Below are 56,263 nucleotides of genomic sequence, written 5' to 3'. Positions count from 1 at the left end.
AGACCCTCGACATCGACGTCGCCCCCCAGGCGACGGTCGCCTACGCGCTTCCGTTCGCGGTGCCCGAGGCGGCCGGCGAGTACACCGTCGACGTCGCGTACCGGCTGCGCCGCACCACCGCGTGGGCGCCCGCCGGCTACGCGGTCGGGTGGGAGCAGGCCGTCCTGACGGTCGAGGCGCCGGCGGGCGCGAAGCCCGCCCGCGCATCGTCCCCCGCACCGCGGGTGGTGGAGAGCACGCACAACATCGGCGTGCACGGGCCGCACTTCTCGGTGACGTTCTCGCGGCTGTACGGCGTGCTGATGTCGTACAAGTTCGGGCGCACCAGCGACGGCGGGCGCGAGCTGCTGCGTCGCGAGCCGCCCATGCCGAACTTCTGGCATGCGCCCACGTCCAACGAGCGCGGCTGGCAGATGCCGTTCCGCGACGGGCAGTGGCAGCTCGCGAGCCGCTACCGCAAGCCGCGCGCGGGCTTCGAGAAGCCGCGGGTGACCCGCCACGAGGACGCCGTCGAGGTGACCTTCGGGTACGAGCTGCCGACGGTGCCGCCGAGCGAGGTGGACGTCTCGTACGTGGTGGATGGCGACGGCCGCGTCGAGACCACGGTGACGCTGCGGCCGGGCGAGGGCCTGCCCGACGTGCCCGAGTTCGGCATGCTGTTCACGCTCGACGCGGACCTCCACCGCTTGCGCTGGTACGGCGAGGGTCCCGCGGAGTCCTACGTGGACCGGCGGGGCGGCGCGCGGCTGGGCGTGTGGGACGGCGACGTGCGCACGCAGCTCACCACCTACATGCGGCCGCAGGAGTCCGGCAACCACACCGGCGTGCGGTGGGCGGAGGTGCTCGACGACGCGGGCTTCGGGATCCGTCTCGACTGCGCCGAGGGCATGGAGCTGTCCGCGCTGCCGTGGACGCCGTTCGAGATCGAGAACGCGCTGCACGCCAACGAGCTGCCGCCCATCCACCGCACCGTCCTGCGCCCGGCGCTCATGCGGCGCGGCGCGGGCGGCGACCAGTCCTGGGGCGCCATGACGCACCCCGAGTACCGGGTCCCGGCCGGGGAGCTGCGCTTCACGTTCGGCTTCCAGGGCGTGCTGCGCTGACGTGCTGAGGCGCGGCGCGCCGCCTCCCCCCTTGGGGCGGCGCGCCGCGGGACGGCCGTGCCGTCGACGGAGAGGACCACACACATGACCGAGCTCGCGATCGGGCCCGAGGACTTCCTGCTGGACGGGCGCCCGCACCGGGTCCTGTCGGGCGCTCTCCACTACTTCCGGGTGCACCCGGACCTGTGGCGCGACCGCATCCGCAAGGCGCGGCTCATGGGCCTCAACACCATCGAGACGTACGTGCCGTGGAACGAGCACGAGCCCGCCCCCGGCGACTGGCGCTTCGACGGCGGGCTGGACCTCGAGCGGTTCCTGCGCGAGGTTCAGGCCGAGGGGATGCACGCGATCGTGCGGCCGGGGCCGTACATCTGCGCGGAATGGGACGGCGGCGGGCTGCCGGGCTGGCTGTTCGACATCGAGGGCGTGCGCATCCGCTCCACCGAGGCGGGCTATACCGCGGCCGTGGGGCGGTTCCTCGACCAGGTGCTGGCGCGGGTGGTGCCGCTGCAGGGCGACCGCGGCGGACCCGTGGTGCTCATGCAGGTCGAGAACGAGTACGGCGCGTACGACGTGGTCGAGCCCGCCGAGCGCGCCGAGCACCTACGCTGGCTCACCGCCCGCTTCCGTGACGCCGGGGTAACCGTCCCGCTGCTCACCGTCGACCAGCCGGCCGACGGGATGCTCGAGCGCGGCAACATCCCCGAGCTGCACGCGACCGGGTCCTTCGGCGGCGCCATCGCCGAGCGGTTGGCCACCCTGCGCGCGCACCAGCCCACCGGGCCGCTCATGTGCTCGGAGTTCTGGTGCGGCTGGTTCGACCACTGGGGCGCCCACCACCACACCACCTCCGCGGCCGCGTCGGCGGAGGCCCTGGACGCGCTGCTCGCGGCCGGCGCCTCGGTCAACATCTACATGTTCCACGGCGGCACCAACTTCGCGCTCACCAACGGCGCGAACGACAAGGGCGTCTACCAGCCCACCGTCACGTCCTACGACTACGACTCCCCGCTCGACGAGCTCGGCCGGCCCACGGAGAAGTTCTGGGCCTTCCGCGAGGTGATCGCCCGCTACGCGGAGGTGCCCTCCGCGGACGATCTGGCGGATGCCGGTGCCGGCGTGGCGGTGCCGGACGATGCGCCGCTCGCCTACGCGGGATCGTTGCGGGAGTACGTGGACGGGCGGGGCGGCTGGGTCGCCTCCGAGTCCGCGCCCACCTTCGAGGACCTGCGGGCCTACCGGGGGCTGCTGGTCAAGCGGGCTGTTCTCACCGGGGGCCCCGCGCCGGCCGTCCTGCGCCTGGGCGAGGTGCGCGACCGCGTGCACGTGCTGCTCGACGGCGCGCCCGTCGGGGTGCTCGCGCGCGACGCGCACGACGAGGCGATCACCCTGCCTCGCGGCGAGGGCGAGCTCACGCTCGTGGTCGAGGACCAGGGGCGCGTGAACTACGGCCCCCGGATCGGGGAGCCCAAGGGCGTGATGGGCCCGGTGACGCTCGACGGGGTGCCGGTGACCGGGTGGAGGTCCACGCCGGTCGACCTCGACGGTCTCGAGGCCTGGGCGGCGGGGCGCGGTCCCGCGACGCTCGAGGCGGGCGCCGCGATCTACCGCGCGACCGTCGCGGTGCCCGCCGCTGGCAACCTGGTGATCGACTGCGGCGGGCTGGGCAAGGGCCTCATCTGGGTCAACGGCCTGTGCCTGGGCCGCTACTGGCGCCGCGGTCCGCAGCGCTCGCTGGCGGTGCCGGCGCCGCTGGTCGCGGACGGGGTCGCGCGCGTCACCGTGCTCGAGCTCGACACCGCGGTGGAACCGGTGCTGCGCTTCGCGCCCGACCTGCTGCTGGGGCACACCGAGTACTGAACCCCCGGGTGCGGCGCGGCGGCGGAGGAGCGCCGCCGCGCCGGGTCCCGCGTCACGCCGCAGCGGCGAGCAGGTCGAACGTCGCCGAGCCGCGGGGAACGGGCAGGACCGCCGACCAGCCGCCTGACGCGAGCGTGACGGCCGCCGCGTCGGCATAGCCCGCGAGATCCGTGACCGTGATCGAGTCGAGCGCGGCCAGCGATACGGTCAGCCGCGATGCCGAATGGACGGGAGCGTTGCCGCGCGTGAGCCGCTCGTGACGTCCCACCACCTCGAGCGCGGCGCCATCGCCGCCGATGATCGCGCCCTGCAGCACCGCCGGCGACCACGCGTGGCCCATGCGGCGGAGCAGGCCGGCCACGCCCTCGCCCGTCGGCACCAGAACCCGTCGGGTGTGGCAGGCCCACGCGGCGACCGCCGGGTGGGCGAGGGTGACGTCCCGCAGGTCCGCGGTCAGGGCGAGGTCGCCCGCGGCGTCGAACGGCCCAAGATCGGCGGTCCGCCCGGCCGTCGCCGCGGCCAAGGCGCGTCCTGCGAGGCCGGTGGCCGCCGCATCGTCCCTGGTGGAGAAGGCGTTCCGGAGCGCGTCGGTGAGGAGAGCGAGGCTCGCGCGGGCGGAGCCGCTGAACGCGAAGCCGATGCCGCCGCCGTCCCTCGTGTGGATGCGATAGCGCCCATGGAGGAGGTTGACCGAGTCCTCGAGGGCGACGATCTTGTCGAGCGGGATGCGCGCAACGCCGAACCCGCGAGGCGGAGCGGGTCGGCGGCGGTCGGCGTCGTGGCCGTCGCGGCTGAGGACGGTGAGCTCGGTGCCGTCGACGATCAGCAGGTGGTCGTACAGGTCCATGTCCGGCGTCGCGTCGCGGCGCGGGATGTTGCGCGGGACCTTGAGGACCAGGTGCGCGGCCGCGAGGTCGACCGGGTGGTCGCGGAACAGGCGGGGGATCTCGCCGTCTTCCGTGACCCGATCGATCCATGGACCGAAGCGCGTGTACTCCACGGATTGCGCGTACGGATTGCTCACGCGCCACCCCCGATCCGGCTCAGCGCGCTCGCGAGCACCGCGACCTCCGCGGGGTCGAGTCGGTCGAAGATCTCGCGGCGCGCACTCGCGCGGTGCACGGGGATCGCCCCGGCGAGGCGGGCGACGCCCGCGTCGGTGAGGAACGCCTCCTGCCCGCGGCCGTCGGCGGCGGCACGGCGGCGATCGGCCAGTCCCTGGGCCTCGAGCGCCCGCATCACGCGCGTGACCGCGCCGAGCGACAACCCGGTGCGGGCGGCCAGCTCGTTCATGCGCAGGGTGTGGTCGGGCGCCTCGGAGAGGTGCATGAGCGCGTGGTACTCGGACAGCGAGACCCCGGCGACGGGTCCCAGGGCGGCGGCGAAGACGCGCGGGAGCGTGAGCGCGACGCGTGCGAGCTCGCGCAGCAGCGCGTCCTCGGCGGGGCTCAACGGGTCGGTGGGCGACGGTGCCATGGATTTACTTTACCTGTGAAGTAGATGCTAGGTGCGCGCCGGGCTCACGCCGCCTCGCCGCGGTCTTTATTGATAATCGTTCTCGTTATCAGGTACGGTGCGGAGGTCGCCCCGACCCGCGGGGCGCACGCATCGACCAGGAAGGCAGGGGGCCGCACCGGCCCGCACCACCATGACTCGCACATCCCGCACCGCCCGCGCCGCCTCGCTCGTGGGCGCCGCCGCGCTGACCCTCTCGCTCGCCGCCTGCTCGACGGGCGACGCCCAGGTCGACGCGAGCGCCGACGCGCTCGAGGTCGAACCCGACCACCAGGCCTCCGCGACGGAGGGCGCGGCGGCCACCCCGCGCATCGTGCTCACGTACGACGGCGGCCTCACGGTCCTCGACGCGAACACGCTCGAGGTCGAGGCGGACATCGCCCTCGACGGCTTCACCCGCCTCAACGGCGCGGGGGACGGGCGCCACGTCGCGTTGTCCACCACGGGCGGCTTCCGGATGCTCGACGCCGGCACCTGGACCCAGGCGCACGGCGACCACGCGCACTACTTCACGGCGGAGCCGGCGCTCACCGACCTCACGATCGCCGCCGGGCAGCCCGGTCACGTGGTGGTCCACGACGGCCTCACCGCATTCTTCGACGACGGCACCGGCGAGGTCACCGTGGTCGAGGCGGACGGTTGGGAGCACATGGTCGAGGAGGGGCACCTGGACGTGGTGCGGTCCTGGACCGCGGCGGAGGCGCACCACGGCGTCGCCGTCGCGGGCGAGGACGGCGCACTTCTGGTGACGGTCGGCGACGAGGAGAGCCGGTCCGGCGCGATGCTCCTCGACGGGGACGATGCGGTGGTCGCCTCGAGCGACCGGTGCCCGGGCGTCCACGGGGAGGCGGCGTTCGAGAACGCCGCGGGAGAGGACATGTACCTGGTGGGATGCGAGGACGGCGTGCTCGCGTTCCACGGCGACCACGTCCACAAGCTCGCCGCGCCGGACGCGTTCGGGCGCACGGGCAACCTGTACTCGACGGACGGCTCCGACGTGGTGCTGGGCGACTACAAGACGGACCCCGAGGGCGGGATCGACCTCACGCGGGTCACGCTGATCGACACCGAGGCCGAGACGCTCGACGTGGTCGACCCGTTCGACGGCGCGGAGGCGGCGTACACCTGGCGCGGGCTCGCGCGGGGCGCCGACGGCGAGGCCCTGGTGCTCGGCACGGACGGCGCGCTGCGGGTGATCGACCCCGCGACCGGCGAGGTGGTGCGGAGCATCCCGGTGATCGACCCGTGGGAGGTGCCCGAGGAGTGGCAGTCCGCGCACCCGGCGCTCACCGTGCTCGCCGGCATGGCCTACGTGACCGAGCCCGCCACCGGCACCATCCACATCGTCGACTACGTCGGCGGCGAGGTGTGGAAGTCCGTCGAGGTGGGCGTCGAGGTCAGCGAGATCGTGGGCGTCACCGGCTAGGAGGCTTCCTCGCCCGAGGAATCACGGGGCCCGGTCCACGGCGGTACGCGCCGCGGACCGGGCCTTCGTGTGTCCGCGTCCCCGCGCCGGGGGGTCGATGCGGCGGTTCGTCGCGCCGCGCGCTGCTCCTAGACGCTGACCGCAGGGATCGCCGCGAGCAGCTGGCGGGTGTACTCGTGCTTCGGCGAGTCGAAGATCTCCTCCGGCGTTCCGCTCTCGACGATCACACCGTTCTGCATGACGTGCACATAGTCGCTGACCTGCCGGATGACCGCGAGGTCGTGGCTGATGAAGAGATAGCTCAGGTCGAGCTCGTCCTGGAGTCGAGCCAGGAGCTCGAGGATCTGCGCCTGGACCAGGACGTCCAGGGCGGATACGGCCTCGTCGAGCACCACGAGCTCCGGCCGAAGCGCGAGCGCACGCGCGATGGCGACGCGCTGGCGCTGTCCGCCGGAGAGCTCGTGGGGGTGCCGGTCGAGAAGCTCGACCGGCAGGGCGACCTGCTCGGCGAGCTGCTTCACCCGACGCTCCTGGTCGTCCTTGGTCCCGACCCCATGCACGACCAGCGGTTCGGCGATGGTGGCGCCGATCGTGTAGCGGGAATCGAGGGACGCGAATGGGTTCTGGAAGACGGGCTGGACCTTGCGCGTGAACTCGAAGCGTCGCTGAGCGGTGAACCCGGCGGTGTTGCGCCCGTCGTACGCGATGACTCCGCTCGTAGGACGCTCAAGGCCGAGCACCATCCGGGCGGTGGTCGACTTGCCGGACCCGCTTTCGCCGACGATGGCGACGGTCTGGCCGCGACGAATCTTGAAAGTGGAGCCGTCTACCGCGCGGAACGCCCGCTTCCGCCCCCACGCGCTGTCGCGCACCGTGTACTCCTTGGCGAGGTCGATGATCTCGACGAGTGCCGGTGCATCCGCATCGTGGGCGCGACGGACAGGGCGGTGGCTGGTGATGCTCGGTGCTGCGTCCAGCAGGCGCCGCGTGTACTCGTGCTCGGGGTTGCGCAGGATGTCGGCGGCCGGCCCGTGCTCGACGATGTCGCCGCGGAACATCACCAGCACGTCGTCCGCGCGCTCCGCCGCGAGCCCCAGGTCGTGGGTGATCAGGATCACCGCGGTGCCCATGCGGGCGGTGAGGTCGGCCATCTGGTCGAGAACCTGCCGTTGGACGGTGACGTCGAGCGCCGAGGTCGGCTCGTCCGCGATGAGCAGCCGCGGTTCGCAGGCGAGCCCCATGGCGATGAGCACGCGCTGTCGCATCCCGCCCGAGAGCTCGTGCGGGTACTGGCGGAACCGACGGGCCGGCTCGGGGATGCCGACCATCTCGAGAAGCTCGACCGCGCGGGCGTCGGCCGCCCGGCCGGAGGCGAGGTTGTGGACCTTCAGCACCTCGGTGATCTGGCGTCCGATGCGCTGCGTCGGGTCGAGGTTCGACATCGGGTCCTGGGGTACCAGGCCGATGCCTGCGCCGCGCACCGCCCGCATCTCACGGTCGGTCAGCGTCGTGAGGTCGCGGCCTCCGAAAAGGATCTCGCCCGAGGCGATGGTCGCGTTCGATGCCAGGAGGCGGTTGATCGCCCCCGCCATGGTCGACTTCCCCGAGCCCGACTCGCCGACGACCGCCAGCGTACGACCGGGCATCAGGTCGAAGGATGCGTCGCGCACTCCCGTGACCTCGCCCGCCTGGGTGCGGAAGGTGACCTTCAGGTTGCGGACCGTGAGGGTAGGCGTGGGGTTCTCGGCGTCCTTCGGTGAGTGCGCACGTGGGGTAGCCGTCATGTTATCGGACATGTGACCAAAATAAGCGGCGAGGGTTTCCTGGGCCGCTCCACCCTGTTAAGTCCACGTAAATTCGCGGGACGGGGAGTGCGCCTGCGGCGCTCAGCCGAGCGCGTAGTAGTCAGGCTCGATGCACTCGCCGCGATCGAGGGCGCTGATCTCGACCATGTGCGCGGGTTCGAGCTCGAAGTCGAAGACCGTGAGGTTCTCCGCGAGGCGCGCGGGGTTCGCGCTCTTAGGGACGGTCATCAAGCCCTGCTGGACGTGCCAGCGGAGCACGATCTGTGCGGCGCTCACCCCGTAGAGCTCGGCAAGCCGCGCGATGAGGGGATCGGAGAACACCCGTCCTCGCGCGAGCGGCGACCACGACTCGGTGACGATCCCGCGACGGTCGTCCTCGAGCATCTCGGCGGCCCGGGTGTGGAAGGGGTGGAGCTCGATCTGATTGACGGTGGGGACGCGACCTCCCAGCGCGATCAGGTCGTCCAGCTGTGCGGTGCTGAAGTTGCACACGCCGATTCGCGACGCGAGCCCTCGATCCGCCACGCGCTCGAGGCCGAGCCACGCCTCGCGATGCCGGCCTGCCACCGAGTGGGGCCAGTGGATCAGGTAGAGGTCGACTTGGTCGAGGCCGAGTTGCCGTAGTGAGTCCTCCGCCGCGCGCTGCGCCTCCTCGACGCCGTGCGCGTCGATCCACAGCTTCGTAGTGACGAACAGCTCCTCGCGAGGGATCGCGGCGCGCCGGATTCCCTCGCCGACCGCAGCCTCGTTCCCGTAGATCGCGGCGGTGTCGATCGAGCGGTAGCCGAGCTCCAGGGCCGAGGCGACCACGGTGGCGGTGGTCTCATGGTCCATGTCGAAGACGCCGAGGCCGAGCTGGGGGATGCCGAGCCGCGCGAGCGCCGCGGTGCGGCCGGCGGCCGGCCTGTCGGAGGGGTGCGTGGACAAGGTGTCGGTGCTCATCGGGCTCAGGCCCCTTCTTTTATTGGACGCGTGTCCTAAAAAGAAATATCACACCTCGCCGGAGAGGCACAGGGGCGCCGGCTCAGATCCCCAGGTGAGCCAGGAAGCCGTCGGCGATCGTTCGCTGGCGTTCCGGCGTCATGTCCTCGGGGTACATCACCGCCTGGACGGAGACCCCGTCGATGAGCGCCATGATCTCGTCGCAAAGCACGCCGTCGGGCACGTCGGCAGTCAGCTCGCCGGCCGACCGCGCGTCCTCGAGCATCGCCAGCCACCACAGCCGGCTCTCTGCGACCGACTCTCGGCGGACGGCGTTGAGCCGCGGGTTGGCGAGCGCCTGGGACCAGAAGCTCACGTCCATGACCGCCTCGATGTGGCGCTCCTTGTCGAGGGGGAGGGCCTCGTACAGGGCTTGGCGAAGCGCTCCGGCGCCGTTCGTGCCGTTGTTGGCGGCCGCGGCTCGCTCCGATACGCGATGGAAGGCGAGCTTGTGGGCCGAGATGAGGATCTCGTCCTTGCTGGCGAAGTAGTGCGACAGGATCCCGTTCGAGCAGCCGGCCTCATTGGCGATCTCGCGCACGGTCGCCGCGCCGATCCCCTGTTCAGCGATGACCCTCCAGGCCGCCTCGAGGATCTCTCGTCGTCGCTGGTCGTGGTCCACGATCTTCGGCACTGCCCGCCCCCTCGTCTCTGAATGGCATGCGTCGGACCAAGTATGTCGGACGCCTGCCCAATTTTACGTGCGTGTAACAGGATCGATATTTATCTTGAACACCCGTCCGAAATACTCTCTCATGCGGAGCCCTCCGCGTACGCCATCTCGGAAGGAAGGCCATGTCCCTCGCGACCCCCACCCGCCTGCAGACGGTCGATGCTGAGCTGCGCGAGCGCGCGCTCGCCGTCGTCCCCGGAGGCGTGTACGGGCACATGTCGGTGCTCCGGATGATGCCGCCGAGCTACCCGCAGTTCTACTCCCGCGGCCACGGAGCGCGTGTCTGGGACGCGGACGGGAACGAGTACATCGACTTCATGTGCGCCTTCGGGCCCATGCTCATCGGATATGCAAATCCGAAGGTCGACGCGGCCGCCGCGGAGCAGCAGGCGCTCGGCGATGCCCTGGCGGGCCCCACGCGTCACTTCGTCGAGCTGGCGGAGCTGCTCGTGGGCACGGTCGCGCACGCGGAGTGGGCGATGTTCGCGAAGAACGGTACGGACGCCACCTCGATCGCCGTGATGACCGCGCGGGCGGCCACCGGACGGTCCAAGCTCGTCAAGGCGCGTAAGGCCTATCACGGCGCGAACGCGTGGTTCACCCCCGCGCCGGCCGGTGTCACCGCGGCCGACCGGGCCGACATCATCGAGTTCGACTACAACGACCTCGCGTCCCTCGAAGCCGCAGTTGCGGAGGCCGGGAGCGACCTCGCCGCGATCATCGTGCCGCCGTTCCGGCACGACGGGCTCGTCGACCAGGAGTTCGCGACGCCTGAGTTCGCGCGCGGCGTTCGCGCCATCGCCACCCGTGCCGGCGCCGCGATGATCCTGGACGAGGTGCGCACAGGGTTCCGCCTGGACGCCGCCGGCGCCTGGGAGCCGTACGGCGTCCGGCCCGACCTCACCGCCTTCAGCAAGGGCATCGCCAACGGGTACGCGCTCGCCGCCGTGGTCGGGATCGACGCGCTCAGGCAGGCGGCGAGCGAGATCTACGTCACCGGATCCTTCTGGATGGGTGGCGTCGCGCACGCCGCCGGCGTCGCGACCATCCGTCAGCTCATCGAGACCGACGGCATCGCCCGCATGACGGCGGCCGGGCAGGCGTTCCGCGCGGGACTCGACACCCAGGCCACCGCGCACGGCTTCGAGATCGTGCAGACCGGGCCCGAGACGATGCCCTTCGTCCGATTCGCCGACGACCCGGAACTGAGGACGGCTTTCGCTTTCACGGACGCCGCCATCCGTCGCGGCGTGATCATGCACCCCTGGCACAACATGTTCCTCTCTGCCGCGCACACGGACGCGGACATCGCCGAGGCCCTCGAGCGCACCGACGGTGCGTTCGCGGAGATCTCAACCCTCTGACCCTTCCTCCACACCAGCCCAGCAGCACCAGATGAGAAGGAGTTCCGCCCGATGAACCGTCCCCGCCTCGGAAAGCTCGCGCGCACCAAGGGTGCGATCGTGGGGGTTGCCGCCCTCGCCACGGCGTTGTCCGCCTGCGGTAGTCCCGCGACCACGTCCGCAGCAGAAGGAGCACGTCAGCTCGTCATCGCCCGGGCGATGGACGTCAGCACGCTCGATCCGCAGCGCGGGTACTGCGACACGTGTCAGATCATCTTCAGCGCGGTCTACGAGACCCTGGTCACCGTGGACCCGGATGACCCGTCGTCGATCGTCCCTCGCCTCGCCACGTCGTGGACGGTGAACGATGACGCGACGAGCTTCACCTTCGAGCTCGACCCGGACGCGGTGTTCTCCGACGGCTCGCCGGTCGAGGCCAGCGACGTGCAGTTCACCTATGAGCGCATGGTCAACCTCCAGGGCTCCGCCTCCTTCCTCCTCGCCGGGCTCGAGTCGATCGAGACGCCCGACGCGCACACGGTCACCGTCAACTTCGCGGATCCCAACTCCGCGTTCCTCGCGATCGGTGCCGCCCCGTACCTCGGCATCGTCAACGAGGAGGTCGCAGTCGCGAACGGCGCGACGGCAGGCGAGGACGCGGCGACGGCGGACGCCTCCGAGGAGTGGTTCCTCCAGAACTCCGCGGGCAGCGGGCCCTACACGCTGGCAGGCTACGAGTCCGGTCAGTCGGTCGAGCTGACGGCCAACGAGAACTACTGGGGCGATGAGCCCACCTTCCCCTCGGTGGTCATCAACGAGGTCACCGATTCCAGCTCGCAGCTGCAGCAGCTGCAGCAGGGCGACGTCGACATCGCGATGCAGATCGCTCCCGACGCGCTGGCCCAGCTCGAGGGCGTCACCGGAGTGACCACCGAGGTCGTCGACTCGTACAACTTCGTCTACCTGATGCTCGCCCCCGGAGCTGCCGGTGGAGAGGCGTTGGAGGACGAGCGCGTCCGCGAGGCCATCAAGCTGGCGATCGACTACGACGGCGTGATCGACACGACCGTCGGGGGCTACGGCAAGACGCAGGGCTCCCCGATCCCGAACGGCTTCGAGGGAAGCGAGGACCAGGAGCTGCCCTCCCAGGACCTCGAGCAGGCCAAGGAGCTGCTGGCCGAGGCCGGCTACGCCGATGGCTTCACGATCAGCTCCGCGTACCCCAAGTTCGCGGTGTACGGCGTCGATTTCGACGTCATGATGCAGGCGATCCAGCAGGACCTCGCGGAGGTCGGGATCGAGCTCGAGCTCACCCCGATGGAGTACACCCAGTGGGCCGAGATGCTCGGCTCGGGCGGCTCCCCGATCACGGCGGTGTACTTCGCGCCCGACCACATGGACTCCAGCCAGTACGTCCAGTACTTCGGCATGGTGCCCACGGGCGCCTGGAGCGCGACGGCGAGCGTGGACGGAGCGGTGGTCAACCAGGCCGAGGTGGATGGCCTCGCCCAGGCGCTCACCGAGACCGGTGAGGACCGCATCGCGACCTACACCGCGCTCGGTCAGGAGATGGCGGACGACCTCATCATCCTGCCGATCGTCAACCCGCAGCTCGTGCTCGCCTACGCGAGCGACGTGACCGGAGTCGAGTACAGCCCCTGCTGCAACCTCGATCTCGCCGGCCTCGGCATTCAGGAGTAACGGCCACTACACGAGTGCGTGGCGGGTCCCTCCGTGGGGCCCGCCACGCGCGAGGAGATCATGTTCCGCTTCATCCTCAAGCGCGTGGCGTCCATGCCGCTGCTCCTGCTGGGCGTCGTCACGCTCGCATTCGTCATCTCACGGCTGCTGCCGGCAGATCCCATCGCGTCGATCGTGGGACAGCGCAACCTCGGCAATGAGGAGATCGTGGCCGCCGCGGAGGCGAAGTGGGGCCTCGATCAGCCGCTGCCGACCCAGTACCTCACGTACATCGGGAACCTGTTGACCGGCGATCTGGGCACCTCGTTCCAGACCAAGATGCCGGTGTCGTCGGACATCGCGGAGAGGCTGCCCGCGACTCTGGAGCTCACGCTCATGGCCCTGATCATCGGGGCCATCGGCGGGATCCTCCTCGGCGTGATCTCGGCGAGCAGGAAGAACCGCGCGCCGGACCACGTGAGCCGTGTCTTCGCGCTCATCGGCTCGTCATTGCCGATCTTCTGGACCGGGCTTGTGCTCCTCTTCGTGTTCTACGCCCAGCTGGGGATCCTCCCTGGACCGGGCCGGCTGAGCTCACGGGTGATCCCTCCGGCCGATGTCACCGGCTTCTACACGATCGATGCGCTACTGCAGGGGGACATGCCCCTCTTCTGGGACGCCTTCGGTCATCTGCTTCTGCCCGCGTTCATCATGGGTTGGGGCCTCATGGGCACCATCAGCCGACTCGTCCGCGCCTCGATGCTCGACGAGCTCGGTTCCGACTACGTGCGCACCATCCGCGCGAAGGGGGTCAGCGAGTCGCAGCTGATGCGGGGGCACGTGCTCCGCAACTCGCTCACGCCCGTGGTGACGATCCTCGGCTTCGCCTTCGGAGCGATGCTGATGGGCGCCGTCCTGGTCGAGACGATCTTCTCCTGGAATGGGATCGGATCGTATGCAGTCGAGGCCACACGATCCCTCGACTACCCGGCGATCAACGCGGTCTGCCTGCTTGGCGGCGCGGTGTTCCTGATAGCGAACCTCGTCACCGACATCGCGTATCCCGCCATCGACCCGAGAGTGAGGCTGTCATGACCGCGATCGCCGAGACGGCGTTGTTCCGCGCGGTGGGCGCGCGCACCCGCCGGATCCGCCATAGCGGATGGCTCAACCCGCAGATCCTCGTGGCAGGAGCGGTGCTGGCGGCCTGGCTCTTCGTGGTGGTCGCCGCGCCCTGGATCGCGCCCTTCGATCCGCTCGCCGAGACCGGAGCCCGCCTCTCTGCGCCGAGCGCGCAGCACCTGCTCGGGACGGACTCGCTTGGGCGCGACGTGTTCAGTCGCACCCTGTACGGCGCGCGCGAGTCGCTGCCGATCGCTGTCGCCGCCATCGGCGCCTCGCTGATCATCGGGTGCTTGCTGGGTGCCATCGCCGGCTTCTTCGGCGGGGTTGTCGACGCGACCATCATGCGGGTCGCCGACATCACGATGGCGTTTCCCGCGATCCTGCTCGCGATGGCCGTCGCCGCGGCACTGGGTCCGGGGCTCACCAACGCGCTGCTCGCGATCGTGGCCGTGTGGTGGCCGATCTACGCCCGCCTCACGCGTGGACAGGTCATGTCGATCAAGGAGCGCGAGCACGTAGAAGCGTCGAAGGCCATCGGATCAAGCAGATGGCGGACGCTGTTCCGGCACATCCTGCCGCACTCGGTCACCCCGATCATGGTCAACGCCACCATGGACCTGGGGCAGATCGTGCTCCTCGTCGCCTCGCTGAGCTTCCTCGGTCTCGGCGCGCTCCCCCCGTCGCCGGAGTGGGGCGCCATGATCACCGAAGGCGCGAAGAACTTCTACCAGCCGTGGATCGCGGCCGCGCCCGGCATCGCGATGGTGAGCGTCACGCTCGCCATGAACTTCCTCGGTGACGGCCTTCGCGACGTCTTCGACGTGCGAGCACGTCGCTGAATCTTCGGAGCAAGGCGCCGGTCCGCGGCGGTACGCGCCGCGAACCGGGCCTTCGCGTCTCACGTTCCCCACGCCGGGGGACGATGCGCCGGTTCAGCGGGTGCGGATGGTGCGGGTTGCGGCGTGGTCGCCGCCGACGCGCTTGATCTTCAGCTTAAAAGTGTCCGTACCGGCCGTGTTCGGGCGGTCGCGGTCGATGTCGAAGTCGCCGTCGTCGTCCGCGCGGTGGATGCGGTCGTGGAACTTCTTGCCGTCGTGCCAGAGGATCACGCGGAAGCGCTGGCCGTCCCGCGCATCGTCCACGTCCACGTCGACCTCGAAGCGGCCGTCGTCCTTCTCGACGTCGAACTCGACGTCCGCACCCGCGTAGCGGAACTCGCGGTCCGCGGCGGAGGCCGGGGTCGCGCCCAGCAGCGTGAACGAGCCCGCGATGAGAGCGCCGGCGGTGATCGCGGCGGTGCGGCAGTGGCGACGCGACGGCGTCGAGGCGGTGGTGGTCATGGCTTCCTCCGTGGGTGATGGGGTGGCGGGTTGACGTGACCACGGTCGCGGCGGGAGATGAGAGCGGCCCGTGCCTGCGCATGAGAGAGCTCTCATGCGGGTGACGCGCCGCGGTGCCTATGCTCGAAGGCGGGTGCGCGTCACCGAGCCGAAGGAGCCGTCATGGGCCGGATCAGCATCGACCTGTTCACCACGCTCGACGGGGTCTGCCAGGCCCCGGGCGGACCGGACGAGGACGCGTCCAGCGGCTTCCCCTTCGGGGGGTGGCAGGCGCCTCTCATGGACGCGATGGTGGGCGAGAGCGTCACGGCCGGCATCGCGTCGATGGACGCGCTTCTGCTCGGGCGGCGCACCTACGAGATCTTCGCGGCGTACTGGCCGCTGCACGAGTCGGTCCGCGACGGCGCGATCGGGCGCCGGTTCGCTGAGGTCCCCAAGTACGTCGCGAGCCGCGGCGAGGTCGCGCTGACGTGGCGCGGGTCCTCGCGTGTGGGGGCCGATCTTGTGCCTGAGGTGCGCGCGCTGCGCGAGCGCCACGCGGACGTGCACGTCATCGGGAGCGTGGACCTGGTGCAGACGCTGCTCACAGAGGGGCTCTTCGACGTGCTGAACCTCTGGGTGTACCCGGTGGTGCTGGGGCAGGGGAAGAAGGTGTTCCCGGACGGCGCCACGCCCGCGGCGCTCCGGCTGCTCGAGCCGGCCGTCACCGGGTCGGCAGGCACGGTGCAGCTGCGGTACGGGCCCACCGGCGAGCCGCCCGCGACGGGGGACATGGCGTACTGAGCCGTCGCGCGTGACCGCGGCGGCCCGTGCGCGGTAGTGTGCCTGCAGATCGCGATGCCGCGATCTACCAGGGATGTGAGCGATGGTTCGCGCGCTCGCGCGCGCGAGGTCTGGGGGGACGATGCGCTGGTCGCCGAGCGTGGGCGTCGCGGCTGGGGCGGTGGCGGCGGTCGCGGTCGCTGGCGGGCTCTGGTGGCAGGCGTCGCGCGCCGAGCCCGAGCCGTTCGATCTCGCGGCGCTGGAGGAGGCGGTCGCGGCGCTCCATTCCGCGCGGGGCAGCGAGGCCGAGCTGTGTGCGCTCGCGGCGTCGCAGGGCAACTGCGGGACGCTGCTGGGCGCCGCCGGCCCCGCGCCCGCGGCCGCGCCGGAGATCGTGTGCGTGGTCGACTACGCCGGCGACCCGAGCCACGCCGCCGGGCAGGTGGTGCGGATCCACGTCGACGGCGTCGAGCCGGACACGGAGACGATGGTGCTGCGCGACAGCGGGACCCCGACGTTCATGAACCCCGTCTACTGGGGTGGCGCGGGTGTCTCCACCGGCGACACCGCGAGCGCCGACCGTCAGTACTGGTGCGGGCCGTCCTGAGGGTCCGCGGGGCGCGCTACAGGTCCGCGAGGAGGGCGAGCACCCGGTCGATCGCCATCGCGGCCGAGTCCGGATCGTGGTCCGGGTGCCCCGGTTCGGCGAACAGGTGGCCGCTGCCCTCGTAGACGAACAGCTCGCCGTCCGGCACCGCCGCGGCGTACTCCTCCTCGGCGTCGACCTCGCGCCACGGGTCCTTCGAGTTCACGTGGGCCTGGGATGGCACCCCGGCGGGCCACTCGGCGTCCCACCACGATGGCGCGATCGCGCCGTAGAGGAAGAACGCGCCTCGCGCGCCCGGCCGCTCGAGCACGGCCTCGGCCGCCCGCGCCGTGCCCATCGACATCCCTCCATAGACCACGTCGGCGGGGAGGTCCGCGATGGCCTCCGCGGCGCGCCGCGCCATGGTGCCCGGTGGATGGGACTGGGCGAACGCGACGCCGTCATCGACGGCGTCGAAGGTGCGGCCCTCGAACAGGTCCGGCGTGTGCACGGTGTGCCCGGCGTCGCGCAGCGCGGAGGCGAACGCGAGCACTCCGTCCGTGAGACCGCCGGCGTGATGGAACAGGATGACCTCGACCATCCGGCCACACTAACCCCGGGGTCCGACGGCCGGGCTGTTGCTCCAACTCTCCGGCGCGCGTGGTCCGAGCGGCACCGCGCCCGGTCGTGCTCGTGGTTTCGTTGCTATCGGTCACCCGAGGCGAGTCGGTGGTGGTGCCTACACTGATGGCATGTCGCTGAGCGCATCGGAGTTATACGAGGCGGGCATGAACCTGCCTCCCTCGGTGCGCAAAGATGTCGCTCTCCGGCTGCTCGAATCGCTCGAGCGGGAGGATCAGGAGTTGCTCGACCAGCGGTGGACGGCAGAGATCGCCGCACGCCTCGACAGCATCCTCGACGGCGAGGTGGTGACCATCCCTCACGAGGAGGTCCGGACGCATCTCGCGGATCGGCGCGCGGCGCGTCAGGCGGCTCGTCGGCAGGCCTAGCGCGTGAGGATCGAGTGGCACCCGGCGGCGCTCGCCGAGTTTGTCGCCGACGTCGAATGGTACGAGCAGCGCGAAGCTGGACTTGGCGATCGGTTCGAGGGTGCCGTCCTTTCGGCGGTTGATGCCGCGGTCCAAGCGCCGGAAGCGTGGGCGATCTGGTGGGGTTGGGATCGCGTGCCTGCTGTGCGTGCGAAGGGCGTCGACGGATTCCCGTATCGGGTTGTCTACGTTGTCCGAGACCACGTGCTGGCCGTAGTCGCCGTCGCACACGCGAGGAGACGCCCGGGCTACTGGCGTGCCCGGGTCGACACCTGACTGAGGCGACGAGGTCAATAGCCCTGTGCGGTCGGGCCGTGGATGAGCCGGCGCGTGGAGCCCGAGCTCCGCCTCACTTGTTCGACGCGACGGTCGCACCCCTCACGGCGAAGCTCAAGGGTGCGGTAGCGGCATTTCACTCCGATGGTCGGCCATGGCAACCGTGCGTTGTCGAACTGCACGAACAGTTCGGGCGAGTCGTTCCGATCCGATTCTTGGCGCTCAGGGTCGCTCAGGCTGTAGCGCGATCGTGCTGTCAGGGCGTGTCCGCTGCCACGGGCGACGTCACGTTGGCGTCGCTCCGTGACGCGGCGATGCGGCGGTTGAGGCGCTCGGACATGATCAGGCCCAACGCCACGAGGGCGGCGAGGAAGAGCGGGAAGGTCCACAAGCCGACCCAGGAGGACAGGGCGCCGAACAGCGGCGGCGCCAGGGTGGAGCCGGTGTAGGCGGCCGCCATCTGGATCCCGATGATCGCCTGCGAGTTGCGGCGCCCGAAGTTCACCGGGGTGGAATGGATGATCGCCGGGTAGATGGGCGCGCTGCCGAGCCCGGCGAGAACCAAGCCTGCCAGGGCGAACACGTCGGTGGGCAGCGGCAGCGCGATGAGCGCGACGCCCACCGCGACGGTGATGAAACCGCCGCGGATGAGGAGGCGGTCGCCGATGCGGTCGGCGACGAATCCGGCCAGGAACCGTCCGCCGGTGATTCCCAGGAGGAAGAGCGAGGCGAACGCGGCGGCGGTCGCGGCGTCCACGCCACGGTCGGTGACCAGGTAGGTGGAGGCCCACAGGATCGCGGTGGACTCGACCGCGCAGTAGGCGAAGAACGCGCCGAGGATGAGCGGCACGCCGGGAATGCGCAGCGCGGTGCGCAGGGGGACGTGCTTCCGCGCGGACACCTCGCCGGTGGCGCTCGCGTCGTCATCGGCGTGCGGGTCCGCAGAGTTCACGCGAGTCCACAGCGTGAGGCTCAGGAAGAGCAGGACCGTCAGGGCCGCCTGGATGATGCCGACCGTCTGGTAGGCGCCGGACCAGCCGAGGCCCGCGCCGAGGGCGTAGCTCATGATGAAGGGGCTGATCGAGGCGCCGACGCCCCAGAAGCTGTGGAGCCAGTTCATGTGCTTCGCGGCGTAGTGCAGCGCGACATAGTTGTTGAGCGCGGCATCGACCGCGCCGGCGCCGAGGCCGTAGGGGATGGCCCACAGGCACAGCATCCAGAACTCACCCGACACGGAGAATCCGATCAGCGCCGCCGCGGTCATGCCCACGCTGACCGCGGTGACGAGCCCGGCGCCGAACCGGTGCGTGAGCCGCTCGGAGAGCAGGCTCGAGACGATGGTGCCGCCCGCGACGACCATCGTCAGGATGCCCGCGAAGCCCACCGGCACACCGAGATCACCGTGCATGACGGGCCAGCCCGCGCCGATGAGCGAGTCGGGAAGACCGAGGCTGACGAACGCGACGTAGATGATCGAGAGCAGAAGGGCGTACATGGTGAGAGCGGTGCTTCCTTGAGAACGTGAGGCACGCCGGGTCCGGCCGTTGCGACGTGCCGAGGAGACGTGCCGGTTGCCACTGTACCCACAAATGAGTACGTCTGTACACATCGGGTGCTACGGTGATGCGATGGCGGATTACTTCGCGGGTGACCCCCGCACGAACCGGCAGCGGATGCTTGACGGCGACCTCTACATCGCCGACGATCCCGAGAACGCTCGGCTTCACGAGCGTGGTGTCAGGCTCGTCGACGCCTACCACCGGGCGACCGTCGCGGGCGATCCCGGCGCCCGAGGGCTGTTGAGCGACCTTCTCGGCACGCTCGGGGAGGATGCGCACATCAACGCACCGCTCTTCGTCGACTACGGCGAGAACCTGCACGTCGGCGCGCGCACCTTCATCAACTACAACCTGTGCGCGCTCGACGTCGCCACGATCACCATCGGGGAGGACTGCCAGATCGGCCCGAACGTCCAGCTGCTCACCCCGACGCATCCCATCGACCCGCAGCCGCGCCGCGACAAGCTCGAGGCCGCGAAGCCCATCGTCATCGGCGACAACGTGTGGCTCGGTGGCGGAGTGATCGTCTGCCCGGGCGTCTCCATCGGAGAGAACAGCGTGATCGGTGCGGGCTCCGTGGTCACCAAGGACATCCCCGCGAACGTGGTCGCCGTCGGCAACCCCGCCCGTGTCATCCGCACGATCGGCGACCACGATGGCGAGTGACGTGGCGGTGCCGGGCACGCGCCGGGGTCGGCGCAACGATCCCGAGCGGCGCGACCGCATCATCGACGCGTGCCTCGACGTGATCGCGGAGGCCGGCGTCGCCGGCACGAGCCATCGCAAGGTCGCCGAGGCGGCAGGCGTGCCGCTGGGCTCGATGACCTACTACTTCGCTGGCATGGACGATCTCCTGCACGAGGCGTTCACGCGGTTCGCCGTCACCGGCAGCGAGCAGTTCGTGCGGCGCATGTCGGACGCCGCCGACCACGATTCGGCCCGGGCGGCCGTGGTCGCGATCATCACCGAGGACGTGTTCGGCAGCGCCCGCGACCTGGTGCTCACGCATGAGCTGTACACGCTCGCCGCACGCCGGGCCGAGTACCGCACCATCACCTCCGCGTGGATGGCACGGAGCCGCGCCGCGCTCGAGCTGCACTTCGACCCCGAGACCGCACGGCAGCTCGACGCGCTCATCGAGGGCCTCACCATCCACCGCGCGCTCGACGCGGAGACTCGCGACGCCGCCGAGGTGGTGCGCGCCGTCGAGCGGATCGCAGTTCCCGTGCGGACAGCCGCGCTTATCGCCCCGACCCCGTTGCCCGAAGGGTAGGGCTCCGGAAGCGGGCGCCCGCGGCGGAGCGTGCTCGCTGCGGCGGTCTCAGCCTCGGGGGTGCGCCCGCGCTACATTCCAACGGTCGCACCATCTGACGGGGCAGCGCTCGGTGCCGGGCGTCGTGGTGCGGGATCTGGGGGATGAGCTCGTGAGATGGGTGGTCGACACACGTCGGTGACGTCGCCTGGTTCGCGCTCGCATGCGGTGCTGTCGCCGGATTCTTTACGTGGTTCGCGTCGAAGCGCCGCTTCGCGGACCCGGGGCTCCCGATCGCCCGCGCTCGGGGACGGACCTCGGTCGCCGTCGGCGTGACGGTCGCTCTCGCGGTGAGCATCCTCGGGGTGCGGCCGGGCAGCGGCCGCAGGTTTCCGACCACCGGAGACCCTCTCGCATGGGAGTGGTGCTGGTTAGGTGACCTTCCTGACGCGATCGGGGCCGACCTGCTTGACGACTACGGGGCCGCGTTGGCCTTCCTCAACTTCGCACTGTTCACCGCATGGGCGATCGTCATGACGTGGGCGTGGGGTCCCGGTCGGCGCCGCTGGGCGGTTGTTGCCGCGGTGGCCTTCCCGCTGTGCCTCGAGACCCTCCAGCGATTCCCGTTCGGTGGCACCCCAAGCGTCACCGATGCATGGACCAACATCCTCGGGGGCCTCGTCGGAGTGCTGCTGTGGGCTACGGGGGCCAGGCTCGCTGAGGTGATCTCTGCGCGCAGGGTCGCGACGCCGCAGACGCGCACGCGGAGCGATCCCGGCTGACCTGGCGCCCGGTGCTCGTCGCGTCTGCGCGAATCGGTCGCGGTGCCCTGGGATCCGATGGGCGGATCGGACCTTGTCGGGTAGGTGCCTAAGTTGGCACGTTGCCACGATGTGCGCCCGCACAACTGAGACGACCGGCAAGCACGAACGGGTGCGCTACATCTTGGCAATTCCTCGACACCGCGGTCTACATGGGGATTCTTTCGTCACTGTCGGAGGTTGCCGGTCACCGACCGCTGTGGTCGCCGCGCAGGCGTCGGCGCTGCAATGCGCGGCGCGATCAGGTGCGTGTGCGGTGGTGCGGTCGCGAATAGCGGGAGCCGTCGGCAATTCCTATGCGTCCCGCATCCATCCGTCGAGCGACAGGCGCGAGCGGGGCAGCACGACGAGGAATGCGCCCAGAGCGATGAAGCCGGCGCGTTCGAGCAGGTGGAGGGGATAGTTGGTGGTGCCTTCTGCGACCTCGCCGCCTCCGCCGAAGCAGCCGCAGTCGATGCTGAGGCCTTGCGACCAAGCCCAGATGACGCCGGTGGTGTAGGCGGCCATCATCGCGAGCCACATCACGGCCGCGGCGCGGGTGAAGAGCCCGGGGACCAGGAACGCCGCGAGGAGAAGCTCGAGGAACGGCTGCAGGGTGCCCACGAGGGGCACGACGGTCTCGGGGAGGATGCGGTAGGCGCGCACCGCGATGATCGACTGCGGGATGTCCAGCAGCTTGGGCATCGCTGCGGCGATGAGGCTGGCGGCCATGCCGAGGCGGACCGCGGTGGACAGCCACGGCTGAACGGTGCTCCAGGCGATGCGGGACGTCGAGGTGTCCGGTGCGACGGTCGTCATGGTCCTCCCCCGGGGTCTGTGCGCGTGATCGTGTGAGTGGAAGTATATTAGTCAGGTGACAAACCGATCGCCTTCGCCGCGCCTCTCGCCCGACCAGCGGCGCGAGCAGATCGAGGCGGTCGCCGCGCGCCACTTCGCGCGCGACGGTGTGGCGGGTGCCTCCATGAGCGCGATCGCACGCGACGCGGGCGTGACCCGTCCGCTCGTCTACCACTACTTCCCCGGCAAGCAGAGCCTGCTCGAGGCGGTGCTGCAGCGCGAAGCGGACCGGCTGCTCGTCGCGACCGCCCCGGACGAGACCCGCTCGCCGCAGGAGAACATCGAGCGCGCGCTCCGTACGTACTTCGCCCACTTCGCCGAGAGCTCCGGCGGTATCCGGGAGCTCTATGCCGCCGATGAGGCCGGCTCGCCCGAGGTGACTCGCATCGCTGCCGCGAACCACGTGGTCCAGGTCGACCGTCTCATCGCTGCGACCGGAGCGCCCGACACGCCGGAGCGTCGACTGTCGTTCGGCGCATGGCTCGCCTTCGTGGAGTTCACCGCGCGTCACGCCGCCGACGCGGGTGTTGGCACCGAGCAGGCCCTCGAGGCCTGCATGAGCGCATGGCGGAGCGTGCTCGAGTCGAGCACCGCGCACTGAGCCCGCGCGGCATCAGCCGCCCCATCAAACCCTCGCCACCTAGTGATCCAGGAGCACAGCACATGAAGATCGTCGTCATCGGAGCAACCGGAAACGTCGGCTCGCGCACCGTGGACGAGGCGCTCGCCGCCGGGCACGAGGTCGTCGCGTACGTGCGTCGGCCCGAGGCCGTCGAGGCCCGCCCCGGCCTGACCGTGGCCGCAGGCGACGCCTCGGACAGCGCCGCGCTCGCCTCCGCGGCCGCGGGCGCGGACGCGGTGATCGTGGCCATCACCGGTTCCATGCGCGACGCGTCGTTCATGCAGCGCGCGCTGCCGAGCATCATCGACGCGGTCCGCACCGCCGCGGTTCAGCGCGTGGTGCTCGTCTCGGCGTTCGGCGCGGGCGATACCGCCCCGAAGGCCTCGGGCTTCGCACGCCTCCTCTACCGCACCGTGCTCAAGGGGTTCTTCGCCGACAAGGCCGCCGCCGACGCACAGCTGGTCGCCTCGGGCCTGGACTACACGATCACGTATCCGGTGAACCTCAAGGACTCCCCGACGCTGCCTGAGGCCGCGGTCCAGCCGCTCGCGACCGTCGCCAAGGTGCCGGGGCTTCCCACGCTGCCGTTCGCGAACGTCGCCAAGGCCCTCGTCGCGATCGCCGTCGACCCCGCAGCCTCGGGCGCACGCCTGCTCATCACTACCCCCCAGGGGTGGACGCCTACCGCCTGACGCCCGGCCGACGCATCGGCCAGCCGCGCGATCGTCGGGTCATCGCAGCCTCGCCGTGGCCCGACTGGCGCGCCGATATGCCCACGACGAGGGCGGTCCCGCCCGGCCTGCTGACGTCTGCGGGCCTTGCACGTGAGGCGAGGTGTGATGCGACGGCGGCCCCGGTGCGAAAGTGCGCACCTTGGATATTGCCGCACTAGAAAGGCAAGATTGCTCACCCAGGGTCCGATTGCCGAAGTCGAGCGACAACCGACAGACCTACAGCTCGCCCTTGCGCTCCAGGTACTTCATGGCGAAGTACCCCAGGGGGATCCGCAGCCAGTAGGTAAGCAAGCGATAGACCAGCACCGCGGAAAGCGCCACCGCGTAGGGCAGCCCCGCACCGGTGAGACCGGTGGTGAGCGCGATCTCGACCGCGCCCAGGCCACCAGGCGTCGGCACCGCGGCACCCACGGCGTTACCCACGAAGAACAGCACCGCGACGTCGATGACGGCCAGATGCTGGTTGAATGCCAGCAGCGAGGACTGGAACGCCCCCACGAATCCGATAGTGAGAAGCAGGTTGCCCGCGATGCCTAGCGCGAGGCGCCACGGCTGGCCCATCACCTGGGTGAGGCGCGGCCAGGTCTGGCGCAGCATCGGCATGATCCGCTTCATCGCCCACCCGCGCACCGCGGGCACCAGCAGTGCGGCCACGATCACCAGCACCACCACGCCGAACGCGATCACCACCGCCGTCGAGGGCAGCGCCGCCAGCGCGCCCTGCGACCCGGACGCCAGCGTCAGCCCCACGAGGCCGAGCACGGTGACCACCACGGAGCTCACCTGCACCAGCGCCACGGTGGCGACCGCGAGCGGCGTGGGCACCTTGCGCTTGGTGAGCAGCCGGAGGTTCAGCGCGGCTGGCCCGACGCCCGCCGGCACCGCCACCGAGATGTACGCGGCCGCCACCTGGGTGAGCAGCACCCTCGAGAACGGCACCTTCACGGGGCTGAAGGCCACCAGGGCGAGGGCAGCCCCGACAAAGGTCAGGAGCGCCCACATGAACCCGACCACCAGCCACCACGGGTTCGCCTGCTGCACCGCGTCGATGAACTGCTGGGTGTTGAAGCTCGCGAGGATCACCACCGCGGCCACCAGGCCGAGCGCGATCGTCATGACGGTCCGGCCGCCGAAGCGCACGATGTTCTCGCTGGCGACCTCCGCCTCGGGCGACCGCTCGAGGATCGCCTCGCGCACCGCCTCGAGGACCTTGCCGTGCTCGCTGTCCTTGAGCTCCCCGCGGGTGTGCGGCGGCAGGGCGATGGTCTGCAGCAGCGGCGCCGCCTGCTCGACGGGCTCGGCACCCAGCGCCCGGAACGCCGACTCCACAGCCCGCTCCGCCCCGACGCGCGCCGCGATCAGCGCGAGCACCTGCGCCACGTCGATCCGCTGCGCGAACGTGCTGGTGGCCGCCTCGCCCATCTCCCAGGACGTGAGCCACACGGCGGGGTCTACGTCGACGTCGTCGCCCACCAGGATGGTGTCGGCGTTGAGCTGGCGGTGGGAGATGCCGGCGCGGTGCGCGGTCGCGACCTCGGTCCACAGCGCGTCGAGCACGGCGTCGGTGAGCTCCTCGGCGGGCACGTCGGCGAGCGGCCGCGACACCGGCGGGCGCTGGTACACCAGCAGCATGGTGTCGCGGATCTGGCCCATCCCCAGGACGCGCCCCGTGCGCACCCCCGCCACGCGCGCGGCGTGCGACACCAGCGCGGTGGCCTCCGCGCTCTGGCGCAGCGACACGTCGGGACGCGTGTCGATGCCGCGCAAGCGCAGCGACCGCCACATCTTCGACACGAAGCCGGCGGCCTGCTGATCGCCGTCGAGCGCGACCACCAGCAGGTGGTGCCCCTCGACCGTGGTCATCGCGTAGACCCGCCCTTGTCGCGTCCTGGCCAGAGCGTCGGTGACGGCGTCGAGCTCGGGGTGCACCGCATCGTGCCCGATGTCGGCCCGTACCAGGGACCGGGCGCGGAAGCCCGCGCGACGCAACCCCTCCACCAGGCTGTCGCCGTAGGCGCGGTCGGCCGTGGAACCCAGCCAGTAGCGCAGCGCGAGGCCCGCGAGGCGGCCCAGCAGCACGGTGAGCAGCGCCGACGGGATGGTCACCACGCCGAAGATGACGGCGATCGCGAGCCCGAACCACAGCATGTTCCACGACAGCGACAGGCTGCGGCGCGTGGACCGGCGCCCGGCGGCGGTGAGGAGCGCGCTGATGGCGCCCACGTAGGCGGGCAGCTGGAGCATCTCGGCGCCGCGGGGGGTGAGGCTCGCCTGCAGCGCATCGCCGCCCCAGCCGTAGAGCATGAGCGCCGCGATCAGGGTGACGATCACGCCCAGCACGCCCGCGCCCAGCGCCTCGATGATGCGGCGCGGCTCGCGGCGGACCAGCATGTCCGTGATGATCACGGCGGGGATCACGATCGCGAGGATCGCGGTGAACAGGTTGACCGGCGCGACCAGCAGCCGCTGCAGGAACGGCGAGATCGAGGAGATGTCCTGGGTGAGGCCCTCGGTGGTGCCGATCGCGAACTCGCCCAGCAGCAGCACGCCCACGATGCCGATCGCGGTGCCCGCGATGCCGATGACGTCCGTGAAGCGGCGGACGCGGGTCTCGGGCTCGTCGACTATCCGGACCGTCGGCGCGTCCTCGCGCGGCACGGGGACGTCGGCGGTCATGCGGCGAGTCTACGGGCGCGCGCCCACCACCCGGGGGACCGCGGAGGGGTCACGCGACCCCGAGCGACTCGAGCCACGCGTGCGGCACCACCTCGGGCCCGATGAACGCGACCGCGTCGAGCGTCCAGTGCGCCAGCACCAGCGGTGCCAGCCGCCCGCGGCGGACGTACACCCAACCGAACACCAGGCCCATCACCACGTTGCCGAGCGCCATGGGCCAGCCCTGATACAGGTGGTAGGCGCCGCGCAGCAGCGCCGCGAGGATGATCGCGGTCCACGGCGACCGCCCCAGATCCCGCAGCCTGGTGAGCACGAAGCCCACCACCACGAACTCCTCAAGCACGCCCGCGGCGGCCGCGGACAGCAGCAGGATGGTGGCCGACCACCACATGTCCGGCAGGCCCGACGTGTCGATGGTGACTGTCTGCCCGAGCGCCCGCGAGATCGCGTACAGCGCGAGCCCCGGCAGCCCGATGCACGCCGCGAGGATCGCGCCCCAGCCCACGTCGCCCCACCACCTGCGCGCGGGTCCCACCAGGCCGAGCCTGACCCGGGACGATGCGCCGTGCTGGCTGAGCAGGTACAGCGCCAGGGCGACGGGCACCAGGGCGAAACCGATCCCGAGGACCTGGCGGATCAGGTCGATCCAGTCGATGCTGGACCGGCTCGGGTTGAGCGTGGTGGTCTGGCCCGAGATGGGCGTGGTGTCGACGTAGCGCTCGATGAGGCGGATCGCGGCGTACACGGCGGTCTGCCCGAGCGACAGCCCGAGCACTATCCACACCTCGGCGCGCATGCGCGCCTTCGACGGGAGGGTGATCTCGGCGGGGGGTGCGGCGGGCGCGGGGGCTGCGATGTCCATCGTCACGCCACTCTAACGAGCGGAGGTTCCCGGGCCGAAAACTCGGGAGCCATGGCGTGCTTCACACTCTGTGCTTTATTGCGCTTGTGCAAGCATTTCGTCGCTATGGTGTGCGCGTCGACGAAGATTTTCACAATGCCTACTCCGACGCCGGACCGGCATGGATGTAGGTTCTAGATCATGCTGGAGGGCTTCTGTGACGAATTCTGCGGGGAGCGTGTCATGGGGTCTGCGGCTCGCCGGATGCCTCTGGAGTTTTCGATTAGGCCACCGATTTGACGGTGCGGGAGCTGTTGTTCGCGGTGACTTTGCGGATATGCGCCAATGGCAGAAGGTTCGTGCGCGACAGCAGACGGCGGCGGCGACCTTTTTGACCAGTCGACCATTGCGGGATTCCCCGGAGTTCTTATTCTGTTTCAGCTCCGATCGCATCGTTATGGCACGAAGCGTGATTGGAGGGTTCCGCCGCATCAGGGACGTACGGCGATTCACGTGGCGCGACATCGAAATGGGCGAGGTTGATGGGCAGCTCGGCGCGCTGTACATCGCCGGTGAGCGCTTTTCGACCGGAGCGACGTTTACGGAAGCGATCGCGCCGTACCTCGGGCGCGAAACCACGTGAGACGTGGTCCGGGGCACGACCCACGTCCGCGGACACGTGACGCGCCCCAGCTCTTCTGCCGCTCCCATGCGGGTTGCGGCTCTCGGGTGAGGGCGGCGGAGTGAGCCTGCTCGTGCTCGGCTGGTGGGATGTATCCCAGGCTCGAGTGGAGCCTACGGGTGTCGTACCAGTCAACCCAACCGGCGGTGGCGAACTCGGTTTTCGCGATGGCCTTGTAGCGGCCGTGGAACACCGGGGTGGGGATGCGCTCGGCCTTGTACAGGCCGTTGATGGTCTGGTCTGCCCGAGGATCGGCTGACCCCGGGGCCGCAACGTCGGACGCCTGCCCCCATTGGCACATGGCTTGGCGACCGGCCCTACGCTGGCGGGGTGCGCATCGTCTCCCTGGACCGGTACCCCGTCAAGGCCATGCGCGGCGAGACCCTCCAGTCCGTCGAGGTCGACGCGCGGGGCCTGGCGGGCGACCGCGCGCTCGCGGTCCTCGACGCGCGCGGGCTGTTCGCGGCCGGCAAGCGCGGCAGCCGCTGGCGCCCGCTCGAGCGGGTCATGGCCTACACGGCACGCCTGGGGGACGATGCGGTGGTGGTCTCCCGCGGCGACCGCGCCTGGGTCGCGGGGTCGCCCGAGCTCGACGCCGAGCTGAGCGCCGCGACGGGCGAGCCGCTCGCGGTCAAGGCCGAGACGCCGGGGGAGCGGACCTTCTTCGACTCGCGGCCCGTCTCCGTGGTCGGAACCGCGACGCTCGACTGGTGCCGGGCGGAGCTGGGCGCGGACGCGGACCCGCGGCGGCTGCGCGTCAACGTGGTGGTCGAGACCTCCGAACCCTTCGAGGAGGAGGCGTGGATCGGCTCGGAAGTGGGCCTCGGTGAGGTGGTGCTGCGCGCGGTCAAGCGCAACGAGCGCTGCCGCGTGATCGACCTCGCGCAGAACGGCGCCGAGGGCACCACGCGGTGGCTCAAGCCGCTGGGGGAGCGCCGCGACGCGTGCATCGCGGTGTACTGCGAGGTCGCGGTGCCCGGCGTGATGCGGGTGGGCGACCAGGTCGCGGTGGCCGCGCGCTGAGGCGCGCTTCACCTGCCCGGGTACGCGCGGCAGAGGCCCTGGGGCTGCGCCCACACGGCGTGACCGGCGGAGGCTCCAGGAAGTGCGGGGTACTCGGCCTCGAGCCCGAGCCTGTCGGCACCGGCCGTCTTGAGCGCGACCAGCGCGGACATGCCAGTCCCGACGGCGGCGCCCTGGAGCCGGGGAACGCCGTCGAGCGACAGGGCGAACACGGTGAGGAAGGCGGGGGCGGATCGGTCCGTCACGCCCACCACCGCGGTGACGCGGTCGCAGCGGCCGTCGAGCGCGATGGTGCCCACGTCCGCGGGCCCGCCCGCCGTTCCCGCGGCGTGCAGGACGCGCGCGTAGCGCCAGCCGCCCACGGTCGCCGGGCCCACGCGCAGGCTCGAGTCCACGCGGTGCGGGACCAGCGAGATCCACCGCCACACGGTGACGGTGCTCGCGTCCCGTGCGGGCGCCCGGGTCGCGGTGCCGTCGGCGACCACCCGGTATCGAGTTGCGCCCATGCCGCGCGCGGTGAACGCGATCCTGAAGCCGCCGCGTGGCCCGACCCTGGTCGAGGTGCCGGAGCGGACCCACTCACCGTCGATCCGGCGCTGCAGCGTGAGCCTCGCCCCGCCGAGGTTCGCCGACGCGGTGCCCCGCACCACCGCCCGCTCGCCCGCGACCAGCAGCCCGCCGCCCGCGGGCCGCACCGTGTCGATGGTGACGCGGGCCGCCGTCCGTCCGGCCGCATCGGCCGGAGGCGCGGCGAGGCCCACGGCCAGCGCGACGGTGAGCAGCGCCACCCAGGACGCGACGCGCAGGGCGCCCCGGCGTGCGGTGCGTGCGTCGGCCATCGTCCCCCCGGATCGCCTGAGCGGCCGGGCGGGCCCCGGCGGCGCTCCGGTCGAACCTAGCAATCCGGGGCGAACCGGACAACAGCCTGGGGACAACCCCGCCCCGGTTCGCTGCGCACGGCCGGGCGGGCGACACGCGGGCCCGGCCCGCGCATCGTCCCCCTCGCTGCGGCGCGCCGCCGCGCGGACCGTGCCGAGCGAACCCGGGGGCTACGCCAGGTAGCCGTCCACCAGCTGCTCGGCGAGGCCCACGTACGTGCCGGGGGTGAGCGCCGCGAGCCGCTCCTTGGTCTCGGCGGGCAGCTCGAGGCCGCCCACGAACGTCCGGATGGCCTCGGCGTCGATGGTCTGCCCGCGGGTGAGGTCCTTGAGGCGCTCGTACGGGTTCTCCATGCCGGGCACGCCCGCGATCGCGGCGGCGCGCATCGCCGACTGGATGGGCTCCGCGAGCACCTCCCACGACGAGTCGAGGTCCGCGGCCAGCGCGCCCTCGTTGACGGTGAGGGCCTTGAGGCCGCGGCGCACGTTGTCGATCGCGAGCAGCGAGTGGCCGAACGCGGTGCCGATGTTGCGCTGCGAGCTCGAGTCCGTGAGGTCGCGCTGCAGCCGCGAGGTCACCAGCGTCGCGCCGAGCGTGTCGAGCAGCGCCGCGGAGATCTCGAGGTTGGCCTCGGCGTTCTCGAAGCGGATGGGGTTGATCTTGTGCGGCATCGCGGAGGACCCGATCGCGCCCTTGACCGCGGCCTGCGCGAAGTAGCCGAGCGACACGTACGTCCACACGTCGGTGGCGAGGTTGTGCAGGATGCGCCCGAAGCGGGCGACGTCGGCGTACAGCTCGGCCTGCCAGTCGTGGCTCTCGATCTGCGTGGTGAGCGGGTTCCACGTGAGCCCCAGGCCCTCGACAAACGTCCTCGACACGGTCACCCAGTCGGTGCCGGGCACCGCCGCGGTGTGCGCGCCGAACGTGCCGGTCGCGCCGTTGATCTTGCCCAGGTACTCCTGGCCCTCGACGCGACGCAGCTGGCGGCCCAGACGGTGGGCGAGCACCGCGAACTCCTTGCCCAGCGTGGTGGGCGTCGCGGTCTGGCCGTGCGTGCGCGACAGCATCGGGGTGGCCTTCGCGGCGCGCGCGAGGTCCGCGACGTCGCCGACCAGCGCGGTCGCGGCGGGCAGCCACACGTCCTGGACGGCGCCCTTGACCATGAGCGCGTAGGACAGGTTGTTGATGTCCTCGGAGGTGCAGGCGAAGTGGACCAGCTCGCTCAGCGGCTCGAGCGACGTGCCCTCGAGGCGGCGCTTGATGTAGTACTCGACGGCCTTGACGTCGTGGACCGTGACCTTCTCGATGTCGGCGTGCTCGGCGATGCCGGCGGCGTCGAAGCCCGCGGGGATGCCGCGCAGCAGCGCGACCTCGTCGGCGGTGAGCGCGCGCGTGCCGGGCACGGCGGCGGTCTCGCACAGGTGGATGAACCACTCGACCTCGACGTGCAGGCGCAGGCGGTTGAGCGCGGGCTCGGACAGGTGGTCGACCAGCGGGGCGACGGCGCCGCGGTAGCGGCCGTCGAGGGGGCCGAGCGCGATCGCGGGCTCGAGGGCGGCGAGGGAGGTCCAGGAGTTCACGCGGACATTGTTCCACGCACGGCCCGCGCGGTCCGGCCGTGGTCCCCGGCCCCGGGGACGATGCGCGCCATCCCCAGGCGGCCGCCTCGCCCTGTCGCGGGGTCGGGCGGGCACCCTACCGTCGCCCCATGGATGACGTCGGGGGGCTGGTGGAGCGGGCACGGTCTGCGTGCGACGCCGCGATTCTGCGCCTGGAGGCGGGCAGGGACGTGCGCTGGGAGGGGATCCACGCCCGCGAGTACGCGGCCCGGCTCGAGGAGGCGGCGCTGCGGGTGACGGCGCTGCGCGCGCAGGTGGACGGCGCCGTGCCCGTGATGGCCCCGTGGGCGGCCGGATGACCGAGCCCATCTGGTCGCACGGCGGCGCCGGCGGCGTGCGCGCGGTGCTCGAGGACCTCGACCACGCCGCCGGGGCGCTCGCGGGGGCAGCGCAGGAGCTCGCGGACGCCGCCCGCGCGCTCGGCGTCGCCGCGCACGTCGCCGCCTGGACACCCGACCGCGCGCCCGCCTCGCCGGCCCTCGCGGAGGCGGCCGCCGCATCGTCCCGCGAAGCCGACGCACTGGACGCCCTCGCCGCCGCGCTGCGGGCCGCCGCCACCGCCTACCTCGAGGGGGAGGCCGCCGCCCGGCAGGGCGTGTCGCTCGTGGGGCGCGTGGGCGAGGCGACCGCGGACTGGTTCGGCTCGGTGTGGTGGGGCGCGCGCACGGCGATCGCGATGCAGGGGCTGTCGCCGCTGCTCGGCGGGCTGAGCGGAGTGGGACAGCCGCCCACCACCGGGTGGGCGGGCCGGGACGAGGCCTCTGCCGCGGCGGGCCTGCTGGGCGACCACTACGGCGAGGTGGTCGTGGCGCTCGCGGTCGCGCTCCACCAGGCGGAGTCCGGCGAGCCGCCCTACCGGTCCGTGACCGCCGGCGACCCGGTGGCGGCGCGCGCGCCGGACTCGGTGGCGCAGGTGATGGGGCGGCTCGCGTGGCTGCAGGCGGAGGGCGGCGGCAGGGTCGCGATCGAGACGGTGCGCGGCCCCACGGGCACCCGGCACCTGGTCTACGTGCCCGGCACGGAGGACTGGTGGGTGACGTCGGGCAACCCCGCGGACATGAAGTCCAACCTCACGTCGGTGCTGGGGGCGTGGTCGGACGCCGCGCGGGCCGTGACGGACGCGATCGTCGCGCACGGGATCCGGCCCGAGGACCAGGTGCTGCTCGCGGGCCACAGCCAGGGAGGCATGGTCGCGACGGTGGTGGCGGGCGCGCTCGCGCAGCGGTTCGGCGACGTGAGGGTGGTGACCGCCGGGTCGCCCACGGGCCGCATCGCGCTGCCCGCGACGGTGCCGGCGCTGCACCTCGAGAACACGCGCGACCTGGTGCCCGGCCTCGACGGCCGCGCCAACCCCGACCGGGCGAACCGCGTCACGGTGTCGCACGACCGCCGCCGCTCGGAGCAGGCCGACGCCCCGGACGGCTCGCGTACCGTCGCGCAGGCGCACGGCATCGACGGCTACGCGGCGACCGCGCGCCTGGTCGACGAGGGGGTCTCGGACTCCACCCGGGCTTGGCTCGCCCAGGCGCGCCCGCTGCTCGCGGGCGGCCGGTCCACCGTCACCGCGTACGCGCCGGTGACGGGATGAGCGTCAGCGCTTCGCGGCCCCGGGGATCACGGCGGTGAGGATCGCCGTGATGAGGCTGATGATCAGCGCGGCCAACAGGGTCTCCCAGAAGTCGCCGATGGTGAGCTCCGCCCACGGCACCAGCGTGGTGAGCCACGCCGTCAGCCACAGCATGAACCAGGCCGTCACCAGGGCGAACAGGCCCAGGGTGAGGATCTTGATGGGCAGCGACAGGATGTCGACCAGCGGCTTGATCAGCATGTTCGCCGCCGCCATCACCGCGCCCACCAGCAGGAAGACGCCGATGCGGGCCCACGTGCCCCCGTCGCCCCCCTCGACCTCGACCCCCAGCGGGAGGAGCGTGACGAGCCAGACGGCGACGGCGGAGATCCCGGAGATGAGGACGAAGCGCATGGCGGTCATTGTTCCACGGGGCCGTCCAGGGGTGACATCCTGGTGCGCATGTCCGACGCGCACCCCCTCGCCCTGCCCGCGCCGCGGCCCGCCGTGGCCGCCCTGCCTGCCTACGTGCCGGGCGCGCGCGGGGCCGCGGACGCGCCGCCGCCGGTCAAGCTGTCCTCCAACGAGACCCCGCACGGCCCGCTGCCGTCGGTGGTCGCCGCGGTCGAGGCTGCCGCCGCGGGCGTGACCCGCTACCCCGACATGGCCGCGACCGAGCTGACCGCGCGCATCGCGGACGCCGTGGGACGCGACGCGTCCGAGGTGGTGGTGGGCGCCGGCTCGGTCGCCGTGCTGGCGCACATCCTCCAGGCGTACACGGGACCGGGCGACGAGGTGCTGTTCGCATGGCGCAGCTTCGAGGCGTACCCGATCCTCGCGCGCATCGCCGGCGCGGAGCCCGTCATGGTGCCGCTGACCGCCGAGGCCCGTCACGACCTGCCCGCGATGATCGCGGCCGTGACCGAGCGCACGCGCGTGGTGATGCTGTGCTCGCCGAACAACCCCACCGGCCCGATCCTCACCCACGAGGAGCTCGACGCGTTCATGGCGGCCGTCCGCTCCGACGTGCTCGTGGTGCTCGACGAGGCCTACCTCGAGTACGTGCGCGACGCATCCGTCGCGGACGGTCCCGCCTCGCTCGACCGCTACCCGAACCTGGTGCTGCTGCGCACGTTCTCGAAGGCGTACGGCCTGGCCGGCCTTCGCGTCGGGTACGCCGTGGGACCCGCCGCGCTCCTCGCGCCCGTGCGCGCCTGCGTCACCCCGTTCTCCGTCTCCGGCCCCGCGCAGGCCGCCGCGATCGCGTCGCTCGACGCCCGCGACGAGCTGCTCGAGCGCGCCGCGCTGGTGGTCGCCGAGCGCGGCCGCGTGCTCGACGCGCTGCGCGCGGACGGGTGGAGCGTGCCGGACTCGCAGGGCAACTTCGTGTGGCTGGGCGTGGGTGACGCGACCGCCGCGCTGGTCGCGCACCTCGCGGAGCCGCAGCCCGCGATCCTGGTCCGCCCGTTCGCGGGCGAGGGTGTGCGCGTCACCATCGGCGCACCCGAGGAGAACGACGCGCTGCTCGCGCGCCTCGCCACGTGGGACGGCCCGCGCTGAGCCTCGCCCGGCTCGCCGCCGCGCCGCGCACCGCGCCCCCGCGCGGAGGCCACCGTCGCGACATCCAGGCGCTGCGCGCCCTCGCGGTCGCGTGCGTCCTCGCCTTCCACCTGTGGCCCGCGGCCGCGCCCGGCGGCTACGTGGGCGTCGACGTGTTCTTCGTGGTGTCCGGGTTCCTCATCACCGGGCTGCTGTGGCGCGAGGTCGACCGCACGGGCCGGGTGAGGCTCGCGGAATTCTGGGCGCGCCGCGCGCGCCGCCTGCTGCCCGCGGCGCTGCTGGTCCTCGCGACCACCGCGGCCCTGACCCTGGTGTTCCAGCCCGCGACCCGCTGGGCCGGCACCGCGAAGGAGATCGCCGCGTCCGCGTTCTACGTCGAGAACTGGGTGCTCGCGTCCGACGCGGTCGACTACCTCGCCTCGGACACGGCAGCCAGCCCGGTCCAGCACTACTGGTCGCTGTCCGTCGAGGAGCAGTTCTACCTGGTGTGGCCGGTGCTGGTGGTGGCGGTGGTGCTGCTGGCGAGGCGCCGGGCGCGCGCGTGGTTCGTGGCCGTGGCCGCGGTGGCGACCGTCGCATCGTTCGCGTGGTCGGTGCATCTCACCGCGGACCTGCCCGCCGCCGCCTATTTCGTCACGCCCACCCGCGCGTGGGAGTTCGCGGTGGGCGGCCTCGCTGCGCTCGCCCCCGCGCTCACGCTCGGCGCGCGGGCGCGCGGCCTGCTCGCATGGGCCGGCGTCGCGCTCATCCTGCTGGCGACGTTCACCTTCGCCCCGTCCACCCCGTTCCCCGGCTGGCACGCCGCCATCCCGGTCGCCGGGGCGCTCGCGATCCTGCTGGCCCGCGCGGACGGACCGTGGTCGCCCATGGTCGCCGGCGGGCGGCGCCCGGTGCAGCGGCTCGGCGACCTGTCCTACTCCGTATACCTGTGGCACTGGCCGCTGCTGATCCTCGCGGGCGCCGCGCTGGGCCGCGCGCCCGGCACGCTCGAGCTGCTCGCGATCCTCGCCGCCACCGTGCTGCTCGCGGAGGGCACCTACCGATGGGTGGAGCAGCCCGTCCGCCACGCGACCGCGCTCACCGGGCGCCGGCCCGCGTGGACGCTCGCGGGCGCGCTGGTGGCCTCGGGTGCGGTGGTCGCGCTCGCGTTCGCGATCACCGGCGCGGCGCACAGGGAGAGCCGCGAGGCCGCCCGCATCGACGCCGCCGCGGAGCAGACCGTGACGGAGGGCGGCTGCTTCGGCGCGGACGCGCTCGCTCACGGCGGCGACTGCGTGGACCCGAGCCTCGACGGCGTGCTCCTCCCGTCCGCCCTCACCGCGCACGACGACGGGGTCCGCACCTGCATGCAGGACCAGACCACCGGCGCGGTGCGCGTGTGCGAGTCGGGCGTCGCGCCCGGCGAGGCGCGCGCCACCGTCGCGGTGATCGGCGACTCCCACACGGTGCACTGGCTGCCCGCGGTGCGGCTCGTCGCCCAGGAGCAGGGCTGGCACCTGCTCGAGATCGCGAAGGAGTCCTGCCCCTTCGCCGACGCGACGCGCGCGTCCGAGCCCGCCATGGCGGACAGCTGCGACCGCTGGAACGCCGCCGTGCACCGCTACCTTGGCGAGCACCCGGAGATCACCCGGATCATCACGTCGGGCTCCTCGCGCAACGAGTTCGTCCCGGCGCCCGGCTCCACGTCGCTCGCCATCGGAGAGGCGGGCTACATCGCGGCGTGGGAGCGGGTCCCGGACTCCGTCACTCGGATCGACGCGATCCGCGACGCGCCGCGTCCCCGCCCGGACGTGGTCGACTGCGTCGCCGCCCTGCCCTCCGCCGAGGCCGCCGCCGGTGCGACCGCGTGCGGGCTGCCCGCTGGCGACGCGCTGCTTCCCGACCCGCTCGCCGACGCCGCGCGCGCCGCGGGCGGGCGGGTCGCGCTCGCGGACCTCAGCGACCTGTTCTGCACCGCCGACGCGTGCGACCCGGTGGTGGGTCACGCGATGCTCTACCGCGACGGCCACCACCTCACCGCGACGTACGCCGAGTCGCTCGCGCCCTACCTGGCGCAGCGCATGGGCCTGAGCGGCGCGGCCGAGGTCGGCTAGGCCGGCCAGCCGAGGTCAGCTCGCGGTGACGCCCAGCGCCCGCGCCTCCTCGACAGTGATGCGCTCGAGCATGTCGAGGCTGCCGCCCACGGTCGCGTCGAGGAACGGCACCCCGCGCCGGTCCAGCTCGCGCCGCACCACGGCGTAGCCCAGCGGGCCCTCGCCGCCCTGCTCCCACGTCGCGATGAGCTGCGACGGGCGGGTGGTCTTGGACGCGTGCTGGTCCGACTCGTAGAAGTAGCTGCCCGCGGCGCTCGTGTAGTTCGAGTCGCAGCCCACGAGCACGATCCGCGAGGCTCCCATGTGCAGCGCCATCGGCACGCCCGCGGTGAGCACGCCGGTGTTGGAGTCCACCAGCGGCGCGAGCAGGTCCAGCGGCGCCCAGCCGGTCTTCGCGATCCTGCGCTTGAACGGCTTCTCGAACAGGAAGTAGCGGATCTCGTAGCCGCGCAGCTCCTCGAGCGACTCGAGGTAGGGCTTGAAGTAGAAGGACGTCCACAGCACGGGACGGTGCTCGTGCCGGGTGAGCGCGTCCAGGTACTCCCGCGGCAGCTCCGGCGCGGTGGTGTGCCATCCGCCAAAGAGCATGTGGGACGGCAGCACCAGGTGGTCCGGCCGGATGGCGTCGAAGTCCTCGTGGTTGACGAACCAGTTGAACGCGACCGACTCGTAACCCTCGAACGCGGTCATGTCCGTGTCGCGCAGCGACGGCCCGTTGCCGATCAGCACCACGGGCCGCCCCTCCGCCCGCCCGTGCAGCGCCTCGAGGGTCGCGCCCTCCTCGGCGCGGAACTGCCGTGTCCTGGCCGCGGTGATCGCGGACACGTACTGCTGCGTCCACAGCGCGAAGGACATCTTGAAGCGGTTGGACGCGCGGCGGTAGCGCTGGCGGTCCTCCGCCTCGAGAAGGTCGTCGGACAGGAACCCGTACCAGGGCTTGGGGCCGGTGAGGTGGAGGATCCGGACGGCGCCCACCTCCTCCGGGTAGTCCGTCTCCAGCGTCATCTTGTTCATGTTGTACGTCTGCGGCAGCAGCTCGACCTCGCGCTCGGCGAGGTAGAGGTTCCAGAACTTCTGGTCCGCGAACATGTCCAGCGCGGGGTCCGAGGTCGCGTCGACGGACGCGAGCACCCGCTCCATGCGCTCGCGCGCCTCGGGTCCGCGCTCGGAGCGCGGCAGCGACAGCATGCCGCTGTTGATCACGGGACGGCCGGTCGCCGCCGCCTGGATCGAGTACGGCCGGTGCCCGATGTCCGGCACCGCCTTGATGGAGTCGCCGCGCCACAGCGCGGAGATGTCGCCGAGCACCAGCAGGTCGGTGTCGAGCACCACGATCCAGGACGGCTCGGCGATGGTGAGCGCCTCGAGCGTGAGGTAGCCCAGGTGGCCGATCTTCCGGTGGTTGTAGTGGTCCGCCATGGTGACGTCGTAGACGTCGGGGTCACGGTCGAGGAACTCGAGGCGCGGGTACAGCGTGGTGAGCCGCCGCCGGGTGAACGCGGACAGGCCCTGGTCGTGGAACACCAGGAACCGGTTGTCGAGGCCGGGGTACTGGCGCAGCAGGCTGAGCAGCAGCGCCTCGAGGCCGGGCGCGTACTTGTCGTTGCAGACGGCCGCGAACACCAGGTCCGCGGGCGGCGGCCCCTCCTCACCCACGTCGCCCAGGCGCGCGTACTCGTACGTGCCGGCCAGCAGCGACGCGAGGTCCTCGGGGTTCTCCGACTGGCGCACCGACCCGGGGAACGGCCCGCCGGCCGCGCGCACGCGCTCGACCTCGAGCGCGCTGAACGGGGCGGGCTTCGGCGCGGGCGCGGGGGACGATGCGGCGGGCGGCTCGGGCGCCGGTTCGGGCGCAGGCGCGGGGGTGGGTTCCGAGGACCCCGCACGAGTCACGCGGCGCGCGGCGCGCCAGGCTCGGGTGAATCCGTCGGTCATGGGCCCTCCAGCTCGCGTGTGCGCCCCATCGGGCTCACGGTCGCCCGATTCTCCCACGGCGGGCCGGCTCGCGACCCCGGACCGAGGCCCGGTCGGCGGGCACGCGGCCGTCACTTACCATGCTGAGGTTCATCCACTCGTTTCCCAGGGAAGGCGGCGCGGAGCCCATGAGCGTGGCCGGCGTGAAGGCTCTGCGACCAGGAGCGACGCTGCTGCACATCGGGCTGCCCAAGACCGGCACCACGGCCGTCCAGGCCGCCGCCTCGCAGCTGCGGACCGAGCTGCTCGCGCAGGGCGTCTGCTACCCGGGCGTCTCGCTCAACCACGGCACCGCCGCCAACGCGCTCATGGGCCGCTCGACCGCGGTGTTCGCCGCCGGCGGTCGTGCCCGCTGGGACCGCGTCGCGCGTGAGCGCCGCGAGCACCCCGAGGCGGTGGGCTTCCTCAGCTACGAGCAGATGGTGCAGGCCACCCCCGCCGTCGCGGCGCGGTTCCTCGAGGAGCTGGGCCCGGACCTCCACGTGGCCATCACGGCGCGCGACTACGTGTCGCTGTTCGCCTCCGCGTGGCAGCAGTGGGTGAAGGACGCCGGCGACCAGACCTTCGGCGCGTGGCTCGACCGCGTGCTGGCGGCGCGCGACGGGGTCCAGGGCCCCGAGACCGCCACCCTGGGGTTCTGGCGCGCCTACGACCTGCCCGCGATCGCCCGCGTCTGGGCCGACCTGGTGGGCGCCGACCGCGTCCACGTGGTGGTGCTCGACAAGCGCCGCCCGGAGCTGCTGTTCGACGCGTTCGAGGGGCTGCTCGGGCTCACGCCCGGCACGCTCGCGTCCGCGCCGCGCGACCCGCTGCTGAGCAACAGGGGCCTGTCGCGCGCGGAGGCCGAGCTCGCGCAGGGCGTCAACGCCCGCGCACGCGCCGGCGCCGCCGCGGTCAACCCGCGCCACTACTACCGCGTCATGCGCAACGGCGCCGTGAGCGCCGTGCTGCGCGACCGGCGGCCCGACCCCGCCGAGGGATCCGTGGTGGCATCCGCCGCCGTCGCCGCGCGCCTCGCGCAGGAGGGCGCCGCCGCGGCACGCGCGCTCGGCGAGCTGGGCGTCGACGTGATCGGCGACCTCGCCGCCCTGGGCGCGCCGTCCGCCTCCGCCCCGGAGACGCTCCCCGCCCCTCACGCCGCGATCGACCCGGAGCTGGCCGCGCTCGCGGTGCTGGGCGCGACGTCCGCGGCGCTGGGCGAGGGCGTGAACTTCACCGGCGCGCGCCTCGCGCCGCACCCCAAGGGCGCGGCCCCGTCCGCTCCGTCGCCGCGCGCGGCGCTCGGCGAGCTGCGCCGCCGTGCGCGCCGGACGGTGGCGCGATGAGGCGCGCCGCGGTCACGCTGTGCCGCGCTGACCGGCGCGCGCTGGCCGCCGCGCACGCGATGCGGACGCCCGGGCCGCAGCTGGTGATCCTGCGCCCGCCGCGCCTCGCGGCCGTGCTCGACCGCCAGGACGCGATGGCCGCCGGCGAGCGCGTCCCGTCGCTCGCGATCGCGACCGCCCGCGCCTGGGTGCGCGCCCGCAGACTGGTGCGTGCCGCGGGACCCGACGCGCGCATCGTCCGCCCCTCCGCCGGCGGCCTGGGTGCCGCGGCCGGGACCCCCGTCGCCGAGCCGCGACCCCTCACCGCCGGCGAGCTCCGGCTGCTCGCCGCGATCGACCGCGGACTCGACGGCACCCCCACCCCGGCCGACGTGCGCCGGTCCGTGGTGCGCGGCGGCGTGCTGCACGCCCTGTACGCGACGCCCGGCGAGCCGCGGACGGATGAGATGCTTGATGCCGCGACCGCTCAGGCGGCGGTCGCCGGCGCCGTCTCGGTCCTGCTGGGCCACGGCCTCGCCTTCGAGGATCCGGACGGCACGCCGCTCCTGTGCGACCCGCGCGAGCGCGACCGCACGGGGCCGAGCCTCGACTCGCTGAGCACGGGTGCGCTGATCCGCCGCCTGCTGCCCGTAGGAAGGAACACGTGAACGCCGACGCGATCCGGGTGAGCTTCATCATGCCCGTCCTCAACGAGGAGGGGTACGTCGCCGCCGCCGTCCACAGCATCCTCGCCCAGGACGGTCTCGACCAGCGCGAGATCCTGCTGGTGCTGGGCGCCTCCACCGACCGCACCGACGAGGTGGTCGCGGGCCTCGCCGAGCTCCACGCCGAGATCCGGGTGCTGCGCAACCCGCGCAACGCGATCTCGCAGTCCATGAACATCGGCATCGCGGAGGCGCGCTTCCCCGTGGTGGTCCGCGTCGACGCGCACTCGGTGCTGCCCGCGGGCTACGCCGCGACGGCAGTGCGCTCGCTGCGCGCCGCGGGGGCCGTCAACCTGGGCGGCCGCATGCACGCCGAGGGGCGCACCCCGTACGAGCAGGCCGTCGCCTGGGGCTACAACTCGCCTGGCGGGCTGGGCGGCGCCGTCTACCACACGGGCGGCGAGGCCGGCCCGGCCGAGTCCGCCTACCTGGGCGTGTTCGACCGCGCGGCGGTGCTCGCGATCGGCGGCTTCGACGAGTCGCTGTCGCGCGGCGAGGACTGGGACCTCAACCGCCGGCTCATCGCGCGCGGCGGGCTGGTGTGGTTCGAGCCCGCGCTCGACGTGGTCTACCGGCCGCGCTCCTCCGTTAAAGCCCTCGCGAAGCAGTTCCACGCGTCCGGCCGCTGGCGCGGGGAGATCATCCGCCGCCTCGCGGGCCGTGTCCCGCTGCGCTACTACGTCCCGCCGGCGCTGCTGGTGGGGCTCGTGATCGGCGCGGCCCTGCTGGTCGCCGGCGCGGTGGCGGGCGGCACCGTCGGCGCCGTGCTCGCGATCGTGGGCGCGCTGCCGTTCGTCGTCTACCCGGCGTGGGTGCTGCTCACCGCGCTCCGGGCGGACGTCCCGCCGGGCGTGCGCCTGCGCCTGCTCGGCGTGCTCCCGACCATGCACCTGTCTTGGGGCGCCGGATGCCTGTTCGGTATCCTCATTCCCAGCAGGGGGCACAACGCCTTCGCAGGACGTTGAGGCATTCACCCCGAGGAGACGTGTGACCGAGATCGACTACGCCGCGCTCGCGCGGGAGGCGGGCCTGCCGCGCGTTGGCGCGCGACAGGCGCTGCCCACGTATCTCAAGGAGATGTGGCAGCGCCGTCACTTCGCGGTGCGGCTCGCGCAGTACCGCATCGAGGGCAGCCTCAACCAGAACCGCCTGGGCCTCTTCTGGGTGGTGCTGAGCCCGCTGCTCCAGGCCGCCGTGTACGGCCTCATCTTCGGCGTGATCCTGCCCAAGGACACCCGCGAGGGCATCAACTTCATCCCGTTCCTGGTGACGGGCTTCTTCATCTTCACGTTCTTCAGCAAGTCCTTCGCCCAGGGCGCCCGGTCCATCACCGGCAACACGTCCCTGGTGCGCAGCCTCAGCTTCCCGCGCATGCTGCTGCCCGTGGCCGCCGTGCTGCGCAACCTCTACGAGCTCGTGCCGATGATGGCGGTCCTGGTGTTCATCCTCATCGGCTTCGGCGAGTTCCCCATGTGGACCTGGCTGCTGGTGCCCGTGATCCTCGCGTTCATGACCATGTTCAACCTGGGCGTCGCGCTCATCGCGGCCCGCCTCACGGTGCACGTGCGCGACGTCACCGAGGTCATCCCGGTCATCACGCGCCTGATCTTCTACACCACGGGTATCTTCTACTCGCTCGAGCAGGTGCTCGCGGACCAGCCCCACTGGATGCTTACGGCGGCGCGCCTCAACCCCATCCACGACTTCGTGGAGCTGGTGCGCTGGGCGTTCATGGGCTCCGAGACGGACATGACGCAGCTCGCGGTCATCGCCGCGATCGCCTCCGTCGTCACCCTGATCGCGGGCGTCTTCTTCTTCTGGACCGCCGAGGAGCGCTACGGCCGTGACTGAGCCCCGCAAGCCCACCATCGTGGTGGACGACATCCACGTGCAGTACAAGACGTTCGCCTCCGGCAAGGCCGCGTCCGACCGTCGCTCGCTCATGCAGCGCCAGCGCGGCGTGCGCATCGTGAAGGCGCTCAAGGGCGTGTCCTTCGCCGCCTACGAGGGCGAGTCGATCGGCGTGATCGGCCACAACGGCTCCGGCAAGTCGACGCTGATGCGCGCGATCGCCGGCCTGCAGCAGCCGGTCAAGGGTGCCGTGTACTCCGTGTCGCGCCCGGCCCTGCTCGGCGTCAACGCCGCGCTCATCAGCGACCTCACCGGCGAGAAGAACGTCATGCTCGGCGGCCTCGCGCTCGGCATGACCCCCGAGGAGGTCGAGCAGCGCCGCGAGGGGATCATCGAGTTCTCCGGCATCCGCGAGTTCATCGACATGCCCATGAAGGCGTACTCGTCCGGCATGGCGGCGCGCCTGCGCTTCTCCATCGCGATCTCGCGCGACCACCAGATCCTGCTGGTCGACGAGGCCCTCGCGGTGGGCGACAAGGACTTCCGCGCCAAGAGCGAGCAGCGCATCCGCGAGCTGCGTGAGCAGGCGGGAACCGTGTTCCTGGTGAGCCACTCGATGCGCTCGATCATGGACACCTGCACGCGCGTGCTGTGGATCGACCACGGCACGCTCAAGGCGGACGGCGACCCCAAGGAGGTCGTCCGCGCCTACAAGAAGTCGCAGTGACCGTCGCCGACCCGCGCATCGGCTGGGTCGAGTCGCCCCTCCAGCTCATCAACGCTGTCGAGGCGGCGGCCGGCCTCGATGAGGCCACCCTCATCCTGCTGCGGCGCGGCGTCGCCCAGCTCGAGGACACCTCCCGGTGGCTCGAGCCTTACCTGCCCGCGGGCGTGACGCTCGCGGAGGCCGCCTCCGCCACCGACCCGCGCTTCAGGGACGCCTCCCGCAGGCTGGTCGGCGACGCGTTCTCGGGGCAGTTCCGCGCCGTGGTGACCGCGACCGGCACGCGCGACCTCGTGGTGGTCGACGACGGCTCCGCCGCGCTGCACCTCGCCGCCGTCCTCGCCGGCATCGAGCGCTTCTCCCGGATGGGCCAGCGCGAGTCCGCGGTGCAGCGGACCCTGGGCAGCCTCACCGGCTCCCGGCTGCGGGCCGCCGCCCGCGCGGGACGCATCACCCTGGTCACCGCCTACGCCGACCACCCGCGCATGCCCGCGGTACCCGGCGCCCGCATCGTCCCCAACCGCTACGCGTGGCTGCGCTCCCTCGACGCGCAGCCGCCCGTGGACCTGCGGTCCGTGGTGGTGCTGGGCTCCGCGCTCGCCGTCGACGGCTACGTCGACGCCGCCCGGTACGAGGCCTGGGCCGCCGCGCACGGCGCGGACGCGACCTATCTGCCGCACCGGCGCGAGGACCCGGCCGCGCTCGACCGGCTCCGCGCCGCCGGGCTCGCGGTGGTCGAGCCGGGGCTGCCCGCCGAGATCGTGCTCGGCAGCGCCCGCGGCGTCGCCCAGGTCCACTCGCTGCCGTCGAGCACGGGCGCCACGCTCGCACGCGTGCTCCCCGTGGGCACCGTCATGACCGTCACCGCGGTCCACGACGAGTGGTGGACCCCCCGCGCCGACCAGACGTTCCGTGAGACGCTCGCGTACCTCGCGCGGGCCGACGAGGCCGAATCCGAGGAGGACTGACATGCGTGCCGTCGCCATCATCCCCGCCCGCGGCGGGTCCAAGGGCGTGCCAGGGAAGAACGTCGCGCGGGTGGGCGGCGTGCCGCTCGTCGCGCGCGCCGTGAGGGCGGCGCTGGCCGCGCCGTCGATCGACGGCGTGTTCGTGTCCACGGACGATGCGGAGATCGCGGCCGCCGCGCGGGCCGCCGGCGGCGACGTGATCGACCGTCCCGCCGAGATCGCGGGCGACCTCGCGACCTCCGAGGCGGCGCTGCTGCACGGTCTCGACGCGCTCGCCGTGCGCGGCATCGAGCCGCAGGCGCTCGCGTTCCTCCAGGCGACGTCGCCGTTCATGGACCCCGCCGCGCTCGACGGCGCCGTGGCCTCCGTGCTCGCGGGCGAGCACGACTCGATGTTCTCCGCGTTCGAGACCTACGCGTTCCTGTGGCAGCAGGGGGAGTCGGGCGCCACCGGCGTCAACCACGACCACTCGTTCCGACCGCGCCGCCAGGACCGCGAGCCGCACTACCAGGAGACCGGCGCCTTCTACGTGATGGACGTCGCGGGCTTCCGCGAGTCCGGCTTCCGCTTCTTCGGCCGCGTGGGCATCGCGGAGGTCTCCGCCGCCACCGGCATCGAGATCGACGATGCGCACGAGCTCGCCTCCGCGCGCGCCCTCGCCTCCCTGCTCGACGCGCCCGCCCCGGTGGACGTCGACGCGCTGGTGATGGACTTCGACGGCGTCCACACCGAGGACACCGCGACCGTGGACCAGAACGGCGTCGAGTCGGTGACCGTGAGCCGCTCCGACGGCATGGGGATCGCGATGCTGCGCAAGGCGGGGCTGCCGATGCTGATCCTGTCGCGCGAGGAGAACCCCGTGGTCGCGGCGCGGGCGCGCAAGCTAGGCATCGAGGTCTCGCACGACGTCGAGGACAAGCTGCCCTACCTCGAGCGCTGGTGCGCGGAGAAGGGCGTGCCGCTCGACCGCGTGGCGTACGTGGGCAACGACCTGCCCGACCTGCCCTGCCTCGAGGCCGTCGGCTGGGCCGTGGTGCCCGCGGACGCGCACCCGCGCGCCGCCGCGGTCGCGCGCGTGGTCCTCACGCGGCCCGGCGGGCGCGGAGCGGTGCGCGAGCTCGCCGAGGCGATCCTCGCGGCCCGTGGCTGAGCCCACGCCCGCCCCCCGTCCGCGCGCCCTGGTGGTCGCGGACTCCGACTCGTACCTGAAGTGGGCCGTGCGGCGTGCCGAGGACCTGCGCGAAACGTACGACGTCGAGCTGCTGGTGGTCCGCAACGCCGTCACCCCGAGCGCCGCGCAGATGGACGCGGCCGTCGACGGCCGGCTGTCCGCGGCGCCCGCGATCATCGGGATGGACGCGCTGGTGTCGCGGCTGCGGTTGACGCCCCCCGCGCTGCTGCTGCTCGCATGCCGCGGCCCGCTCATCGAGCTGCTGCTGCTCGAGCGGCTCGGCGGGCGTCGCGCCGCGACCGTGGTCGCGGCCGGCATCCCCGGCATCTGGTACCCGCCCACCGAGCTGGGGCTGCGCCTGCGCGCCGCCTGCGACCTCATGGTGGTCCACTCCGAGCGGGAGCGCGACGCCGTCGCGGAGACGCTGCCGCAGGGACGCCTCCGCGCGGTGGGTCTCGCCTCGCTCATCGAGGACCAGGAGGTGGGCCGCTCGCCCCGCCCCCGCATCGTCTTCGCGCCGCAGGCCCTGGTGCCGGCCGCGCTGGAGGACCGCCGCCGCCTGCTCGCGTCGCTCGGCGCCCTCGCGGCGGCGCACCCCGAGCTCGACGTGGTGGTCAAGCTGCGCGGCGTCGCCGGCGAGGCGCAGACCCACAAGGAGGCCGCGCCGTACGACGCGCTGGCCGAGGGGATGGACCTGCCCGGGAACCTGGTGTTCGCGCAGGGCCCGCTGCGCGCGTACCTGGGCGACTGCGAGGGGTTCGTGACGGTGAGCTCGACCGCCGCGCTCGAAGCGATCGCCGCCGGGGTGCCCACCCTGGTCCTCGACGAGTTCGGCGTGAGCGCCGACGTCATCAACGCGGTGTTCGAGGGGTCGGGCCTGTTCGGCGGGCTCGCGGACCTCGAGGCACGGCGCTTCCGTGCGCCCGACCCCGACTGGCTGGCGGCCAACTACTTCCACGGCGACGACGACTGGGTCGAGGTCGCGCGCGGCATGGAGCCGGGCGACCCGGCGCCGCTGCCCGACCGGCTCGCATCCCCGCTGCAGCTGCGCAGGCGCATGTTCCGTCGCGCCGTCGCGCTCGGCGACGCGGACACCAGCCTCACCGGCCGCCTGATGCGGCTCGCACGCCCGCTGGTACGGTGGCTCGAATCGACAGTGCGGGGGCGCCGGAAGTGAGCGAAGGAGACGCCATGACCCCGGACTCCCTGGACGGCCGGACCCCCTCCGGACGCCACGTGATCCACATCGGCATGCACAAGTCCGCGACCACCGCGATCCAGGTGGCCGCCGCCGCCGCGCGGGAGCGGCTCTCCGAGCAGGGCGTGGTGTACCCCGGCAACGCGGCGCACCACAGCGACGAGACCGCGTTCCTGTGGACCATGAAGCGCGCCGACGTCGCGAGCCCCGCAGCCGAGCGGCGCTGGGAGGAGTTCGTCGCCGACGTCCACGCCTCGGGCAAGCGCGCCTTCATCAGCGCGGAGCACCTGGCCGCCGCCACCCCCGCCCGCATCCGCCGCCTGGTCGACGACCTGGGCGCGGACGTGCGGATCGTGCTCACCGTGCGCAACTTCGTGTCGATGCTGCCCTCGATATGGCAGCAGTACGTCAAGGAGCGCCGCACGGTGTCCTTCGACGCGTGGCTCGAGGACGTGTTCACGGGCGAGCCGGGCAGCGTCACCACCCCGAACTTCTGGCCGCGGCACGACCTGGGCGAGCTCGCCGAGCGCTGGTCGACCATCGTCGACCCCGACCGCATCACCGTGGTGGTGCTCGACCGCGAGCACCCCGACCGCGTCTACCGCTCGTTCGAGGCGCTGCTCGACGTGCCCGAGGGCACGCTCCAGCCGCAGCGCATCAACGCGTTCCAGGCGAACCGCGGGCTGTCGCTCGAGGAGGTCGAGCTGCTGCGCGCCGTCAACGCCGGGCTCGAGCCGCACCGCTGGCCGGCCGCGCTGTACCGCCCCGCGGTGCGCGGCGGCCTGATCGGCGGGCTCCAGCGGGTCCGCACCCCCGCGCCCGAGGAGGGCACCCTCGCGCTCCCGGACGCGTGGCTGGACACGGCCGTCGAGGTCGCCGCGCGCGGCGTGCGCGAGGCCCGCGCCGCCGGCGTCCGCGTGATCGGCGACCTCGACGAGTACGCCCGCCGGCCAGCGCCCCGCGGCAACGTGCCGGTCACCACGCGCACCGCGTCCGCCGAGGTGGTGGGCGTGGGACTCGCCGGCATCGCGGCGCGCGCCGTCTCCGCCGGAGTGGGCTTCCACGGCGTCAAGCGCGACGTGCCGGCCCGGCTGCTTGCGTCCGCGCCCCACGCGCGCGCCCTCGACACGGTCCCCGCGGTCGCGGCCGGAGCGAGCCCGACGCTGCGGGTGCTCGCCGGAGCCGACGCCGGCGCGGCCGCGCTCGCCGCCGGGGTGCGCCCCGCGCAGGCGCACCTGCTCGCGGAGCGCGCCCTCCACGCGGAGCTCGCGCGCGAGACCGACCGGCCCGCGTCCCGTCGCGGGGGCGTGGCGCCGCTGGCGGCCGCCGAGGACGCCGACGGCGGCCTGGTGGCGGTGGGCTGGCCCGGATCCTGGTCGGGCGACGAGGTGAAGAGCGCGCTCGACGCGCTCGACCGCCCTGTCACCGTGACCATCGAGTTGCCCGACCTCCCGGACGAGATCTCCGCCGCGTGGGAGCGGGCCCTGGTGCTCGGCGGCGCCTCCGGCTTCGCCGCCTGGTCCGGCTGGGCGACCGCGCCCGACTCGTGGGGCCGGTGGGGCGCGCTGCCCTCCCCGGCGCAGCTGGCCGACACGGTCGAGCTCATCGCCGGTCACCCTCAGGTGGCGGGCGTCGCGGTCGCGGCCGCGCCGCGCATGCTGCGCCGCCTCACCGGGGCGGAGTCCGCGGTGGTGGCCGCCGCGGAGCGCACGTGGCACGGCCGGCGCGCGGAGGCGAGCGGGATCGCCGCCGTCATGCTCGTGGGCGCGACGTCCGGGCTGCGCCGCGCACGCCCGTTCGAGGCGTCGTCCCTGGTCATCGACCCATCCGTGCTCGCGAGGCACCGCAAGGCCAGGCACGCGGCCGCCCGCCGCATCGGCTCCCTGATCCCCGATGCGGCGCCGTTGCTGCGCGCGTGGGAGGCACAGGAGGATGCCGAGCCGCACGCCCTGCCGGCCGCGGCCGGCGACGCGCTCGCGATCGACCACGCCGCCGAGGCCTGCCTGGGCGCGCTGTCCGTCGCGATGGGCCGCGGAAGGCGGTTCGACCCCGGCGTGGAGCTCGGCTGGCTCGGCGACGCGCGCGCGAAGGACGCGGCCACGGTGGCGCTGACGCTCGGCGCCCGCGGCTGACGCTCCTGCCGCGGTGGCGCCGCTCTCAGGGAAGAATGGTTGAATTGGCACGAACCACGCGACTCGGCCGCACCAGGCGGGACGGCGTCGCGGAGGCCCGCGAGGCGGTTACGCGCCCGCGAATGTGAGATGCTGGCGACGGCATTTGACGCGCCCAAGCTATGGCGTCCGGACATGACGGACGCAGGAATGAGGAACAGTCATGACGGATGCGGTGCGGATCGGCGACATTCTCGTCGGTGACGGTCACCCGACCTATGTGATCGCCGAGATCGGCCTGAACCACAACGGTTCGGTCGAGAACGCGAAGAAGCTCATCGACGTCGCTGTCGAGGCGGGCGCGCAGGCGGTCAAGTTCCAGAAGCGCACGCCGGACATCGCGACGCCGGAGCACATGAAGTCGACCCCGCGCGAGACGCCCTGGGGCACGATGACGTACCTCGAGTACCGCTACAAGGTCGAGTTCGAGCAGGCCGAGTACGCGGAGATCGACGCGTACTGCAAGGAGAAGGGCGTCGTCTGGTACGCCTCCCCGTGGGACGAGCCGAGCGTCGACTTCCTCGAGTCGATGGACACGGTCGCCTACAAGATCGCCTCGGCGTCCGTGACGGACCTGGGCATGCTGCGCAAGATCAAGGAGACCGGCAAGCCCGTCATCCTGTCGACCGGCATGTCGACCATCGAGCAGATCGACACCGCGGTGGAGACGCTGGGCAAGGACAAGCTCATCATCCTCCACGCCACCTCGACCTACCCGCTGCCCCCGGAGGAGGCCAACCTCCGCATGATCCAGACCCTCAAGGACCGCTACGGCGTGCCGGTGGGCTACTCGGGTCACGAGCCGGGCCTGCAGATCTCGATCGCCGCGGTCGCCCTCGGCGCCGTCGCGGTGGAGCGTCACATCACGCTCGACCGCACCATGTGGGGTTCGGACCACGCCGCGTCGCTGGAGCCCAAGGGCTTCATCTCGCTGTGCCGCGACATCCGCATCATCGAGGAGGCCCTGGGCGACGGCGTCAAGAAGGTCTTCCCCGGCGAGCTCGCCCCGCTGTCCAAGCTCCGTCGCGTCGACGGCTAGGACCGGTCGGCACGTTCGAGCACGACGCCGTCGCGCGTCACACCTGAGAGGGCTAAGTCACACGTGGCACAACCGCGCATCACCGTCATCCTGCCGGTCAAGGATGGCGAAGGGTACGTCGGCACGACGCTCAAGAGCCTGCTGCGGCAGGTGCGCGAGCCGGGAGACCTCAAGGTCGTGGCGATCAGCGACGGCTCGACGGACGGCACCGCCGAGGTCATCCGTCACTTCGACGGGGCGTTCTCGCACCTCGAGGTGATCGAGAACCCGACGGCGGTGGGCCTCGCGAGCGCCCGCAACATGGGCCTCGAGCATGCCGAGGGCGACTACGTCGCCTTCATCGACGGTGACGACTGGATGGAGCCGTGGCGCCTCCAGACGCTCATCGACGCCGCCGACCGTCTCGACGTCGACTTCATCCGGACGGATCACACGACCGTCGCCGCGGGAGCGCGCTCGCATGTGCGGGCGCCCTTCCCGTGGCGCGGTCGTGCCGTCAGCCCGCGTGAGGCGATCCTGCCGGCGCGGGAGACCACCATGGTCGACTACCCGTACGCGTGGGCCGGCCTGTTCCACCGCCGCCTGCACGACCGCGGCATGCTGGCCTTCCCCGAGGGCCTGTTCACGGCGGAGGACCGCCCGTGGATCTGGAACCTCCACCTCAACGCGGAGTCCTTCGCGGTGGTGGACGCCCCCTCGCTGCTGTACCGCCGCGAGGTCAGCACCTCGCTGACGCAGATCTTCGACTCGCGCCAGCTCGACTTCATCCGCTCGTTCGACATGACGCGCCAGGTGGTCGAGGCGGACCCGGAGGCGGACCGCTTCATGGCGAAGCTCACCGCCACCACGCTCGCCGTCTCGGCGCACCACCTGCGCCGCCGCCGCCGCATGTCGACGGAGGACCGCGAGCGGCTCAAGGCCGGCGTCGCGGACCTCATCGCCGCGCTGCCGCAGGACGTGGTGCGGGACGCCCTGCACCGCGGCCCGGGCCGCCGGCGCCTCACGCTCGCGCGCTACACGCGCACCGCTCGCACGAGGAGCGCCTCCTGATGCCCCAGCTGTTCTCCATCGCGACCGCGTACGGCGCGGTCACCGCCGCCGCCGCGATCGACGCGGGCCTGGTCCCCGAGGGACGCGGCGAGCGCATCCTGGTGGTCCACGTGGGCGCCCCCGTCCCCGAGATCGTCACCCCGTTCTACGAGCTCGAGGAGATGAAGCCCGTCATCTCGCGCTTCGACCGCGTGATCGAGCTCAACCCGCTCACCTCGCCCTACCTCCCGCAGGCGTGGAGCCCGCGCTGGATCGAGATGCCCATGTGGCGGCGCCTGCTGCGCTCCTACTGGGAGCTCGGCGACGGCGAGGTCGAGCTGTACCTGCAGAACCTGCAGGTGCCGCCGTCGACCTCCCTCGCGATGATCTTCGACGGCGGTCCCATCACCGTGATCGGCGACGGCCTCATGAGCTTCAGCCCGATCCGCATGAAGATCCCGTTCAGCATCACCAGCCGCCTCACCACCCTGATCTACCAGGACGTGCTGCCGGGCGTGCAGCCGGTGCTGTTCTCGGAGCAGGGCATCGGGCTCGCGCCCGTCACCACCGACCACGTGCGCCGGCTGTTCGAGGAGGTCGCCGACGCGTGCGACGACCCGCAGCTCGCCGAGCTGCTCGCGGACACCCGCCCCACCGGCCTGGTGCTCGGCCAGTACCTCTCGGAGCTGGGCCTCATGTCGCGCAAGGAGGAGCGGGACACGCTCATCCGGATGGTCAACCGTGCCGTCGCGATGGGCGGCGAGCGCATCGTCTTCAAGCCGCACCCGTCCGCGCCGCCCATGCTCACCGCGCAGCTCGCGGAGGCCGCGGCCAAGAAGGGCGTGGACTTCGTGGTCTACGAGTCCGCGACCCCCGCCGAGGCGTTCATGGCCCGCGCGAACTGCGTCGCGGTGGTCGCCGGCTTCTCCACCGCCATCCCGTCCGCGGCCGCGCTGTTCGGCATCCCCGTCGACTCGATCGGCAACAAGCGCCTCGCGAAGCGCCTCGACCCGTACGAGAACAGCAACCGCGTGCCCGTCACCGTGGTCGACGCCATGACGCGCCCCGACAGCCCGTACGCTGCCGTCGAGGACCTGCAGCGCCTCATCAACGCGGTGGGCTACTGCATGCAGCCCATCATCGCCGGGCACCTGCGCGAGGACGCCGTCGACTTCATCGGCGGGCTCGACGAGGAGGAGCGCGAGCGCTACTTCGCGGGCGGGCGCCTGGGCGCCCTCGACCTGCCCGGCGGCACCGGCCTGCCGACGCAGCTGTCGCGGGCCGCGCGCAAGGTGGGCTGGCACGATGCGGCGGGCGACCTGCGTAAGAGCGCGTCGGTCGCGAAGGCGCGGGCCAGGAAGGTCGCCCGCGCCGCGGGCGGCAAGTGAGCGGGGTATGACGTCATGACCGGCGAGCAGCGACGCTTCCGGCGCGCGATCGTGCACATCGGCACCGAGCGCACCGGCTCCACCACCATCCAGGGCGCGCTGGCGCACAACCGGCGCGCGCTGCGCGCTCAGGGCGTCCTGGTGCCGCGCAGCCTGGGCAGGGAGATCCACGCCCGGCTGTCCGCGATCCTGCAGTCGGTGGACCCCGAGACCGACCCGTTCGCGCAGGGCGCGCTCCGCAGCCTCGGCTGCACGCTCGAGGAGGCCCGCACCAAGGTGCCGGAGCTCTTCGAGCAGGAGATCGCGCAGTACCCCGACACGCACACGCTGGTGCTGACGGCGGAGCAGTTCCACTCGCGCTTCGCCACGCAGGAGTCCAAGCAGGCGCTCGCCGACTTCGTGCACCGCTACGCGGACGAGGTCCACGTGATCGGCTACCTGCGCCCCCAGCACGACCTCGCGAAGAGCATCTACAACTACCGGATCGGGCGCGGCAACGCGATCCCGAGCCGCGTGTTCCCGAAGCTCACGGACAGGAACCGCCACTACTACGACTACCTCGAGCTGATCCGCGGCTACGAGCAGGCGTTCGGGCCGGGCACCGTCGAGCCCGTGGTGTTCGACCCGCGAGCGTTCCCCGAGGGCGACGTGGTGCGCGACTTCCACGCGCGCGCCGGCCTTCCCGAGGAGGGCTTCGCGTTCATCAAGACGCTCAACGCGTCGATGCGCAGCGCCCGCTCGCTCGAGTTCACGCGGCTGCTCAACAACGTCCAGGCGCCCTCGGTCGGCGAGCCCCGCGAGGCCTCGCGCAAGCCGTGGCTCATGGACGGCCTGCGCCGCGATCAGGGGGACAAGTTCCGCGTCGACGGCCGCAAGGCGGTCGCCTTCCAGCGGCAGTTCGACGCCGACAACGAGGAGCTGCGCCGCGCGTACCTCCCCGACACGGAGACGCTGTTCCGTGCGCCCGACGAGGCCGAGCGCCCCACCAAGGTGACCCGGCAGGACATGGTCGAGCTGGGCGGCGACGCCTACTTCCGCATCCGCGACGTCATGCTGGTCGAGCGGGCCCGCCGCCTGCTCGCCGAGTCTCGGCTCGCACGCCGGCGCTTCCGCTTCGACGAGGCGCGCGACCTCGCGCTGCAGGCCGCACGGGTCACCCCGCGGGACGGCGGCGCGACCATCGCGATCGCCCGGCAGCTGGCACGCCTCAAGGCCAAGCCCGCCGCCGTGCGGCTGCTCGAGCAGTGGATCGAGGCGCACCCGGGCGAGCGGTTCACCGACACCGCCGAGAAGCTGCGCGACGAGTACCGCTGACCCGCGCGGCGCGCCCGAGCAGGGCGCGCCACGCGGGACGCGTCACCTGAGCGTGTGCGTGACCTTCGAGCCGTTGGACCGCATGACGCCGCCGGTGAACCTCTGCGTCCACACCGGGCCCGGCTTCCACACCTTCTCGCCCGCCGGCCACCCTAGCTTCGACGCGGGCCCGCCGATGCTCGCGTAGTAGTTGCGCATGCGCCCGTCCACCGCGAAGCCGCCGGCGGAGGACACGAACAGGTCGCCCTTCTGGAACGACTGCTGCGTGCCGAACTTGCGCTTCTTCACGTCGCCGGTGGGCCAGCCGAGCTTGCCGCCCACCTCGCCGTATCGCTCGTAGGTGTCGAGCAGCGCGGCCGCGACGTAGCCGAGGTGGCTCGAGTCCGAGTACAGGCGGCCGCCCGTGAAGTCCTGCGTCCAGTACGGGCCGGCATGCTTGACCTTGTCCCCGGTGGGCCAGCCGAGCGTCGACGCGGGGCCGCCCATCGACACGTACTCGGTGAGCATCGCTCCGCGCACCGGCTGCGTGCCGTGGGAGGACTGGTAGAGCACGCCGCCGGAGAACGGCACCGAGATGCCGCCGCCGCCCGCCGTGTAGCTGGTGGGCTTGCCGGTGGGCCAGCCGAGCAGGCCCGACGGCCCGCCCGCGGCCTCGTACGCGTCGAGCGTCGAGGCGGGCACGTAGCCCAGGTGGGTGAGGTCGGAGTACAGCACGCCGCCCACGAAGTCCTGCGTCCAGTACGGGCCGGAGTGGAACTGCTTGTCCGACGTGGGCCACCCAAGCGCCGAGGCGGGGCCGCCCAGCGTGACGTAGAAGCCGTGCATGGCGCCGCGCACCACGAACGTGCCTGCGGCGCGTTCGTAGATCGAGCCCTTGGTGAACGGCAGCACCGTGCCGCCGCCGCCCACGGTGAGGGTCTCCGCCTCGCCCGCCGGCCATCCCAGCGCCCCGCCCGGCCCGCCCTCGGCGAGGTACCCGGCCAGCGCATCGTCCGTCAGCGCGTACGCGCCCGCGGGGGAGGCGTACATGACGGTGCCGCCGAACTCCTGCCGGGTGCCGCCGCCGTTGGCGGCGACCTTGACCACGTCGGTGGTCGGCCAGCCGAGCGGGCCGCCCAGGCCGCCGCCGTCGAGGTAGAGGTCGAGGAACTCGTCGCCGATGTACCGCAGCGTGGAGGCGTCGGAGTAGACGCGGCCGCCGGTGAAGTCCTGGAGGAACAGGCCGGACTCCGGGTTGCGCTTGACGTCCGTGGGCCAGCCGAGGTCGGAGGTGGGTCCGCCCAGGCCGGTGTAGTAGGTGAGCATGCCGCTCGACACCTTGAAGGCGCCGGCCTGCGAGGCGTACAGGGTCGCGCTCGCCCACGTCTGGTAGCTTCCGCCGCCGTTGGCGGAGACCTTGACCACGTCCGAGGTGGGCCAGCCGAGCGTGCCGTCGAGCTCGCCGGAGGCGACGTACTCGTCGAGGAACTCTTCGCCCACGTACGCGAGCGTCGCGATGTTCGAGTAGACGCGGCCGCCCGTGAACTCCTGGGTCCAGTACGGGCCGTCGTGCTTGGTCTTGGCGCCGGTGGGCCAGCCCAGGTCCGACTTGGGGCCGCCCAGCCCCCAGTAGTAGGAGAGCATCCCGCCGTCGACCTCGTGCGTGCCCTTGAGGGTGCGCAGCAGGGTGCCGGCGGTGAACTCCTGGTACCGGCCGCCGCCGTTGGCGCTCAGCCGCACCACGCCGTCGGTGGGCAGGCCCACCGTGCCGACGCCGCCGAGCTTGCGGAACTTGTCGATGAACAGCTTGCCCACGGTCTGCGCGCCGTGCTCGGGCGTCCAGGCGATGACGCTGCCCTCGAACTCGCGGTAGTACGCGCCGGTCGCGGCGACGTAGCGCACGGGGCCCACCGCGGCGCCCAGCCAGCCGTCCGCGCCGCCCTGCGCCTTGCGCTCCTTGGCGATCGCGACCTTGGGGTCGATCTTGGTGGAGCCGAACCAGTCGGTGTAGAGGCGCCAGAAGTTGCGATTGCCGTATGCCGAGCACGAGTCGCCGGTGCCGTACAGGTTGTCCAGCGCCGCCCTGTTGGGCACGTAGGGCGTGTAGTTGTACAGGCCGGCGGTGGCCTGGTTCTCGATGTACACGCTGACCGAGCCGCACTTGTAGACCCAGCTGCCGTTCTCCTTGACGGGCGGCGCGTAGTAGATGCGGTTGGTCTCGCCGAAGCGGTAGTTGTAGGAGCCCGGGTACGCCGCGTAGACCTTGTACTGGCGCGCGCCGTAGTAGAGCTGCTTCATGAAGCCCGCGTAGGCCGGGTTGCAGGAGTCCGTGTCGGGGCACGCGTAGCCCGTGAGCTTGTCGTAGCGGTACTGCGACGGCCAGGTGTGGGTCACCAGGCCCTGCTCCTTCTGGATCAGCACCAGCAGCACCTTCTGGGAGACGCCGCAGGACTTGCCGACCTTGCGGATCATGGTGGCCGCGGACTGGTTCTTGGCGCCCGTGTAGCCCTTGCAGAACGCGTCCGCGGGGATGTCGGTGGTGGTCTGCTTGTAGTTCTTCAGGCAGGTGTACCCCGACTGGCAGGTGGCGACCTTGCCGTTGAGGAAGCCCTGGATCTCGCTGATGGTCATCGCGTCGCCGTCGAAGAACAGCGAGTCGGCGATGATCATGCCGGGGTCGAAGTCGCTGCCGTCGGCGGCCTTCGCGTCGCCGGTGGAGCCCAGGGTGAACGCGACCGCGCCGGCGAGGGTCGCGGCGGCGAGCAGGAGCGCGCGGCGCAGGGTGCGGGGCATCGCCGTCATGGGATCGTCACCTTCGTCGGGGCGGACGTGCCCTCGTGCGCGGCGGAGCGGTACGTGAGCGTCACGCTCCACGTGCCGGCCACCTTGGACGCCGGGATGGAGAGCTCGGCGCCGCAGCTGGTGGTGGTCGCGTTCATGAGACCGGGCCCCTCGAGGACCACCTCGCGGCCGTCGGTGGCCATGGTGACGGTGCAGGTGCCGCCGTCCTCGGTGACGCCGTCGACGTAGCCGCCCACCTCGAACGTGCCCTTCCTGACGGCCGCGCGCGAGATCACCACGGCGACGTCGCCGGTCGAGACGTCCACGGTCTCGGTGGCGGAGGGGCTGGGGGTGGGGG

General features: G+C 72.2%; 53 protein-coding genes (1 of these 53 only partly in view). 35 read left to right on the top strand and 18 right to left on the bottom strand.

All coding sequences use genetic code 11. The annotated features are described in order from the left end of the window. Both lacZ and AOM05_RS02550 read left to right on the top strand, forming a co-directional pair. Positions 1-1,103 carry the end of a beta-galactosidase, LacZ type gene (gene lacZ / locus AOM05_RS02555; RefSeq protein WP_062519176.1) on the top strand. 1,927 nt of this gene lie to the left of the window's left edge, so only the last 1,103 of its 3,030 coding nucleotides appear in the window; the start codon falls outside the window, past its left edge; it ends in the stop codon at positions 1,101-1,103. A gap of 84 nt (positions 1,104-1,187) precedes the next feature. Further along, entirely contained in the window at positions 1,188-2,963 is a 1,776-nt protein-coding gene (locus tag AOM05_RS02550; RefSeq protein WP_062519175.1) for a glycoside hydrolase family 35 protein, read from the top strand. 52 nt (positions 2,964-3,015) lie between these two features. Here AOM05_RS02550 and AOM05_RS02545 read toward each other — a convergent pair whose 3' ends face one another. Together AOM05_RS02545 and AOM05_RS02540 are read right to left on the bottom strand one after the other, a co-directional pair. After that, a complete protein-coding gene (locus tag AOM05_RS02545) occupies positions 3,016-3,987 on the bottom strand; it encodes a hypothetical protein (protein WP_156165001.1) in 972 nt (323 codons plus the stop codon). Continuing rightward, positions 3,984-4,439: a MarR family winged helix-turn-helix transcriptional regulator gene (locus AOM05_RS02540; protein WP_062519172.1), complete on the bottom strand. Its 456-nt coding sequence runs from the start codon at positions 4,437-4,439 to the stop codon at positions 3,984-3,986. The genes AOM05_RS02545 and AOM05_RS02540 overlap by 4 nt, the downstream gene beginning before the upstream one ends. Before the next feature lie 172 nt (positions 4,440-4,611). On the opposite strand from AOM05_RS02540, the gene AOM05_RS02535 reads away from it, so the two are divergent. Beyond that, complete coding sequence (locus AOM05_RS02535; protein ID WP_062519171.1) at positions 4,612-5,904, top strand: beta-propeller fold lactonase family protein; 1,293 nt, start codon at positions 4,612-4,614, stop codon at positions 5,902-5,904. A 128-nt stretch (positions 5,905-6,032) separates the two neighbouring features. On the opposite strand, the gene AOM05_RS02530 is transcribed toward AOM05_RS02535, so the two are convergent. From AOM05_RS02530 to AOM05_RS02520, 3 genes are all read right to left on the bottom strand, one after another. Next, the gene (locus AOM05_RS02530) at positions 6,033-7,700 is read right to left on the bottom strand and encodes an ABC transporter ATP-binding protein (protein WP_082097198.1); all 1,668 of its coding nucleotides are present in this window, start codon (positions 7,698-7,700) and stop codon (positions 6,033-6,035) included. Between the two features lie 90 nt (positions 7,701-7,790). Beyond that, a complete protein-coding gene (locus tag AOM05_RS02525) occupies positions 7,791-8,651 on the bottom strand; it encodes an aldo/keto reductase (RefSeq protein WP_082097197.1) in 861 nt (286 codons plus the stop codon). An 82-nt stretch (positions 8,652-8,733) separates the two neighbouring features. Next, positions 8,734-9,324, bottom strand: a complete 591-nt coding sequence (locus AOM05_RS02520) for a TetR/AcrR family transcriptional regulator (RefSeq protein WP_062519170.1) — start codon at positions 9,322-9,324, stop codon at positions 8,734-8,736. A gap of 161 nt (positions 9,325-9,485) precedes the next feature. Between AOM05_RS02520 and AOM05_RS02515 the strand changes: the two genes are divergently transcribed. Genes AOM05_RS02515 through AOM05_RS02500 form a run of 4 tightly spaced genes read left to right on the top strand, consistent with a single transcriptional unit; the run spans position 9,486 to position 14,350 of the window. Next, positions 9,486-10,727 carry an aminotransferase class III-fold pyridoxal phosphate-dependent enzyme gene (locus AOM05_RS02515; protein WP_062519169.1) on the top strand — a complete coding sequence of 414 codons (1,242 nt, stop codon included), beginning with the start codon at positions 9,486-9,488 and terminating at the stop codon, positions 10,725-10,727. A gap of 51 nt (positions 10,728-10,778) precedes the next feature. Then, the gene (locus AOM05_RS02510; protein WP_082097196.1) at positions 10,779-12,407 is read left to right on the top strand and encodes an ABC transporter substrate-binding protein; all 1,629 of its coding nucleotides are present in this window, start codon (positions 10,779-10,781) and stop codon (positions 12,405-12,407) included. A gap of 60 nt (positions 12,408-12,467) precedes the next feature. Beyond that, positions 12,468-13,481, top strand: a complete 1,014-nt coding sequence (locus AOM05_RS02505; protein ID WP_062519621.1) for an ABC transporter permease — start codon at positions 12,468-12,470, stop codon at positions 13,479-13,481. Then, positions 13,478-14,350, top strand: coding sequence for an ABC transporter permease (locus AOM05_RS02500; RefSeq protein ID WP_062519168.1), 873 nt, complete (start codon positions 13,478-13,480; stop codon positions 14,348-14,350). Before AOM05_RS02505 ends, AOM05_RS02500 begins: the two co-directional genes overlap by 4 nt. A 93-nt stretch (positions 14,351-14,443) precedes the next feature. Here AOM05_RS02500 and AOM05_RS02495 read toward each other — a convergent pair whose 3' ends face one another. Next, positions 14,444-14,851: a hypothetical protein gene (locus AOM05_RS02495; protein ID WP_062519167.1), complete on the bottom strand. Its 408-nt coding sequence runs from the start codon at positions 14,849-14,851 to the stop codon at positions 14,444-14,446. Positions 14,852-15,013: 162 nt separating this feature from the next. Between AOM05_RS02495 and AOM05_RS02490 the strand changes: the two genes are divergently transcribed. After that, positions 15,014-15,634 (top strand): dihydrofolate reductase family protein, encoded by a 621-nt coding sequence (locus AOM05_RS02490; RefSeq protein WP_062519166.1) that lies wholly within the window; start codon positions 15,014-15,016, stop codon positions 15,632-15,634. A gap of 121 nt (positions 15,635-15,755) precedes the next feature. Continuing rightward, the gene (locus AOM05_RS02485) at positions 15,756-16,220 is read left to right on the top strand and encodes a hypothetical protein (RefSeq protein WP_062519164.1); all 465 of its coding nucleotides are present in this window, start codon (positions 15,756-15,758) and stop codon (positions 16,218-16,220) included. A 16-nt stretch (positions 16,221-16,236) separates the two neighbouring features. Here AOM05_RS02485 and AOM05_RS02480 read toward each other — a convergent pair whose 3' ends face one another. Beyond that, positions 16,237-16,800 (bottom strand): dienelactone hydrolase family protein, encoded by a 564-nt coding sequence (locus AOM05_RS02480; protein WP_062519162.1) that lies wholly within the window; start codon positions 16,798-16,800, stop codon positions 16,237-16,239. Positions 16,801-16,951: 151 nt separating this feature from the next. On the opposite strand from AOM05_RS02480, the gene AOM05_RS02475 reads away from it, so the two are divergent. Together AOM05_RS02475 and AOM05_RS02470 are read left to right on the top strand one after the other, a co-directional pair. After that, a complete protein-coding gene (locus AOM05_RS02475; protein ID WP_062519160.1) occupies positions 16,952-17,209 on the top strand; it encodes an addiction module protein in 258 nt (85 codons plus the stop codon). 3 nt (positions 17,210-17,212) lie between these two features. After that, complete coding sequence (locus AOM05_RS02470; RefSeq protein ID WP_062519158.1) at positions 17,213-17,524, top strand: type II toxin-antitoxin system RelE/ParE family toxin; 312 nt, start codon at positions 17,213-17,215, stop codon at positions 17,522-17,524. A gap of 256 nt (positions 17,525-17,780) precedes the next feature. On the opposite strand, the gene AOM05_RS02465 is transcribed toward AOM05_RS02470, so the two are convergent. Further along, positions 17,781-19,019 (bottom strand): MFS transporter, encoded by a 1,239-nt coding sequence (locus AOM05_RS02465; protein ID WP_062519156.1) that lies wholly within the window; start codon positions 19,017-19,019, stop codon positions 17,781-17,783. 133 nt (positions 19,020-19,152) lie between these two features. Here AOM05_RS02465 and AOM05_RS02460 point away from each other — a divergent pair, with 133 nt between their 5' ends. From AOM05_RS02460 to AOM05_RS02450, 3 genes are all read left to right on the top strand, one after another. Beyond that, complete coding sequence (locus tag AOM05_RS02460; RefSeq protein ID WP_156165000.1) at positions 19,153-19,749, top strand: sugar O-acetyltransferase; 597 nt, start codon at positions 19,153-19,155, stop codon at positions 19,747-19,749. After that, positions 19,739-20,356, top strand: coding sequence for a TetR/AcrR family transcriptional regulator (locus AOM05_RS02455; RefSeq protein WP_062519152.1), 618 nt, complete (start codon positions 19,739-19,741; stop codon positions 20,354-20,356). Before AOM05_RS02460 ends, AOM05_RS02455 begins: the two co-directional genes overlap by 11 nt. Before the next feature lie 329 nt (positions 20,357-20,685). Then, positions 20,686-21,117 (top strand): VanZ family protein, encoded by a 432-nt coding sequence (locus AOM05_RS02450; protein WP_156164999.1) that lies wholly within the window; start codon positions 20,686-20,688, stop codon positions 21,115-21,117. 333 nt (positions 21,118-21,450) lie between these two features. Here the strand turns inward: AOM05_RS02450 and AOM05_RS02445 are convergent, their stop codons facing one another. Then, positions 21,451-21,954, bottom strand: a complete 504-nt coding sequence (locus AOM05_RS02445) for a MauE/DoxX family redox-associated membrane protein (protein ID WP_062519148.1) — start codon at positions 21,952-21,954, stop codon at positions 21,451-21,453. A 55-nt stretch (positions 21,955-22,009) separates the two neighbouring features. Between AOM05_RS02445 and AOM05_RS02440 the strand changes: the two genes are divergently transcribed. Together AOM05_RS02440 and AOM05_RS02435 are read left to right on the top strand one after the other, a co-directional pair. After that, a complete protein-coding gene (locus tag AOM05_RS02440) occupies positions 22,010-22,594 on the top strand; it encodes a TetR/AcrR family transcriptional regulator (RefSeq protein ID WP_062519146.1) in 585 nt (194 codons plus the stop codon). A gap of 62 nt (positions 22,595-22,656) precedes the next feature. Further along, on the top strand, positions 22,657-23,307 hold the full coding sequence (locus tag AOM05_RS02435) for an NAD(P)-dependent oxidoreductase (protein ID WP_062519145.1): 651 nt from the start codon (positions 22,657-22,659) through the stop codon (positions 23,305-23,307). Between the two features lie 258 nt (positions 23,308-23,565). Here the strand turns inward: AOM05_RS02435 and AOM05_RS02430 are convergent, their stop codons facing one another. Continuing rightward, positions 23,566-26,025, bottom strand: coding sequence for a lysylphosphatidylglycerol synthase transmembrane domain-containing protein (locus AOM05_RS02430; RefSeq protein ID WP_062519144.1), 2,460 nt, complete (start codon positions 26,023-26,025; stop codon positions 23,566-23,568). A gap of 49 nt (positions 26,026-26,074) precedes the next feature. Continuing rightward, positions 26,075-26,887 (bottom strand): CPBP family intramembrane glutamic endopeptidase, encoded by an 813-nt coding sequence (locus AOM05_RS02425; RefSeq protein ID WP_062519141.1) that lies wholly within the window; start codon positions 26,885-26,887, stop codon positions 26,075-26,077. 316 nt (positions 26,888-27,203) lie between these two features. On the opposite strand from AOM05_RS02425, the gene AOM05_RS02420 reads away from it, so the two are divergent. After that, positions 27,204-27,509 carry a hypothetical protein gene (locus tag AOM05_RS02420; RefSeq protein WP_062519139.1) on the top strand — a complete coding sequence of 102 codons (306 nt, stop codon included), beginning with the start codon at positions 27,204-27,206 and terminating at the stop codon, positions 27,507-27,509. Here the strand turns inward: AOM05_RS02420 and AOM05_RS14740 are convergent. Next, the gene (locus tag AOM05_RS14740) at positions 27,466-27,849 is read right to left on the bottom strand and encodes an integrase core domain-containing protein (RefSeq protein ID WP_156164998.1); all 384 of its coding nucleotides are present in this window, start codon (positions 27,847-27,849) and stop codon (positions 27,466-27,468) included. The genes AOM05_RS02420 and AOM05_RS14740 overlap by 44 nt on opposite strands. A gap of 29 nt (positions 27,850-27,878) precedes the next feature. On the opposite strand from AOM05_RS14740, the gene AOM05_RS02415 reads away from it, so the two are divergent. After that, on the top strand, positions 27,879-28,571 hold the full coding sequence (locus AOM05_RS02415; protein WP_062519137.1) for an MOSC domain-containing protein: 693 nt from the start codon (positions 27,879-27,881) through the stop codon (positions 28,569-28,571). Between the two features lie 8 nt (positions 28,572-28,579). On the opposite strand, the gene AOM05_RS02410 is transcribed toward AOM05_RS02415, so the two are convergent. Both AOM05_RS02410 and purB read right to left on the bottom strand, forming a co-directional pair. Further along, positions 28,580-29,410 carry an NPCBM/NEW2 domain-containing protein gene (locus AOM05_RS02410; protein WP_062519135.1) on the bottom strand — a complete coding sequence of 277 codons (831 nt, stop codon included), beginning with the start codon at positions 29,408-29,410 and terminating at the stop codon, positions 28,580-28,582. A 210-nt stretch (positions 29,411-29,620) separates the two neighbouring features. Beyond that, positions 29,621-31,030 (bottom strand): adenylosuccinate lyase, encoded by a 1,410-nt coding sequence (purB, locus tag AOM05_RS02405; protein WP_062519133.1) that lies wholly within the window; start codon positions 31,028-31,030, stop codon positions 29,621-29,623. Positions 31,031-31,158: 128 nt separating this feature from the next. Between purB and AOM05_RS14530 the strand changes: the two genes are divergently transcribed. Continuing rightward, positions 31,159-31,368 (top strand): hypothetical protein, encoded by a 210-nt coding sequence (locus AOM05_RS14530; RefSeq protein ID WP_062519131.1) that lies wholly within the window; start codon positions 31,159-31,161, stop codon positions 31,366-31,368. Next, positions 31,365-32,657: an alpha/beta hydrolase family protein gene (locus tag AOM05_RS02395; protein ID WP_156164997.1), complete on the top strand. Its 1,293-nt coding sequence runs from the start codon at positions 31,365-31,367 to the stop codon at positions 32,655-32,657. Before AOM05_RS14530 ends, AOM05_RS02395 begins: the two co-directional genes overlap by 4 nt. Positions 32,658-32,660: 3 nt before the next feature. Here AOM05_RS02395 and AOM05_RS02390 read toward each other — a convergent pair whose 3' ends face one another. Next, positions 32,661-33,050 (bottom strand): phage holin family protein, encoded by a 390-nt coding sequence (locus tag AOM05_RS02390; protein ID WP_062519128.1) that lies wholly within the window; start codon positions 33,048-33,050, stop codon positions 32,661-32,663. Positions 33,051-33,098: 48 nt separating this feature from the next. Here AOM05_RS02390 and hisC point away from each other — a divergent pair, with 48 nt between their 5' ends. Next, positions 33,099-34,196 (top strand): histidinol-phosphate transaminase, encoded by a 1,098-nt coding sequence (hisC, locus tag AOM05_RS02385; protein WP_062519125.1) that lies wholly within the window; start codon positions 33,099-33,101, stop codon positions 34,194-34,196. Then, complete coding sequence (locus AOM05_RS02380; protein ID WP_062519123.1) at positions 34,178-36,289, top strand: acyltransferase family protein; 2,112 nt, start codon at positions 34,178-34,180, stop codon at positions 36,287-36,289. Before hisC ends, AOM05_RS02380 begins: the two co-directional genes overlap by 19 nt. A 15-nt stretch (positions 36,290-36,304) precedes the next feature. On the opposite strand, the gene AOM05_RS14460 is transcribed toward AOM05_RS02380, so the two are convergent. Next, positions 36,305-38,224 carry a glycosyltransferase family protein gene (locus AOM05_RS14460; protein ID WP_062519121.1) on the bottom strand — a complete coding sequence of 640 codons (1,920 nt, stop codon included), beginning with the start codon at positions 38,222-38,224 and terminating at the stop codon, positions 36,305-36,307. Positions 38,225-38,391: 167 nt separating this feature from the next. Between AOM05_RS14460 and AOM05_RS02370 the strand changes: the two genes are divergently transcribed. The 13 genes from AOM05_RS02370 to AOM05_RS02310 all read left to right on the top strand — a co-directional run bounded on the left by AOM05_RS02370 (position 38,392) and on the right by AOM05_RS02310 (position 53,145). Then, positions 38,392-39,588, top strand: a complete 1,197-nt coding sequence (locus AOM05_RS02370; RefSeq protein WP_062519120.1) for a sulfotransferase — start codon at positions 38,392-38,394, stop codon at positions 39,586-39,588. Further along, positions 39,585-40,235 carry a hypothetical protein gene (locus AOM05_RS02365; RefSeq protein WP_062519118.1) on the top strand — a complete coding sequence of 217 codons (651 nt, stop codon included), beginning with the start codon at positions 39,585-39,587 and terminating at the stop codon, positions 40,233-40,235. Before AOM05_RS02370 ends, AOM05_RS02365 begins: the two co-directional genes overlap by 4 nt. Beyond that, the gene (locus AOM05_RS02360; protein WP_062519115.1) at positions 40,232-41,257 is read left to right on the top strand and encodes a glycosyltransferase family 2 protein; all 1,026 of its coding nucleotides are present in this window, start codon (positions 40,232-40,234) and stop codon (positions 41,255-41,257) included. Before AOM05_RS02365 ends, AOM05_RS02360 begins: the two co-directional genes overlap by 4 nt. A 22-nt stretch (positions 41,258-41,279) precedes the next feature. After that, positions 41,280-42,143 (top strand): ABC transporter permease, encoded by an 864-nt coding sequence (locus AOM05_RS02355; RefSeq protein ID WP_062519114.1) that lies wholly within the window; start codon positions 41,280-41,282, stop codon positions 42,141-42,143. Then, complete coding sequence (locus AOM05_RS02350) at positions 42,136-42,870, top strand: ABC transporter ATP-binding protein (protein WP_062519112.1); 735 nt, start codon at positions 42,136-42,138, stop codon at positions 42,868-42,870. Before AOM05_RS02355 ends, AOM05_RS02350 begins: the two co-directional genes overlap by 8 nt. Next, positions 42,867-43,835, top strand: a complete 969-nt coding sequence (locus tag AOM05_RS02345; protein ID WP_062519110.1) for a hypothetical protein — start codon at positions 42,867-42,869, stop codon at positions 43,833-43,835. Before AOM05_RS02350 ends, AOM05_RS02345 begins: the two co-directional genes overlap by 4 nt. Position 43,836: 1 nt before the next feature. Then, entirely contained in the window at positions 43,837-44,985 is a 1,149-nt protein-coding gene (locus tag AOM05_RS02340) for an acylneuraminate cytidylyltransferase (RefSeq protein ID WP_062519107.1), read from the top strand. Further along, entirely contained in the window at positions 44,978-46,183 is a 1,206-nt protein-coding gene (locus AOM05_RS02335; protein WP_062519105.1) for a DUF6716 putative glycosyltransferase, read from the top strand. The genes AOM05_RS02340 and AOM05_RS02335 overlap by 8 nt, the downstream gene beginning before the upstream one ends. Positions 46,184-46,197: 14 nt before the next feature. Then, complete coding sequence (locus AOM05_RS02330; protein WP_062519102.1) at positions 46,198-48,336, top strand: hypothetical protein; 2,139 nt, start codon at positions 46,198-46,200, stop codon at positions 48,334-48,336. Between the two features lie 202 nt (positions 48,337-48,538). Further along, complete coding sequence (locus tag AOM05_RS02325; protein WP_062519100.1) at positions 48,539-49,414, top strand: N-acetylneuraminate synthase family protein; 876 nt, start codon at positions 48,539-48,541, stop codon at positions 49,412-49,414. A 63-nt stretch (positions 49,415-49,477) separates the two neighbouring features. Further along, positions 49,478-50,464: a glycosyltransferase family 2 protein gene (locus AOM05_RS02320; protein ID WP_062519098.1), complete on the top strand. Its 987-nt coding sequence runs from the start codon at positions 49,478-49,480 to the stop codon at positions 50,462-50,464. Then, positions 50,464-51,831 carry a polysialyltransferase family glycosyltransferase gene (locus AOM05_RS02315; protein ID WP_062519096.1) on the top strand — a complete coding sequence of 456 codons (1,368 nt, stop codon included), beginning with the start codon at positions 50,464-50,466 and terminating at the stop codon, positions 51,829-51,831. The genes AOM05_RS02320 and AOM05_RS02315 overlap by 1 nt, the downstream gene beginning before the upstream one ends. 15 nt (positions 51,832-51,846) lie before the next feature. Next, a complete protein-coding gene (locus AOM05_RS02310; protein WP_062519094.1) occupies positions 51,847-53,145 on the top strand; it encodes a hypothetical protein in 1,299 nt (432 codons plus the stop codon). A 42-nt stretch (positions 53,146-53,187) separates the two neighbouring features. Here the strand turns inward: AOM05_RS02310 and AOM05_RS02305 are convergent, their stop codons facing one another. Together AOM05_RS02305 and AOM05_RS02300 are read right to left on the bottom strand one after the other, a co-directional pair. Beyond that, a complete protein-coding gene (locus tag AOM05_RS02305; protein WP_062519092.1) occupies positions 53,188-55,926 on the bottom strand; it encodes an LGFP repeat-containing protein in 2,739 nt (912 codons plus the stop codon). Beyond that, the coding region (locus tag AOM05_RS02300) for a hypothetical protein (RefSeq protein WP_169746709.1) at positions 55,923-56,263 on the bottom strand (341 nt) is incomplete at its 5' end. The genes AOM05_RS02300 and AOM05_RS02305, both read right to left, overlap by 4 nt.

It is taken from the genome of Demequina silvatica, from assembly GCF_000971215.1.
GTDB lineage: Bacteria > Actinomycetota > Actinomycetes > Actinomycetales > Demequinaceae > Demequina > Demequina silvatica.
The sequence above is the reverse complement of the archived record's forward strand: the minus strand, read 5'-3'. Positions and strand labels throughout refer to the sequence as shown.

What these genes read in the sequence shown, in the direction of transcription:
- AOM05_RS02550 (WP_062519175.1), top strand. Translation starts at nt 1,188, where the DNA reads ATGACCGAGCTCGCGATCGGGCCCGAGGACTTCCTGCTGGACGGGCGC.
- AOM05_RS02540 (WP_062519172.1), bottom strand. Translation starts at nt 4,439, where the DNA reads ATGGCACCGTCGCCCACCGACCCGTTGAGCCCCGCCGAGGACGCGCTG.
- AOM05_RS02535 (WP_062519171.1), top strand. Translation starts at nt 4,612, where the DNA reads ATGACTCGCACATCCCGCACCGCCCGCGCCGCCTCGCTCGTGGGCGCC.
- AOM05_RS02530 (WP_082097198.1), bottom strand. Translation starts at nt 7,700, where the DNA reads ATGTCCGATAACATGACGGCTACCCCACGTGCGCACTCACCGAAGGAC.
- AOM05_RS02525 (WP_082097197.1), bottom strand. Translation starts at nt 8,651, where the DNA reads ATGAGCACCGACACCTTGTCCACGCACCCCTCCGACAGGCCGGCCGCC.
- AOM05_RS02515 (WP_062519169.1), top strand. Translation starts at nt 9,486, where the DNA reads ATGTCCCTCGCGACCCCCACCCGCCTGCAGACGGTCGATGCTGAGCTG.
- AOM05_RS02510 (WP_082097196.1), top strand. Translation starts at nt 10,779, where the DNA reads ATGAACCGTCCCCGCCTCGGAAAGCTCGCGCGCACCAAGGGTGCGATC.
- AOM05_RS02505 (WP_062519621.1), top strand. Translation starts at nt 12,468, where the DNA reads ATGTTCCGCTTCATCCTCAAGCGCGTGGCGTCCATGCCGCTGCTCCTG.
- AOM05_RS02500 (WP_062519168.1), top strand. Translation starts at nt 13,478, where the DNA reads ATGACCGCGATCGCCGAGACGGCGTTGTTCCGCGCGGTGGGCGCGCGC.
- AOM05_RS02495 (WP_062519167.1), bottom strand. Translation starts at nt 14,851, where the DNA reads ATGACCACCACCGCCTCGACGCCGTCGCGTCGCCACTGCCGCACCGCC.
- AOM05_RS02490 (WP_062519166.1), top strand. Translation starts at nt 15,014, where the DNA reads ATGGGCCGGATCAGCATCGACCTGTTCACCACGCTCGACGGGGTCTGC.
- AOM05_RS02485 (WP_062519164.1), top strand. Translation starts at nt 15,756, where the DNA reads ATGCGCTGGTCGCCGAGCGTGGGCGTCGCGGCTGGGGCGGTGGCGGCG.
- AOM05_RS02480 (WP_062519162.1), bottom strand. Translation starts at nt 16,800, where the DNA reads ATGGTCGAGGTCATCCTGTTCCATCACGCCGGCGGTCTCACGGACGGA.
- AOM05_RS02475 (WP_062519160.1), top strand. Translation starts at nt 16,952, where the DNA reads ATGTCGCTGAGCGCATCGGAGTTATACGAGGCGGGCATGAACCTGCCT.
- AOM05_RS02465 (WP_062519156.1), bottom strand. Translation starts at nt 19,019, where the DNA reads ATGTACGCCCTTCTGCTCTCGATCATCTACGTCGCGTTCGTCAGCCTC.
- AOM05_RS02460 (WP_156165000.1), top strand. Translation starts at nt 19,153, where the DNA reads ATGGCGGATTACTTCGCGGGTGACCCCCGCACGAACCGGCAGCGGATG.
- AOM05_RS02455 (WP_062519152.1), top strand. Translation starts at nt 19,739, where the DNA reads ATGGCGAGTGACGTGGCGGTGCCGGGCACGCGCCGGGGTCGGCGCAAC.
- AOM05_RS02445 (WP_062519148.1), bottom strand. Translation starts at nt 21,954, where the DNA reads ATGACGACCGTCGCACCGGACACCTCGACGTCCCGCATCGCCTGGAGC.
- AOM05_RS02435 (WP_062519145.1), top strand. Translation starts at nt 22,657, where the DNA reads ATGAAGATCGTCGTCATCGGAGCAACCGGAAACGTCGGCTCGCGCACC.
- AOM05_RS02430 (WP_062519144.1), bottom strand. Translation starts at nt 26,025, where the DNA reads ATGACCGCCGACGTCCCCGTGCCGCGCGAGGACGCGCCGACGGTCCGG.
- AOM05_RS02425 (WP_062519141.1), bottom strand. Translation starts at nt 26,887, where the DNA reads ATGGACATCGCAGCCCCCGCGCCCGCCGCACCCCCCGCCGAGATCACC.
- AOM05_RS02420 (WP_062519139.1), top strand. Translation starts at nt 27,204, where the DNA reads ATGCGCCAATGGCAGAAGGTTCGTGCGCGACAGCAGACGGCGGCGGCG.
- AOM05_RS14740 (WP_156164998.1), bottom strand. Translation starts at nt 27,849, where the DNA reads ATGTGCCAATGGGGGCAGGCGTCCGACGTTGCGGCCCCGGGGTCAGCC.
- AOM05_RS02410 (WP_062519135.1), bottom strand. Translation starts at nt 29,410, where the DNA reads ATGGCCGACGCACGCACCGCACGCCGGGGCGCCCTGCGCGTCGCGTCC.
- AOM05_RS14530 (WP_062519131.1), top strand. Translation starts at nt 31,159, where the DNA reads ATGGATGACGTCGGGGGGCTGGTGGAGCGGGCACGGTCTGCGTGCGAC.
- AOM05_RS02395 (WP_156164997.1), top strand. Translation starts at nt 31,365, where the DNA reads ATGACCGAGCCCATCTGGTCGCACGGCGGCGCCGGCGGCGTGCGCGCG.
- AOM05_RS02390 (WP_062519128.1), bottom strand. Translation starts at nt 33,050, where the DNA reads ATGCGCTTCGTCCTCATCTCCGGGATCTCCGCCGTCGCCGTCTGGCTC.
- hisC (WP_062519125.1), top strand. Translation starts at nt 33,099, where the DNA reads ATGTCCGACGCGCACCCCCTCGCCCTGCCCGCGCCGCGGCCCGCCGTG.
- AOM05_RS14460 (WP_062519121.1), bottom strand. Translation starts at nt 38,224, where the DNA reads ATGACCGACGGATTCACCCGAGCCTGGCGCGCCGCGCGCCGCGTGACT.
- AOM05_RS02370 (WP_062519120.1), top strand. Translation starts at nt 38,392, where the DNA reads ATGAGCGTGGCCGGCGTGAAGGCTCTGCGACCAGGAGCGACGCTGCTG.
- AOM05_RS02365 (WP_062519118.1), top strand. Translation starts at nt 39,585, where the DNA reads ATGAGGCGCGCCGCGGTCACGCTGTGCCGCGCTGACCGGCGCGCGCTG.
- AOM05_RS02340 (WP_062519107.1), top strand. Translation starts at nt 43,837, where the DNA reads ATGCGTGCCGTCGCCATCATCCCCGCCCGCGGCGGGTCCAAGGGCGTG.
- AOM05_RS02330 (WP_062519102.1), top strand. Translation starts at nt 46,198, where the DNA reads ATGACCCCGGACTCCCTGGACGGCCGGACCCCCTCCGGACGCCACGTG.
- AOM05_RS02325 (WP_062519100.1), top strand. Translation starts at nt 48,539, where the DNA reads ATGACGGATGCGGTGCGGATCGGCGACATTCTCGTCGGTGACGGTCAC.
- AOM05_RS02315 (WP_062519096.1), top strand. Translation starts at nt 50,464, where the DNA reads ATGCCCCAGCTGTTCTCCATCGCGACCGCGTACGGCGCGGTCACCGCC.
- AOM05_RS02310 (WP_062519094.1), top strand. Translation starts at nt 51,847, where the DNA reads ATGACCGGCGAGCAGCGACGCTTCCGGCGCGCGATCGTGCACATCGGC.
- AOM05_RS02305 (WP_062519092.1), bottom strand. Translation starts at nt 55,926, where the DNA reads ATGACGGCGATGCCCCGCACCCTGCGCCGCGCGCTCCTGCTCGCCGCC.